The following is a 42,923-nucleotide window of genomic DNA, read 5'->3' as shown; positions in this document are numbered from 1 at the left end:
TTTTTTTAATTTTTTTAAAAAAAAAATAAAATATTTATTGTATTTTAAAAAAATCCTAAAAAAGGGTTAAAAAATATAAAACTTAATGAATATTCAAGAAGCTTGTTTTGGCCTATAAATATTTTAATATTTAAATTTCTTTTAAGGGGATAACTATTAAAAAAAATTATTTAACCTTATAAAAAAATAGAACTTTTTTATTCTTATATATTCAATTTATTCTTAAATTAATCGAATAAAAAACTGTGGGGATAAAGAAAAAGGGCAGTTCAGCCCTAGTTCTTATAAGTTTTATATTAGTTAACCCATCAGATTATGATAAGCACTAAATAGAATCCAAAGAATCACAAGTGCTACAATTGGCTCAAGGACTCGTGCCCATCCAGGCACAAGTGGAGTAGACTCTGCAGTCGATTGTAGTGCCTGTACAGGCTCCTGATGAGGGCTCTCTTGAATATTTTGCTGATTTACCATTTGATTAAACTCCTTCATGGTTTCTTCTAATGATAACTCTTCTTGCTCAATTGGTTTAGAACCTATCAAATCAGTTAGCTCAGTTGTTGCCCAAACCCAGTCGTCTGCCTGTCCGGATAAATGTTCAATTTGTCCTAGTAAGAGTTCTTTTAGTCCTGAAGGTCCGAAATTCCCCGTATCATCTAACTGTTTAATTTCAGAGAACTGTACTGATAATACCTGTGTAATCGCATCTTCCAGCTCAGATTTACTTAAATTGGACTGATTCTTAGGGCAGGTGGTTAAATGCCGGGCGATTTCCTGTATATACAGCTGATCTTGAGTACGAATTTCTTGATAAACCTTATTGGCATCATAACGCCATAAAGTAATCAGCTTTGCTAAAGCAAGCGTATTAATTTCACAAATATACTTTTTTCTTTGGTCAGCTGGGTATTTTTTAAGCAGCTGAGGCTTTTGAATTTGTATTTGCTCAGCGAAATATTGGACTAAATCAAAAGCCATGGTGAACTCCCTAATTTTTTTAATCTAAAAGTCTCAAACTCGGTTTTTTCTTAGGTGAATCAGTTGTTTCTTGTTCAGCAGATTTTAAAGTATCTTTTTCTGTTTGGGTATCTGGATATTCTGCTGGATCGAAAAATAAGCCCTGACCATTTTCACGTGCATATAAGCCTAGTACTGCCTCAATAGGAACATAGAGTTCGCGAGATGCGCCGGAAAAACGTGCAGAGAAAGTAATAGCCTCATTACTCATATGAAATTGATGTACTGCATGAGGTGCAATATTAAGCACAATCTGTCCGTCTTGAACAAACTGTTCTGGAACCATCGCTTGAGGATGGGTTGCATTGACCAGCAAGTGTGGTGTTAGCTGGTTATCACAAATCCATTCATATATTGCCCGGGCCAGATAAGGACGGGTAGGGGACAAGTTAAGTTCTTGTTCAGTCATAATCGAGCTCTATTGATTAACTAGAATTTCATTAAAACGGTTTTTTTCTTGCTGGGTCATCGATTTGACAAAAGCAGGACGGCTAAAAATACGCTGACAATAAAGCAGGATTGGCCGGCAATGCTGTCTTGGCAGTTCAATTCCCATAGATTTTAACCGTATAAAAATAGGTGCCAGCATACAATCTAATATTGTAAAGTTTTCAGACATAAAATAGGGAAAATGTTGAAAAAGCGGAGTTAATGAAACCAAGGTATCTTTAAGCTCCTGCCGTGCCTGTTTTTGTTCTAGCTGGCTCAATGTGTCGCTATGGCATAGCAGGATGTCTGCAAGTCTGAGCCAGTCCTGTTCAAGACGCCAGATATATTGACGCTGCTCTGCACGCTGCATAGGTGCATCCGCATAAAGCTTATTTTGTCTATAGCGATCATCAATATATTCAGAAATAATGACTGTATTGAAGAGCTTAAGATCTTGTTCAACCAGCATTGGCAAGCGGTTATAAGGATTCAGGCTGGCTAGGTCTTCATCTTCATGATCAACCAATACCAGATGGTATTTAATCTGTTTTTCAGCCAGTACCAAGCGAATCCAGTGTGAGCGGAAGTCATCTGCATGACTATATAACGTAATACCCTGTAGTGGTGTATTTTCCAAAGACATAAACCAGCAAGAAGCAAAGTGGATAAATTAGGATACTAAAATTCAACCTAAAAAGCACGAACCATAAAGGACTAATCCTATTAAGACGGGATAGATTATAAGAAAAATGACAGGAGTGGGATAAAATGATGATTAAATTAATGCTATTAATATTTTTTATTATGATCGGGGTAATTAATTACTATTTAAACAAGTCATTCTGGTGTCATGAAGGAATCTGGGGTAAGGATGTTCATGAGCAATAAAAACCTAATCGTCTGCTTTAGAATAGAGGGATGAATCAATAAAAAAGCCCTGATAAAAACCAGAGCTTCTTTGACCGATTCGGTAAACGAATTAACGTTTAGAGAACTGAGGACGTTTACGTGCTTTACGTAGACCAAGTTTCTTACGTTCAACTTCACGAGCATCACGAGTTACGAAACCAGCCTGACGAAGAGACGGTTTTAGTGTTTCGTCAGCAGCGATCAGTGCGCGGGTAATACCGTGACGGATTGCACCAGCTTGACCACCGATACCACCACCTTTAACAGTGATGTAAAGGTCATATTTTTCAGTAGCTTCAAGAAGCTCTAAAGGCTGACGTACAACCATACGAGCAGTTTCACGACCGAAATATTGCTCTAAAGAACGGTTGTTGATCACGAGTTTACCAGTACCAGCTGATAGGAAAACACGTGCAGTTGCGGTCTTACGGCGACCTGTGCCATAGTTAGTAGCCATGTGCTGTATCCCTTAGATATCCAAAACTTGTGGCTGTTGAGCAGCGTGTGGATGCTCGCTACCAGCGTACACTTTCATCTTCTTGATCATTGCATAACCAAGAGGACCTTTTGGCAACATACCTTTAACAGCTTTTTCTAGAACTGCTTCAGGTTTGTGAGCGATTAACTTTTCAAAGTTAGTCTCTTTTAAACCGCCTGGGAATTCAGTGTGGCGATAGTATTTCTTGTCAAGTGCCTTGTTACCAGTTACTTGAACTTGCTCAGCGTTAATCACAACGATGTAATCACCAGTGTCAACGTGAGGAGTATAAGAAGTCTTGTGTTTACCGCGTAAACGACGAGCGATTTCAGTCGCTAGACGACCAAGAGTTTTGCCAGAAGCATCAACAACGTACCAGTCGTGTTGTACTTCAGCTGGCTTCGCGCTGAGAGTTTTCATTCAACCACTACCTATTATAGTTGGTTTGGACAAAGAAGCTGTCCAAACAAAAAGGAGACCGAATTCTACCCGATAATCAGGAGAACCACAATAAAAAAATCGAGTATTAGGCTTCTAATGTTACGCTTTAAATTATAAAAAGAGAAGGTTGTTTACTGGATCCTTCTAAAGCAAATTTGTATAAAGATATCTTAGTTAAAGAAAGGTAGGCCTTTTTAAAAATACGGCACTAAATTTGTGTGAAGTGCTTGTACTTCATAAAGAATGAAGGGATTCAAAAAGGGCTAGTCAGTTTATAGTCTGTATTAGCACTATATGACGAGCCCTAATATTTTAAATATTAATTTTACTGCTGGTATTCTCTATATCTATAGAGTTTTAAATAAAATTGATGAAGCTATAGAATCTTTTATCTGGAAGCTTCTTTATTTTAATAAGCATAACGCTGCTACATACAATTTAAGACCCTATACAATGCTCTCAGCTGTACAATATAAATTAAAGATGATTAGGTCTGAAGTTAATCATCCTTAAAACTCAGGAGTCGTTAAGTATGCTGCCTTTATATGTGACCAGTGGTGAGCCGGCAGGAATTGGTCCAGATATTTGTCTCAGTTTGGCAGAACGTATGGATCGACGGCCGATTGTTATTCTGGCTGACCGCACATTGTTACTCGACCGTGCGGAACAGCTGGGCTATAGCCTTAAACTGATAGACTATACAGGACAGCAGCAAGCTTGTGTTCCCGGTGAATTATATGTCGAACATGTTCCTCTAAAAGTACCTTGTAAAAATGGTGAGTTAAATCCCCAAAATTCAGCATACGTACTTGAGCAGTTACAGCGCTCGGCGGCTTATGCCATGACAGGAAAAAGCGCGGGGGTAGCGACTGCACCTGTACAAAAATCTGTAATCAATGAAGCTGGAATAAACTTTAGTGGCCACACTGAGTACTATCAGGAGTTTGCCGGGGTAGAGCGTGTAGTGATGATGCTGGCAACCAAAACCTTAAGAGTGGCACTGGTCACTACTCATTTGCCCTTGCGTGCTGTTCCCGATGCCATTACAGAAGAACGCCTGCATCAGGTGATCAATATTTTGCTTCATGATTTAAAAACTAAATTTAAGATTGAGCAACCGAAGATTTTGGTTTGTGGTCTAAATCCGCATGCAGGTGAAAATGGTTATCTGGGCCGTGAAGAAATTGAAGTAATTAACCCGGTATTAGAACATTACCGTGCACAAGATATTAATATGAGTCTGAGCCTGCCCGCTGATACATTATTTACGCCAGAAAACCTAAAAGATGCTGATGCTGTTTTGGCCATGTATCACGACCAAGGACTACCTGTGCTAAAATCTCAAGGTTTTGGTGAAGCCATTAATATTACATTGGGTTTACCGTTTATTCGTACTTCAGTTGATCACGGCACTGCATTATCGCTTGCCGGAACTGGTCGGGCAAAAAGTTCAAGTCTGCAGGTTGCGGTTGACCTGGCGCTTGAGTTAGCTCACTAATTTTTGTTGGAAATCGTTCTATGTATCATATTAATGCCCTAAACCCTAAAGATGAAGGGCATAAGGCGCGAAAACGCTTTGGCCAAAACTTCCTGCATGATCAACGGGTAATTGAAAAAATTGTACGTTCAGTCAATCCTCAGCCGGGTGATAATATTGTAGAAATTGGCCCTGGACTGGCTGCGTTAACTGCACCTCTTATTGCCGAGTGTGAAGCACTGACCGTGGTGGAACTGGACCGTGATCTTGCAGCAGGTTTGCCTGGACGGGTACCTTATCCTGAGCGTTTGACCATTATAGAATCCGATGCATTAAAATATGATTTCAGTCAGCTTTTTAAAGAAGGTCAGCCATTACGTGCAGTAGGCAATCTGCCTTACAATATTTCTACGCCATTATTGTTCCATCTCCTGGAGTTCGGCGATAAAGTCAAAGATATGCATTTTATGCTGCAAAAAGAAGTTGTAGATAGAATTACCGCTGAGCCAAATACTAAAGAATATGGGCGTCTGTCAGTGATGATTCAGTATTATTGCAAGCCGACCTATTTGTTTGAAGTGCCACCCGGTTCATTTAATCCACCACCAAAAGTGACATCTGCAGTATTTCGTCTGGAACCCTACAAAGACAAACCGATCGTAGCCCAGAATGAAAAGGCTTTGGCACGTTTAGTTTCGCATGTTTTTACCCAGCGTCGTAAAACTCTGCGTAACAGCTTAAAAGGAATGCTGGCAGAAAATGGTTTTGAAAAAGCCGGGGTTAACCCGATGGCGCGTCCGGAAACATTGACACTTGCCGAATTTGTTGCTCTTTCTGACAATATGGTGAACTAAGATATGGCAAAACGCTATAACTATATTATCGGAGACATACAGGGCTGTTTTGAGGCTTTAAAAGCATTACTCAAGCATATTCAGTTTGATGCTAGCCAAGATTTTATCTGGTTTGCTGGTGACATTGTCGCACGTGGTGAAAACTCACTGGGTGCATTGCGCTTTGTCAAAAAACTGGTTGAGAATGGGGCAGCAGCTACAGTTCTGGGAAATCATGATCTGAATCTTTTGACCTGTGCCCGTGGTTTGAAAGAAACCAAACCTAAAGATAAAACTCAGGAAGTGATTGATGCTATAGATAGTGACGAGCTGATTGACTGGTTACGAAAACAACCCCTGTGTCTATTTCCTGACGAGAAAACAATACTAACCCATGCCGGCGTGCCTTGTATCTGGACCGCAGAACAGACTGCCTGCTTGGCCCATGAGGTGGAGGCTATACTGGCTCATGAAGATTTTACAGTATTGGATGACTTTTTAAGCGCGATGTACGGCACAGAACCAGACACATGGTCAGATAAATTGCAGGGTAATGCGCGTTTACGCTGTATTACCAATTATTTGACCCGGATGCGCCTTAGCAATGCGGAAGGCCGTCTTGAGTTCAGCTTCAAGGATTCTTTAGATGACCCAATGCCGGCAGGCTTTCAGCCCTGGTTTGAATTTGATTCTAAAGCCGCAGAAACACATCAGGTTGTATTTGGTCATTGGGCAGCCTTACAGGCTAAGACTGTCAGTACGAATATCCAGAATGTTGATGGAGGCTGTGTCTGGGGAAATCAGCTGGTTGCATTTCGTCTGGAAGATCAGCAATTATTTAAAGTCGATAATCCCTGCTTTGAATAAGAGGCTTATTCTGGTTTCTTGATGAGCAATATGCTAGAAGAAATTGTTAGAAATAATCTATAAAAAACCACTCGGTATGAGTGGTTTTTTAATGAAAAGATTTTATAGATTAAATTAGTCCTGACGAATCCAGGTCTGATTACGCCCCAAAGCAGAAACGCCAACATAACCACGTAACTGAAGACGTTTACCATTCGAACTCAGTTTGGCTTTCATACTGTAAATTTTTCCACTTAAAGGATCGATAATACGGCCGCCCGTATAGTTTTCACCTTCAGTATGTTTTAGACCAGTTAATACATCCATACCAAGAATTGGTTTATTGGTATAAGGCGCTGGACAATTTACACATGTTTCTTTAGGTGTATAACCTGGACGTGGTGTAACTTTGATAATACGCCCAGTAAATGAACCATTGGCTTCCTGCCTGATCTCAATCAATGCTTTAGATGAGCCAGTTTTATCGTCAATATTTTTCCAGGTCCCCGAAATATCCTGTGCAAAGGCTGCACTCGACAATGCGGAAAAAATGATGGCGCTGGCAAACTTAATTTTCTGCATCATTCAAATCCTTTTTGTATGAAAATGATCACAAATGTTATAGTAAGGTTAAACTTTAAACTCTTCAATCTTTATTTATGATTACCAGGTCACATTTATTGTAAATAAAGCAAGAATGTTGGAAGCCAGATTGCGGTAAATACACCATTGACAGCCATTCCAAATGCTGCATAACGACCGGCAACCTGTCCACGTTGCCAAGCTTGAGCTGTACCAATTGCATGTGCTGCTAGCCCCAGTGCAAGGCCAGATGCCCGTTCATCATTAATGTGTCTCAAGAGCAAAGGTGAAAAAGCAGCCCCAATCACACCAGATAGAATTACAATCAGGGTGACGAGAGTTAAAGGTGCATGTAACAAGGTAGCAATGTTCAGTGCAATTGGTGTTGTGACTGCCCGGGTTGCAAAAGCTAAAACAGTGGATTCAGACATGTGCAATAAATAAGCAAGAGTCATGGGTAATGCAACCGCACTAACACTGGCAAAGACCAGAATGCCGACCATTGATTTTAAGGGAAGATCGTCATAACGCATGGCCGCCAGCGGGACAGCTAAAGCAACAGTTACATAACCCAGCAGTCGATTAAAAATTGGATTGACATTCTGCATGTAATCTTCATAAGGCTGCTGAAGCAAGGCTAGCAGTCCGACCACAATAAACATACCAAAAACCAGTAGGGGAACCTGAGGAAATCGTTGATTCAAATATTTTGCACAGAAGTAGCTGACTGTAGTCAGCAAAAAGCCAAAAATAATCATGAGCATCGTTTTTATTCCTTATAACCAGCGTTTTGCCATTTTTGCATAAACCCATAACGGGAACAGGGTACTGATCACCAGCACTACCAGAAATAACGGAATATCTTTACCCATATGTATCAGCATCATAAGTGAGCCGGCACAGATGGGTAAAAAGGCAAAAGCGCTTTCTTTCATGATCTTATTATTGGTATCCACCAGACGGTGTGGCAATTTTTTAAATCTACGCCAGATCAACAGGATAATCAGCAGGCTGATCAGTCCAGTCAGATTACCCAGTTCAGGATGATTCCAGATTGACATGACCCAAACAGCAGCTTCACGGAAGATAACAATCAGGGCAAGCGTACCTGCCCAAGCGGCCCAGTCTATATTTTTAATTCGGTCCATGTCTTATTCAGCTTTTTTAAAACGTTATTTATCACGTTTTAACCTATCTGGTCCCTGATTTCAAACTCTTCCAGTGGCCGTTTGAACTGTTGAGAGTTCTGACCAAGTATTTCATCAATGGGTAAATGAGCTTGCTTGATCAGTTGCTCGAGTTTGTGGGGGGCCATATTCACAGTCAGATGAAGTTGACCTTCATCATCATAGGCTTCTGATTGGATCACATTCAGAGCATAAAGCTGTGTACGTAGCTTGCCATAAGCAGGCTTGAGGACCAGTTCAAATTGTTGGAGTTGGCCCATGAGACATTCCTGAACAGCCTGACGTAGCAGTTCAAGTCCCTGGCCTGAATGTGCCGATACATACACCCGTTCCGGCATGTGCGGTTTGGCATAGATAATTTTGGCTGCTTCACCACTTACATCGATCTTATTGTATACGCGCAGTACAGGTACATCAGCTCCAATTTCTTTAAGCACTGACTCTACGGCATCAATCTGTTCCATCATATCAGGGGTGCTGCTATCAATCACATGCAGCAACAAAGTCGCTTCCAGTGTTTCTTCGAGCGTAGCCTTAAATGACTCTACCAGAGAGTGGGGCAGGTTACGTACAAACCCTACCGTATCAGCCAGTACCAGACTGCCAATACCATCCCATTCCAGTCGCCGTAAGGTTGGATCTAATGTGGCAAAGAGCTGGTTAGCCGCATAGACTTCAGTATTTGCCAATATATTAAACAGGGTAGACTTACCGGCATTGGTATAACCCACTAGTGAAACAGTTGGAATAGCAGCTTTCTGACGTGCAGCACGACCTTGCATGCGGGTCTGGCGTACTTTTTCAAGTTTGTCTTTTAGCTGGCCCATACGGATCCGCAGTAAGCGACGGTCTGTTTCTAGCTGTGATTCCCCCGGACCACGCAAGCCGATCCCGCCTTTTTGTCGTTCTAGGTGAGTCCAGCCACGCACCAGACGGGTAGACAAATGTTCAAGTTGTGCCAGCTCAACCTGCAGTTTACCTTCATGAGTCCGAGCACGCTGTGCAAAAATATCCAGGATAAGGCCAGTCCGGTCAATGACACGGCACTGCATGACTCGTTCGAGGTTACGTTCCTGTGCAGGAGACAGGGAATGGTCAAAAATAACCAGATCAATCTCTTCAGTCTTGACCAGTTCAGCAATTTCTTCTGCTTTACCTGAACCAATAAAAAGTTTTGGGTCTGGCTTAATACGTTGTGCAGTTACATGGTGTAGGATTTCAGCGCCTGCTGATTGAGCTAAAAGGCGAAACTCTTCGGTATCGATATCTTCCAATAACTGGACCGAAACACTGACCAGGATTGCTCGTTCACCACCTTGATGTCGCTCAAAATATTCCACTAATCTGTAGACTCTCTAGCATTAAAACTTCATTTTAAATAAAAGCTGTATCCTACGCGAGCTTAATTAATTAAATTCGGTAACAAGCTTTAGATCATGCTGGAAAAGGCCTGAGCTGTTAAGATCATTCCACCGGCATACAGAATTGACCAGCCTAAAATAGTTTTTAAGGTAGAAAACATTTCAATATGTTCTACAGGGGGCTGCTGCTGGTTAGATACTTTCATCACCTTACCTCTATTTATTAATCCGATGAATATATAATATTTGATTGGATAAAATAATTAAAATTGAATTTTTTTATCCTTATGTTCGGTTTTTATCATCAATGCAAGGAGTGCTTTAAAAGTATAGAATGGAGCTGCAATTGAAATTGTTAAAATATGATCAGTTTTAGTGATAACTCTATGTCTCAGCTTTCCACTCAGCCTGTGCCGGTCTCCGGGCTTTCTAAAATCTGGCTTTACAGTAAAAAAATCGTCACGGGTATAGCACTTATCATAGAGGGCTTTTATCTGGTTTATCGTCACAGGTTATATAAGCATCCTAATAAAGTAGAAAATACCCGTTATGTACAGTATTTCTGTCGCCGTCTTGGCGAGGTATTTAATGTCGAGGTGCGGATTCATGGCACTATTCCTCGCCAGCCAGCACTTTGGGTCAGTAATCATATTTCATGGTTGGATATCGCAGTAATTGGTTCAGCAGCACGGGTATTTTTCTTGGCCAAGGCCGAAATTGAACAGTGGCCAGTGCTGGGTAAACTGGCTAAAGCAGGCGGTACGTTATTTATTAAACGGGGTTCTGGTGATTCAACCAGAATTCGTGAGCAGCTTACCGATTTTTTGAAACAGGATATTCCGGTTCTATTTTTTCCTGAGGCCACTACATCTGATGGCAGTTATATCAAGCGGGTATATGGACGTTTGCTGGGCGCTGCACTGGCTGCACACAAACCGGTACAGATTGCGCTGATCTGTTATGTTAACCAGCAGGGAAAGTTAGATACGATTGTTCCGTTTATCGATGATCTGACTTTTGCTGAACATGTGCGCCGTGTACTTGAAATGCCACCTGTTACAGCCCATCTGATGGCTTTACCCGCTATTTCAGTAGAAGGCCATACGCTTGAGAGCTTAACTGCTGAAGTCCAGCAGGCTATGGTCAACGGTCTGGCCGAACTACATCAGAATGTTTTAAAAACTACTGCTATATCTTAAATTGAATAGCTAATTTAAAAATAAAAAGCTCGGTCGTCTGAGCTTTTTATTTTCTGTTCTGAATACTTTACATAAAGCCTTCTAGAGGTAACCAAGACAGGGCCTTAATGCCGGCACGTTCCCACCATTTCATTCGTGGCTCTTTATGATAGATCTTTCCACCTGGCTCTTGTGACTGGAATTCCCAGGTCAGTTTATTGTTGGCATCTAAAACCAGTTTATATGCATATTTTTTAAGATTTTCATCCATAGTTTTATGCACAGCGTTCGCCAGTTGAGGACTGTTAAGAATGACTCCAATTTCAGAGTTTAAATAGGCTGAACGGGGATCAAAATTAAAAGAACCAATAAATACTTGTTTTTCATCTAGTGCCATCATTTTGGCATGCAGGCTGGAGCGGCTGAGTCCTTTCATGCTGACTTTGGCTTTTTTTGAAATCTCCTGATTCACTTCATTTAGTTCTTCATCCGTGACAGCAGGTAGAAACTCATAAAGCTGTACACCATTTTCGAGCAACTGTTGACGGTACTTGGCATAAAATGCGTGTACAACGGCGACGTCATTTGCTGCATAAGAGTTAGTAAGTACCCGAACTTTAATACCGTCTTCTGCTAGCTGGCTTAGCATTTTCGCACCTTGCTTTTCAGGAACGAAATAGGCCGAGATCAGATCAACACTCTGTTCTGGTTTATCCAGATATTTTAATAACTGAAAATTGAGTAAACCTTCCTTTTTTGCTTTTGCTTTAATTTTTTCAGGTGGATCTTTAACGACCTCCGCTTTTACCCAGTCAAAACCAATTTTATGATAAAGCCATTCATCAAATGCTTTAGAACGGTTCGTCAGATCCAGATAGTTTTGTACACTCACTTCCTGATTATGGATGTCGAGCTGACGTTTTAAGCTTTCATAGCGTAAATGATGCCGCTGTGCACTGACAATTTCCTTAACCGGATAGGCATAATCATCATTCCAGTAGTTATCAAAGGAATGCACAATATCATCAACTGCTGACCCCACCAGCATGACATCAACATCTGAGAACTGATAGGTTTCACTAACGTTATAGTACTGGTTGCTCATGTTACGTCCACCGATCAGGGCAATTTGGTGGTCAGCAATAAAACTTTTATTATGCATACGCCGGTTGATGCGTTTTAGGTCAAACACCATGTCCATGGCACGGTATTTCCGGAAGCGATACGGATTAAATAGTTTAATTTCAATGTTTTTATGTTGTGATAACGCTAAATAAATTCCTTCCATGTTCTTGGCATTGTTATCATCTATCAGGAGCCTGACTTTAACACCGCGGTCTGCAGCACGAATCAGGGCATGCAGAGCCAGTGCACCAATCCGGTCGTTGTCCCAGATGTAGTATTGCAAGTCTAAAGATTTTTCAGCTTTATCGATGAGACGTAGACGTGCTGCCAATGCTTCAAGTGGATCATATAGCACATGGTAACCAGTCAGGCCCGGATTCTGTTCACGTAGTGGTGTAACGATCTGCGAAAGGCTGGTTTGGCTTGCATCAATATCATGGGCGTACTGAGGAACCTGAGGCATTTGTCGAGGTAGCGTGGTACAAGCCGGAACAGTGAGCAGTAAACTGCAGCTCGCTAATAGCACAGCGCCAGACGAAGATTTCAAAGATCGTAAACGCATAAATAAGAGTGACCGATAGGACAGAAGAAACCGTAGCAATATGCTTACGAGTACAGAACTGAGCTAGAGTATAATTGGGTCGTAACAAAATATAAATATATAGCCCATTCGGGGCGATATGGATCAGAGATAGAGTATGCTGAAACTGACATCCCTAGTATTTTACTTTTATCTGAGCTTTGGACTCATTGCGCTTTGGGCAGTCTCTCAAGCCTGGATCAGCCAGTCGCGTACCGAAACGATTCATCCTTTTAAAGCTTTTGTGCATCTATTGGCTTTCTATCTTTCTTATCTGCTTTTTCCCTTATTCTTTTTTAGCCTGTATGCAGGCTGGAGTGGTTATTTCAATATCCATGAAGCTGTATTTGTCTTTCTTCTCAGCAGTGTGCTGATCTATGCACGTTTTATTGAGCCTCATTTAGTGCATGTACATCGGCACCAGTTCTCTTTAAATCCTGAAAAACCTTTCCAAAAACCGGTTAAGGTTGCTCTGGTTGCTGACTTGCATATAGGTTTATTTTCCGGACATGAACGCCAGCTTAAGATTATTGTAAATAAAATTAATCAGGAAAATCCTGATATTGTTGTGGTTGCCGGAGACTGGACATATGAACCTGAAAACCAGCTGGCAAAAGAACTTGAGATGTTGCGTGAGATTAAGGCACCCGTATATTCGGTGACCGGCAATCATGACGAACAGTATCCGGGACCGCCTATTCAGGAATTATTACGACACGCATTAGAGAGTAACAATGTCATCGACATTGAGGGGAAGATTGTTGAATTTGATGAATTCCGACTGATTGGAGTAGGTGACTTGTGGGCAGGTAAAACAGACATGCGCTTACTTCCAGAGTTACCTCAAGACAAGCCTTGGTTAATTTTGTCGCATAATCCGGATACAGTAGATATGGTACCTGCTTTACCGACACGTCCCCTCATGCTTTCAGGCCATACTCATGGTGGACAGGTCGAATTGCCTTGGGTAACCAACTATATTATGAAGAAAGTCTCGATACTGGGGCATAAACGCGGTTTGTACAAGCACGAACATGCAGATGTATTTGTAACGGTAGGGACTGGAATGGTTGGGGTACCTTTTCGTTTTCGTGTACCGCCAACTATTGATATTATTGAATTAATTTGATGCAGGCAGATTCATCACCTGATATAAAAAAGACGGGCTTCTCCCGTCTTTTTTATAACTGCTTCAGCTTAGATCTGGTTATTTACATCTTCATTTTTAGTTTCACGGATTAGCATAAACGCAATCAGTGAAAGAATAGAAGCGGCTGAGAGATAATAACCAACTGCTGCCAGACCATAATTTTCAGCCAGTTTAGTCGCAATCAGCGGTGCAAATGATGCACCGAAAATACCTGCGAGGTTAAATGTTAAAGCAGAACCGGTATACCGTACTGAAGTCGGGAACAGCTCAGATAAAACCGTACCAATTGGCCCATAAGTCATTCCCATAATTGCAAGGCCGGTACATAAGAACAGGAATACGACCAAGGTACTACCTGATTCCAGCATGGAAGAAAATACCAGACCAAATAAGGCAGCCGCTATACATACCCCAATAGAAGTAGCTTTACGGCCAAACTTTTCTGCAAATACTGCAGAGAGTGGAATAAAAGCAGCAAAACATAAAGTTGCAATCAGTTGCAGTTCAAGAAACTCACCCCGTGAATAACCTAACTGTGTTGTGGCCCAGTTCAATGCAAATACGGTGGTTAGATAAAAGACAACAAAGGTACAGATCGCAGCCACAGTACCTAAAACCAGCATTGAAAAGTGCTTGGTAAACACTTCTTTAAATGGAATATTAACTTCTTTCTGTTTATCAAGCACCTTCTGAAAAGCAGGGGTTTCATGTAATTTCAGTCGGATATACAGACCTACAATAACCAGTGCCGCACTTGCAATAAAAGGAATACGCCAACCCCATTGCAAAAATGCTTCTTCAGACATCAGAGCGCCTAGGAGCAGAAATGAGCCAGTCGCCAGAATAAAGCCAATTGGAGCACCAAGCTGAGGAAACATGCCATACCAGGCACGCTTGCCTTCTGGTGCATTTTCAGTAGCCAGCAATACTGCACCACTCCATTCACCCCCCAGCCCCAAACCTTGGCCCAGACGGCAAAGTGCCAATAATAACGGAGCTATAATACCAATCTGTGCATAGGTAGGTAATAAACCAATACAGACTGTGGAGATACCCATCGTCAGAAGGGCAGCTACCAGTGTTGCCTTACGGCCAATCCGGTCACCGAGATGGCCAAATAGTGCTGCACCAATTGGGCGGGCAATAAACGCAATAGCAAAAGTCGCTAAAGACTGGAGTACTGCCGCGCTACCGCTTCCTGCCGGAAAAAACAGGTGAGGGAAAACAATCACTGCGGCAGTCGCATAAATATAAAAATCAAAAAATTCAATCGTCGTGCCGACGAGGCTCGCGAATAAAACACGAGCCTTAGAGTTAGTCGCTACTTCGGTGGTAGCAGCTGTAGTAGTTGATGACGCCATGGGTAACCTTACACTTCGTAAAAATAAATATTAGTTTTAAAAGCGTAATCTTTTTAAAAAAGGCGTAATTTCTTAAAAAAACAACGAAAATTAATCCATTAATCTCGTTCAGGGTCACTGAAAAGTGAGTACAAATGAATTAGATTACGTAAAGATAGATCGCCAGGAAGTGTAATCCTGCGCCTAACAATACAAAAATATGCCAGATAGCATGAGTATATCTTACTCTTTTTAAGGCATAAAACAATGCACCAATCGTATAAGCCAAACCGCCTGCAATTAAAAGGGTTAAGGTCTGTTTTGACAGGTACTGCCGCATGTCATCCATAACTAGCAACGCCATCCAACCCATCAACAGATAGGCCAGCAGGGAAATCTTTTGAAAACGGTGAATAAAAATTAATTTAAATATTGTACCAATACCAGCAATGACCCATAAGGCAATAAGCAGGTTATGTGCTTTAGTGGTAGGCAATGCAATACTTAAAAAAGGCGTATAAGTACCTGCAATGAGATAATAAATGGCTGTGTGGTCCAGTTTCTTGTACCAGAATCTGCGCTGCTCGGTTCTGGAAAAGTGATATAACGTTGAACTGGTGAACAGTAATACCATGCTGCCTGCATATATCCATAATCCAATCCACTGACCAGTCGGGAGATCACTGCCTTTTATGACCATCAGGACACCGGCGATCACGGCAAGTACTGCACCGACTGCATGGCTATATGCATTAAACTGTTCTTCTCTTGGATGATAAGATTCCGCAAGTGGAGAAGTCATAAACCAACCAATATATTTAAAAGTACAAGTGTATATTAATACAGTTTTGCTTTTCAGGTAAGAACATTTAAAATTATTACTAATTTATCCAGGATTCTTTCCATGACATCTCCTGAAAGCTTTTCTGAACAGGAACAGCAATTTTTAAAAGAATTTCAGCAATCCCTTGATTTAAATCATTTTGAACGTCTGATATTAAGTCAATATCAAGGTAAGCTTGAGGGGCTGCAAAAGATTACTTTCCGTCTGGTTGAGCTACAAAATCAAGTAAAACTCTCTGGGCTGTATCATTATCAGACTCAAGATGTCACAAAAAACTATACTCTAGAAGAGGCGGTGCTGCACATTACATCTCTGCTTCATGACTGTAAACAGGCTAACCTGCTGATTGCATCTCATGAACTACAGCTGAAGAAAAACAAGAAAAAGGTCATGCTTACCCGTACAAAAAGAAAAGACATAATCAGCAAAGATACACCGCTTATTAGTCATGACCGGGAAAAGCAGCGTTATGTTGCACAAGATCACCTATTTTTAAAATATTTAGGAATTACCGATGAAAAGGCCCAGATTATTCCGAGCATGGCGCGTAAATGGAAACAGATTAATAAGTTTATTGAAATTTTCTCAGGTGCTTTTGAACAGATTACTACACAAGATAAAGTACGAATTGTTGATTTTGGTTCAGGCAAGGGCTATTTAACCTTTGCTCTATATGACTATCTGCAAGAGCAGAAACAGAAATTGCCTTTAATTACCGGAGTAGAACTGCGGCCTAATCTGGTCAGTTTCTGTCAGGAAATCGCACAGAAATCTGGATTTGAACATCTTGATTTTTTTGAAGGGGATGTGCGGACCTATCATCCTGAGCATCTTGATGTCATGATCGCCCTGCATGCCTGCGATGTGGCAACCGATTTTGCCATTCATACCGGTATCCGTTTAAATGCATCCATGATTATGTGTGCACCATGCTGTCATAAAGAATTACGCCCTCAGCTAGAAAGTCCTGAGGTTCTCCAGCCAATGCTACAATTTGGGATTCATGCCGGACAACAGGCCGAGATGCTGACAGATACTATCCGTGCCTTATTACTCAAAGCTTATGGCTATGATACCAAAGTCTTTGAATTTATATCTTTAGAACATACCAGTAAGAACAAAATGATACTCGCGACCAAGCGCAAGAACTTCAAGCAGCCTGACCAGTCTGTACTGGAACAGATCAGGGCTTTAAAGGAGATGTATGGTATCCGCAAGCATTCTCTGGAACTGTTGTTAAATGATCAATGGGATCAACAGGATATTGGCTGCAAATGTTAACCTGAAAAATCTGTTCAGTCTTTAACTAAGCACTAGTGCACTGTAAACCAGAATGAAATAGCGCAAAACTGAAAATATTATAAAAGCCTTGGACTATCTCAAGGCTTTCCACGCCTCAATAGCCTGCAGACCCACATCTAATCCCACTTCATAGGTATATTGCAGTTTTCGTTTATCCTTGCAGAGCCGGTTAGCAAGCCGTTTGTCATCTGGTGGGCAGATTTCCAGAATCTTTTGTGTCACCGGTGCAGTTTGAGCCTGTCGAATGAACTTTACCGACTGATTGTAGCGTTCACAGCGTTCTTGCAAACTTAAGGCAAATCCTTGATTCTTTTTAACTACATATTTTGCCAGAAACTGGTCACCCTTACTGCTGGCTTTAAAATAGTTTTTTGGCCGGGTACGAATCACCATTAGTTTCGTAACATCAGGCTGGGCTGCTGCCCACTGTATTGGCAGGGCATCTGCTACGCCACCATCGAAGTAAGGTTCACCATTTACCAGGACGGGTTGACGGGTCAGTACCGGAATGGAACTAGACGCACGTAATCCGTCGAAAATGTTCTCCTGACTGGCACGTACATATTCAGCATGGCCATGAATCGCATGAGTCAGAACCATATAAAAATCTGGATTTTGCCTGAACAGTGCATTCTGATCCAAAGGTGATTCCTGTTCAACAACATCCCACATCCACTGCATGTCTAGCAGATCACCCCCTTTAAGAAAACGACCATAATGGATGAACTCACGGCGCAGGGAATGATCCAGATAAATATCAATATTCCTTCCTATCTGGCCTGCAAGATAGTTGGCTACATTGGTTGAGCCAGAAGAAACCCCGATAAATAAACTGAAAGGATTAAAATCATGTTTTAAGAAAGCATCGAGCACACCACAGGTGAAAGAGCCGCGCATACCGCCGCCCTCTACTACAAGTGCATTACGTGTTAAATCTGTCATATGCTTTTAATTCATCAGTTTAATGAGAATGTTCCTGATCACCGTGGCTATGTTCAATATGTTCGCCCGGAGCGGTTGAGGTTTCAGTAGAGGGCTGATCCGGCTGCTGAGTTGCATTAGCCTTTTGCTGGTTAGCCTGTGCTGCCTGCATGGCTTCAGGTGACATGACCGGTGCATTTTTAAAGGCATGCTGCTGAGTATTTTTTTGCTGCTGACTTGGCATATAGTCTGGCTCATTGGTTACAGCCAGATAAAAAAAGCCCATAAAGAAACAGCCTAGAATCACGGCAACAATCAGTGCTTTCCAGCCCCATGGAGAATGCTCAGGAGAAGAATGATCTACCATAATAAATATCCAAAGTAAGAAAAAATACTGACTAAACTGGGTATAGTTATAGCATAAAACTGTCAAGAAATAGACTGGGGATTTCTAATATACTGAAAATGAAAAAAGAATTTTTTGTTTAAAATATAAAAGCTAAAAATGGTTAAATATGAAATGTCTACATGAGAAACAAAAAAGACGCGCAATCGCGTCTTTTTGTTCTGATCATTAAGCAGCAATTGGTAGTCCAGATTGTGCATGTTGTCTTAATCGCTGTGGTGGAGCAAAACGCTCGCCATATTCTGCAGCCAGCTGTTCAGCACGAGCCAAGGCGCGTTCCAATCCGTACTGGTTCAGGTACTGTATGGCACCACCGGTCCATGGTGCATAACCGATGCCAAAGATAGAGCCTACATTGGCATCGACTACAGATTCCAGCACACCTTCCTCTAAACAGCGTAATGTATCTAGAGCCTGAACAAAAAGAAAGCGTTCAATCAGCTCCTGCTCTGGTACTTCCTTATTTTTATTCCAGCGGCTCAAGCCTTTCCATAAATATTTTTTACCTTGTGCCGGATATTCATAAAAACCCTGACCTGCGGCTTTACCCTTACGGTCAAATTCATGAATCATAGTTTGAATCACTTCATCAGCCGGTGTCAGGGGTAAATCTTGACCTATGGCCTGTAATGCTTTACAGGTTTCTTTTGCGACATGCTCGCTTAAAGTCAGTGAAACTTCATCCTGAATTGCGAGCGGACCGACGGGCATACCTGCCTTAAGCGCTGCCATTTCTATACGTGCCGGATGGATTCCTTCAGCCAGCATGCGCAGACCTTCCTGTACAAACTTGCCAAACACCCGACTGGTAAAGAAACCACGACTGTCATTGACCACAATAGGAGTTTTACCAATCTGCTGCACAAAGTCATAGGCTTTAGCCAGTGTGGCTGCCGAGGTCTGCTGTCCCTTAATAATTTCGACCAGTTGCATTTTGTCGACCGGACTAAAAAAATGCAGACCAATAAACTGCGCAGCATTACGACTGGCCTGTGCCAGATCAGAAATGGGCAGGGTGGAGGTGTTTGATGCCATCACACCCGTTTCATTTAAATAAACTTCTGCTTGCTGAGTAACCTGTGCTTTAAGCTGTTGATTTTCAAATACAGCTTCTATCACCAGATCACAACCTTCCAGGGTGCTCATATCAGCTGTAGGATGGATCAGCTGTAAAATCTGGTCACGTTTTTCAGCACTCATACGGCCTTGACTGACTTTTTTATCAAGCAGTTTCTGGCTGTAGGCTTTACCCTTTTCAGCATTTTCTATAGATACATCTTTGAGTATTACTGAAATTCCTTTAATTGCAATTGCATAGGCGATTCCTGCTCCCATCATGCCAGCGCCTAAAACAGCTACCTTTTTAGCCTGCCACTTTTCATATCCTGCCGGACGGCTAGCCCCTGACTTGATGGCATTTAAACCATGCCAGAACGTTCCGATCATATTTTTAGACACCTGTCCGGTGGCCAGATATGTAAAAGCGCGTGATTCAATCGTAAGTGCAGTATCAAAGTCGACTTGTGCACCTTCAACAGCTGCTGCCAGAATCGCTTCAGGGGCAGGGTAGCAGCCTTTCGTTTTATCAGTCAGTATGGCTGGAGCAATCGCCAGCATTTGGGCAACCGCAGGGTGTTTTGGATCTCCGCCCGGAATCTTGAAGCCTTTAACATCGAAAGGCTGCTGTGACTGCGGATGAGCCTGAATCCAGTCAAAGGCCTTTTGTAATAGTTCTTCTTCATGATCTGCCGTATCATGAATTAGACCCAGTGATAAAGCTTTTTCTACACCAAACTGTTTTCCTTCAATTAAATAAGGCAGGGCAGTTTGAATGCCCAGCAGTCGGATCATCCGGACAATACCTCCACCTCCCGGTAACAAACTCAAGGTCACTTCAGGTAAGCCGAATTTGGTTTTAGAGTCTTTTAAAGCGATACGGTAATGGCAGCCAAGTGCCAGCTCCCAGCCACCACCTAAAGCTGTACCATTTAAACAGGCAACCACTGGAATACCCATAGTTTCGATATAGCGTAAATCTGCTTTGAGTTTTTGTACCATATGAAAAAATTCAGTTGCCTGTGCCGGTGTGGTAGTCACCAGCTCGTCAAGATCTCCACCGGCAAAGAATGTTTTTTTGGCTGAACGGAAAATAATACCTTTTACTTCAGTTTCAGCTCTGAGCTGCTGAACAACTTTATCTAGCGATTCACGGAACTCGGCATTCATGGTGTTAGCTGACTGGCCGCTGGAATCTAGGGTCAGCACTACAATCTGGTCTGTATTCTTTTCGTATTGAATTGCGCTCATGTTATTCTCCTTATACGCGCTCGATAATAGTAGCAATTCCCATGCCGCCGCCGACACATAAAGTCGCCAGGCCACGTTTTTTATCCTGACGCTCCAGTTCATCCAGTAAGGTCCCAAGAATCATGGCGCCAGTTGCACCTAGCGGATGTCCCATTGCAATTGCACCGCCATTGACATTTACTTTGGCTGGGTCAACCTTGAGTTCATGAATAAAGCGCATGACCACTGCTGCAAAAGCTTCATTGACTTCAAACAGGTCAATATCATCAATACTCAGTCCAGCCTTTTTTAGTGCTTTACGTGCAGCAGGTGCTGGCCCGGTTAGCATGATCGTCGGATCGGTGCCAACCAGAGCAGTCGACAAGATTTTAGCTCTAGGTTTCAGATTCTGTTCTTTCACTGCTTTATCAGAGGCAATCAGTACCAGTGCAGCGCCATCAACGATACCAGAAGAGTTTCCGGCATGATGTACATGATGAATCTTTTGTGCTTCCGGATATTTTTGTAGGGCTACTGCATCAAAGCCCATTTGGCCCATCATTTCAAAGCTCGGATTAAGTTTGGCTAGCCCTTCAGCCGTGGTATTCGGCTTGATAAATTCATCTTCTGCCAGAATGACAACACCTGCTTTGTCCTTAACCGGTATTACAGACTTTTTGAAATAACCACTGGCCTGTGCTTGTGTAGCTTTCTGCTGTGAATGTAGCGCAAAGTGGTCTACGTCTTCACGGGTATAACCGTCCAGTGTAGCAATCAGGTCAGCTCCGATACCCTGTGGCACAAAACCACTGTGTAAATTGGTTTCCGGGTCAAGTGCCCAAGGTCCACCATCTGAGCCCATCGGTACACGTGACATAGACTCGACACCACCTGCCACCACCAGATCCTCCCAGCCAGAGCGAACCTTCATTGCCGCCATATTGACCGCTTCAAGGCCTGAAGCACAGAAGCGGTTAATTTGTACACCGGCAACGTCATCATTCCAGCCCGCCGCGACAGCTGCGGTTTTGGCAATATCTGCCCCTTGGTCACCTACAGGCGTTACACAGCCCAAAACAATATCATCAACTTTAGAAGTATCAAGCTGATGACGATGCTGTAATTCGTTGAGTAATCCGGTGAGCAGACTGATCGGTTTAACTTCATAAAGTGAGCCGTCTTTTTTCCCTTTTCCTCGCGGGGTGCGAATGGCATCAATAATATAAGCCTCGCTCATAATTTTTCCTTTTTATATTGAATGACTGGTTTTTCTAATTTTTGAGTGTACTGCAAAGCAAACAGAGTGCAATGACGAGAACGAATCAGGCTAAATGTTGGTTTTTGCCAATACTGAATATAAATAATTATAAAAAAGCCCAAGTGTTTACACCTGGGCGGAGGAAAACTCGGAAATTGAGTTAAGACTTAATGATAACCATGTAATTGGCGGTACAGACCCGGGGTGACACCAGTCCATTTCTTGAAAGCGCGGTGGAAGGTGCTGGTTTCACTAAAACCGACCTGCTGTGCAACATCTTCCAAGGTTAATTCCGGATTAAGCAGCAGGTGAATGGCAGCATCGCGGCGTAAGGCATCTTTAACTCCCTGATAACTTTTACCTTCTGCAGCCAGACGGCGGCGCAGGGTCTGCGGTGACAGATAAAGCATGGAAGCAACATCGTTTAAGGTTGGCATCTCTTCGCCAATCTGGCTCTTTAACACATCACGAATACGCGATGTAAGAGAATTTACATTTTTGAATTTCACCAGCAGTTGTGCTGGCGCAGTTTTCAGGAACTCTTCCAGTGACTCATCATTCTGACGGATGGGCAGGTCCAGATAGTCGGCAGCGAAAGTTACTTCAGTACGTGGTGCATCAAACTGCATGACCGGCGCAAAAAATAGCGCATCATATTCATCTGCATGGGCAGGGCGGGCATAACCAAAATGTACCCGTTCTAGCGGTATGCGGCGTCCGATCAGCCAAGAAGCCAGACCATGCCAGATCATCAGCATACTTTCAGTAATAAAGTGGTCCGGGTCCATACTTTTAGGAATTAATGGCACCAACCGTGCTTCATGCTTGTCACGCTCTAGCGTAACTGACCATTCATCACCAAACAGCTTATAAAACTGTGAAGAAAGTTCTAGTGCATCACCGAGAGTTTTGGCATGTATAATCAGCTGGCACATAATGGCAAAGGTGCCGAGCCGACGTGGCTGTACGTCAAAACCGACGTGTTCATCCTGAGTGACCATCCATAGCATTTTAATGAAACGGGTGTACTGTTCAGGCGAGATACGAGCTTTCGGCTGGCGTAGCAGTTCGGCCTCGATACCGACATGTGAAAGTAAGGTTTCTACATCCATGCCGAGGCGTTTTACACCAGTCAGAGCCGCATTGACGAAATGGATACTGATCGTATCGCGGCTCATGTTAAATCCTTCAGTCTCTTTTATGTTCACGTGTGGTTGACCTAAATGACGCTAAAAATTATTTAATTGGCAATTTACAATAGGTAGACTACCATTTTTACATGATAAATTGCCGAAATGATCAAGGTAAATGGCTGAACATGACATTGTTTACCCGATTTTATCTTTTTAAGATGAAATGAAACCTTATCTGGATAAAACAATAATGACTACCCCCTTAAATGGACTGAAGGTACTGGATTTCTCGACTTTATTGCCTGGACCTTTTGCCAGTTTGTATCTGGCCGATCTTGGTGCTGAAGTTATTCATATCGAGTCTGCAACCCGACCCGACTTGATCAGGCTTTTACCGCCTTATGCTAATGGACAGGCAACTGCACACAGTTATTTAAACCGGAATAAACAATCAGTAACTCTGGATTTGAAAGATAAGACCAGTATCGAACTGATCAGGCAAAAAATAAGTGAATTCGATATTGTAGTGGAGCAGTTCCGGCCAGGCGTAATGAAACGTTTAGGCTTAGACTATGCTGTACTGGCCGAACTTAATCCGCGACTGATTTATTGTTCAATCACTGGCTATGGTCAAGATGGTCCTTATAGGGACCGGGCTGGACATGATATTAACTACCTTGCTCTTGCTGGTATCGCGGGCCATAGCGGACGGGAAAAAAATGGTCCACCTCCTCTGGGCATTCAGGTGGCAGATATTGCAGGAGGCTCACTCCATGCAGTCATCGGTATTCTCACCGCAGTGATCGAGCGTCAGCAAAGTGGTCTCGGACAATATATTGATATTTCCATGACAGACTGTATAGCGACTTTAAACAGTATGGCTGCTTCCGCTGCTCTGGCCGGGCAAACTCCGCAGATGCCAGAACAGGAACACTTAAATGGCGGGACATATTATGACTATTACCAGACTAAAGATGGCCGTTATCTATCTGTCGGCAGTCTGGAACCGCAGTTTATGCAAGGTCTGGCCCAAGTCTTGGATCTTCCTGTTCTGCTAGAAAAAGGTGCTTCTTTTGATAGTGATGACCGAAAACAAGTCAAACAGGCTATTCAAGCTAAAATCTTAACGAGAACCTGGGCAGAGTGGAGTAATACTTTTGCAGCACTGGATATTTGTGTCGAACCGGTGCTGAGGCTGGATGAAGCCCTAAATTCTCCTTTAGCACAAGCCCGTAAATGGATTGTTCAAGTGCCTGTAGCAGCAGACCTGAAAAAAACCGAACCGCAGCTGGCTTGTCCTATCAAGTTCTCCCGATCACAAGCACGCTATACATTTAGCGGTCAGAGCCTAGGAGAGGGAAACTGGCCTGAATCGTCTCAGTAAATTGCACAGGAACAGGTAGAATAACAGCTGATCATCGTGTTTTGGCTCTTTATCAATAAAACCGCTATTAAATATGTAAAAAACGCATTTTGTTGATGAACCAAAGCTCGTTATGCTATCAGCCGTTATAATGAATCTAGCCGTACGCCATGTATTTATATACTGATTTCGATCAACAGCTGGTCAATGAACGCGTTGCACAGTTCCGTGATCAAACAGAACGTTATTTAGCCGGTAAACTTACCGAGGATGAATACCGTCCACTGCGCCTCCAGAATGGTCTATATGTACAACGTTACGCACCCATGCTGCGTATGGCGGTACCTTATGGCCTGATGAATTCCAAGCAGTTAAGAAAAATTGCTGAAATTTCAAAAAAATATGACCGTGGTTATGCACATGTTTCTACCCGTCAGAATATCCAGCTGAACTGGCCGGCACTTGAAGATGTGCCTGATATTCTGGCTGAACTGGCAACAGTACAGATGCATGCAATCCAGACTTCGGGTAACTGTATCCGTAATACGACGACTGACCAGTATGCCGGTGTGGTTGCAGGCGAGATTGCTGATCCGCGACCAACTTGCGAGCTGATCCGCCAGTGGAGTACATTTCACCCGGAATTTGCTTTCCTGCCACGTAAATTCAAGATTGCTGTTTCAGCACTTGCAGAAGTTGACCGCGCTGCGACTGCGTTTCACGATATTGGTGTTTATATTGTACGTAATGCACAGGGCGAGCTGGGTTATAAAATTATGGTAGGTGGCGGTCTGGGCCGTACTCCTATCATTGGCAGTGTAATCCGTGAATTCCTGCCACGTGAAGATTTGATTGCGTATCTGGAAGCAGTATTACGTGTCTATAACCTGCATGGACGCCGTGACAATAAATATAAAGCACGGATCAAGATTCTGGTTAAAGCCCTGACACCACAAGTATTTGCAGAGAAAGTCGAAGCCGAATTTGCACATACTCGTGAAAGTCTGAAAATTCAGCCAGAAGTTCTTAAAAAGCTGGATGAAGAATTCACACCATTTGATTACCAGAATCTGGCTGATGAAGACTTTACTGAACTGTTTGAAGCTCATCCTAAATTCAAGCACTGGTTTAATATCAATACCCATGCTCATAAAGTGCAGGGTTACCGTATTGTAACCATTTCGCTCAAGCGTGCTGGTGTGGCGCCTGGTGATATGACTACGGAAGAGATGAATCTGATTGCTGACCTGGCAGACCGTTATACATTTGGTGAACTGCGTACTACGCACGAGCAGAATATTGCGCTGGTCGATGTGCCGCAAAGAGACCTGTTTGAATTATGGCAGACTCTTGATGCACAGAACCTGGCACGTGCACATATCGGATTCCTGACAGATATTATCTGCTGTCCGGGCGGAGATTTCTGTTCACTGGCAAATGCCAAGTCTATTCCGATTGCTGAGGCGATTACCCGCCGTTTTGAAGACCTGGATACGCTATATAATCTGGGTCAGCTTGATCTGAATATTTCAGGCTGTATGAATGCCTGTGGTCATCACCATGTCGGTAACATCGGTATTTTAGGGGTAGACAAAAAAGGCGCTGAGTTTTACCAGATTACACTCGGTGGTAATGCTGACCATGACGCTTCTATTGGCGATATTCTCGGGCCTTCATTTGCAGCTGAAGTGGTACCAGATATTATTGAAGAAATCTTAAATACATATCTGGATTTGCGTACAGACAATGAAAAATTCATTGATACTTACCGCCGCGTAGGAATTCAGACCTTTAAGGAGCGTGCATATGCTTAATACAGCATTACCTGTACTTTATAAAGATGGCACGATTGCGGATAATACCTATCAGCTGATTGGTGAAGATGGTCAGTTACCTACGGGAGATGTCCTACTGACTACAGCACAGCTGGAGCAGCTGGCACAAGTACAAGGTAAAAAGGCACTTTATTTGACAGTCAATGACTCACCAGAAGATCACCAGTTTCCGTTAGATGCACTGGATGCCATCTTTATTGAGTTTGCCGGTTTTAATGATGGCCGTGGTTATTCCTTTGCAGCTTTACTGCGTCGTCAGGGCTTTCAGGGTGAACTACGTGCAGTAGGTGATATTTTTAAGGACGTTTTGAACTATATGAAACGTTCCGGCTTTGACAGTTTCGTAGTTAAGGAAGGTAAAGATGTTGAGGAAGCTGCGGCTGGTCTGCAAGACTTTACTCATCCTTATCAGGCCTCGACGGGTGTAGGACAGGCCAATTATCAGACGGGTCTTTTCCGTTAATTTCAAAAAATGTAAATAAAAACCGGGCTATATACCCGGTTTTTAACATCTAGTCTAAAGTTTAATAAACATCACGGCGATAGCGGCCATTTTGGCGAAGATCATCCACACAGCATTCACCCAAAATATCGATCAGGGCCTGATCTACATCGCTTGCCATTCCGTTAATACTGCCGCAGACATAAATTACTGCGCCACGTTCAATCCAGCTTTTTAGCTCTTCGCTATGTTCACGTAAAATATGGTGTACATAAATACGCTGCTCCTGATCACGTGAAAAGGCCAGATCCAGACGTTGCAACATACCTGTAGTTTGCCACGCTTCTAGGGTAGACTGATAGAAGTAGTCACAGTTGCGTTGGCGCTCACCAAAAATCAGCCAGTTTTGCGTATAGTCTTGGCGTACACGGCTGTGCAGCAGGCTCATCAGTCCTGCGATACCTGTTCCATTACCAATACAGATAATTGGACGATTATCATCGATCAGATGGAAAGATTCATTGGTACGAATGCGTAGTGCCACCGGTGAGTGTAAGGGTACATGCTTGGTCAGCCAGCCTGACCCCAAACCAAGACCATCTGCTCCTTCACACTGACGTACCACCAGACGCAAAACCTGCTGTGAAGGTATACTGGCAATCGAATACTCGCGTGAAGGCAGGGCAGGTAACTGTTCCAGTAACTGATCAACGCTATTAAAGACTTCAACCGTTCCGGTCAGGTCACGATCCCATAAAGCCTCTGCAAGGCTCATATTTATTGAATTTACTTGCGTATTGCCATCCAGCTGATGCTGGTTCAGAAAGTCTTGAATACGTGCTTGGCTATTGCCCGGTTGTATCTCGGCAATATCGCCCGCCTGCCAGATTACATCATGCTTGGCTTTCAGCTCGACATTATAGGCCGGACGACCCAAGCTGCCCGGATTAAGCAGCTCGCGCTTATCCAGTATCCACTGGTCAAATACTTTTTCAATATTCATGTTGCTTAAATCAAGCCGGGTAGCCCGAGCCAGGGCCTGATTCCAACGCTGAATATCTTCATTACTGCCATTATTAATTTCAATGACATCAAATAGGGGATGAGCACCAGAGCGTTTTAACCAGTGATTCACCTCATGCCCAAAGCTGCAATAACTGTCAGGATATTCCTGTGAGCCCAAGGCCAGAACAGCATAGTTCAAGTGGCTTAAATCCAGATCACTCTTCATTAGCTTTTTAACAAAACCAGTGGCCAGATCTGGAGCTTCACCAGTACCGTAGGTACTCACTACAAATAATACATGCTCTGCCTGTTTAAGGTCAGCCTCATGCAGCTGCTGTATCGGTTTGACAGTAACCGGTTGTCGGGCTTCTTGTAAGCTGGTTGCAGTACGCCACGCCAGCTGTTCAGACATACCGGTTTGAGTAGCATAGGTAATGAGCCAGGATTTTGCATTCGGATCAATAGAATGAGCAGTACTGCTGTTACGTGCAGCCTGTGTCAGTTTTTTCTGCTTGCGGCGTTTTAAATACAGCATCCAGCCTGTAACAAAGAAGAGTGGCATGGCCAGTGCTGCCAGCATAACCAAAAACTGATAAACCGATCCAAAGAAACTGCCCCGGTGCACGGGTAACATGCTGCTCATGATTTTTTCATTCAGCTTTTTATCTTCATAAAGCTCAAGATTTTCAAGTTGAGACGTCCGATAATCGAAGACTGCTTTATTGCGGGCGCGCTCATGTTGAGGCACAGCATCTGTAAAGGACAGCTCAATTTTACCATCCGGTTTTTTAGGTAATGTCAGGGTCAGACTTGAATATTCACGTCCAATTTGTGCATTAAAGCCTGTCCAGGCTTGAGTCAGTGCCAATTGAACCTGTTCGGGAGGAAGGCCCTGACCACGCTTACGATCAGCTTCACGGTCACCTGTCTGCTGTCCACCGCTTCTACCGGTAGACGCTTGCAATTCTTTTTCTTGCCCTCGTGGCTGGTTACCTCCCTGTAAAGCAGGCTGTTCACGTTCTACACCCAGTACCTTAAACATACCATTACGCCACCACTCATATGACCAGAATAAGCCGGTACAGGCCAAAATCAGATAGAAGATCACTACCCAAGTCCCAACTACGGCATGCAAATCCCAGATAAAGTTGCGTCCCTTTAAGCGGGGTTTAATGAAAAACCACTGACGCCATGAATGTTTTTTGGGCCAGCGCAAATAGAGTCCGCTTAGCACAAAGAAAATCAGCATTAATGTACAGGCACCGGTAATCTGTTTGCCGACCGGGCCTACTGTTAGATTACGGTGCAGCTGCTGAATAAACTGGAAAAACTTGCGTCCTTGAATTTCAGGTAGAACTTCTGCGGTATAGGGGTTTACCATCATGTTATAACCGCGGCGCTCTCCTTTTTTCTCGATATTGACTGTAGAAGAAGCAGCTGGATCAGTGTCGACTGTAATACTGTTAATTTTAAGTTCAGGCGACTGCTGATGGAAATGTTGATACAGCTCGGCAGGTGTCAGCTTGTCACGTTGTTCGGCCTGAACTACATAACTGTCCTGATTAATCCATTTTAAGATTTGCTGTTCATAGGAGTAAATTGCTCCCGTTACTCCCATAATCGAGAGAATCAGCCCCGCAGTAATCCCCAGAAACCAGTGAACTTGGAAAAATGTTTTTTTAAACATGTGCGTAGTGGAATTATCATGTGCCAAGAATGGCACCGATTATAAACAAAAATTAAGTAGATAAAATGGATTTTGCGATTAATAGACATTCTCATTATCATTTATTTTAAGTAATTTATAAAAAACCTCCATAAGCAGGAGGTTTTTTAACTCTGAATTTTAAAATACTCAGATGGTTTTAGGTTCACCCACCGCTTCTTTGAGATGCTTGCGAATAACGGCAAAAGAGAAATTCTTGCTGTCCATACGCTTTGGCAGGATATATGCACCTGGCTGATCTTTTACTTTAAAATTCATCAGAATAAAGTCCGGCGCATCATACCATTCATAAACATCTTTCCAGCCGATGGTTCCTACACCTTCCTGCATACCCATTTTCTGGCGCATAACAATGCCATGTGGCTGAACGCCCAAACGAATTCCCTTGATTTCCTGAACCGGAAATTCAGTCATTTTGCGCTTAACATACCACTCCAGACCATATTTGCGTACCAGCAGGTAAAGCGCTACACCAACCAGAGCTACCCAGCAGAAAATGGTTGAGTAGTTTTTAAGAAAGATAATCCCCAAAATAGCCAGAACGGCAATTACGCCCATAATGGCCCAGGCTTTCATACCGATCTTGTTGGTACTACGCCAGATCAGCAACTGAACCTGACGCTGTTCGGCTTCTGAAACTTCGTAATTGACCGGCTGTAAAGTATAGCTATAAGTATTTTTCGCGTTCATAGTGCAAATAATGAATGGTAAACTCTTCAAAGTTTAGCATTAATTCTGCCCGTTCAGGGAGTATATTGTGCCAATTTAAGACTGAATTACAAGGAAGCCAATTCGGTCGCAGCATTATCCTGCTCATTGCTAAGGCTTTGCTTGAGCGTACTGAGCTGTTGCAAAATACTGAGCATTAGTGAAAGTTGTTGCAGAATAATCAGAGACTTTTGATCTTCTTCATGATTTTGTCTGAGACGTTCGCGAGTTGCAATAAGTATATTCTGGGCACTCAGGTCTGGTGTCTCATCACGTAACAGAGCGCCGCGTATGTCATCTAAAGCCTGATCTAGCAGTTTAAGAATCTCTTGGTCTTTTACCTGTTCCCGATGAGCACCTAATGCTGCGATGTAACTTAAAAAGGTATGGCTCAGACATAAAAATTCGAATGCCCGACTTTTCTGTAACGGATCAAAATCGGGTTCAGTTGCCAAGGTAGAAATGAGAGATGCCATTTCAGCATCGGTATTGTGCGCGCTACGGCGAACAATCCGATAGGTTAAACCATTGTTACGGCCCTCATGATATTGCTGAACGACTTCATTTAAATAGTCGCACTGTGCACTGAGTGCTCGCTGAATACTGCGTGGCAATCGGCGAAATTTCCAGTCAGGCCAGATAAAGCTGACACCGAACCATGCCAGCGCGCAGCCGATTAGGGTATCTATCATACGCGGTAAGGCGGCGGTAAATCCCATTCCGTCCAAGTTGAAGTTGATAAGGGCTAAGATGGTAATGAATGCAGTAGCTTGGGCATATTGTTTACTGCGCAGCTCAAAAAACAGAACGCCGCTTAATACCAGTAAACAAAGCTGGCCTTCTATTGAAGGTACAAAATATAAAATGGCATATCCAATAATAATACCGACCAGTGTACCTACAATACGCAAACGTAAGCGGCGCTTGGTAGCATTAAAGTTGGGCTGGCTTACAAACAGGGCGGTGAGCAAAATCCAGTAACCATATTGAATATTGGTGAGCTGTACGAACACATACCCTATAAACAGTACAATTGATAAACGCACAGCATGGCGAAACAGGACAGATTCTGGTGTCAGATGCTGTTTGATACGAATTACAATATCATCCCAGCCTTTTAAATCATCATCTTTAAGCTGGTTTTCAAGGTATCTGCTTCTTTCAACTACATAACGTTCAGTTTCAACATTGCGCAGCTGGGCATCAATCGATTTCAGGTTGCGATACAAGGCAAACAGTGCATTTACCCATACCTGATCATAATGCTGTTCATCCCGCAGCTTCTCTAATGAAATACGCAGATTTTCAAATGCATGCTTAAAGCGGCGGTTATGCTGGTACGTCGTCCGCTTTAAAATACTTTCACCCAAGTCTTTACAGGCCTTGCCCTGAATAGTGAGAATGCGCTGAAAACGAAACAAGATGTCACTATGTTCAAAGATTTTTGCCAGTTTCTGATAGTCAATATGAGCTGAGTCAACCCGCTCATGAATATCTTGAGCCGCAAAATAATAGTGCAGACTGCGCCGGGTATCACGTTGACCCCGGTCACCTTTTAACCGGGTGAGCAGGGCAGTTTTCATTTCATTGAATATACCCACAAGCTTGCCGTTTTCAAGTGAAAGGTCAATCATACTTTGCTGATAGCTGTCGGGTGTCATATCAACATCAAACAGGGCAGATTTGGCAAACAGGAAATCACCCAGTGCCGAATAGCATTGGGAAAGTTTATCCTGTACCTGACGTACTGGAAATAGCAGGAAACTGATGGTTGAAATCACTCCATACCAGACTGCGCCTGCGACCAAGAGCAAAGGCTGGCTATACCAGTGATCAAACAGGTGTACTCCCAGCATTGAGTAAACTGAAATAACCAGACACCCATATGAAATAGTGGCATAACGCCGGCCCAGAGAACCGAGCAATATCCAGCCAATACAGGAAATGATCAGCCCGATTGCAAACAGGACTGGATAGGGAAACAGAAACTGGATAGAAGCAGCCGTGATAAAGAACCCAATATAGGTATAGACCAGATTCATAATCCTGACTGAAAAACGGTCATCAATATCACTTAGTGCAGCCGCGACTACACCCAAAGTTAAAGGAATGGTCGCCAGTTGCTGACCCAGCAGATAAGGCACAAATGCGGTTGCAGTAAAGGCAATAATCATGCGCACGTTATACATGAAGGACGTATTGTACGTGGCCTGCTGAACACGGGTAAGCCAAGCTTTCAATCGACACCTTTTTAAGAACAGGTTGTATAAAAATTATTCAAAGACACTGCATAATGTGAAACTTCACGAATCACTATGACAAATCATACTATGGAGCGTGTAAGCTTGTCTTTAATCTTATAAATTCATCAATCATCTATGGACCTATCCAAGGATAATAGTCGTTCGCACTACAGCTTACCGTGGCTGATGCTGCTGGCCTCGCTGACTGCTTTAGGCCCGCTTTCGATCGATATGTATCTGCCGGCTTTACCCGGCATGGCAGAGGAATTTGGCGTCAGTACACAAATGGTGGCCAATACCTTGCCAGCCTATTTCTTGGGACTTGCTGTCGGGCAGCTGATTTATGGTCCGGTCAGTGACCGTATTGGACGGAAAAAACCTCTCTATTTTGGTTTGCTTCTGTACGTCGTGGCCAGTCTGCTATGTGCATTTGCTACCAGTGAATGGAGCCTGATTTTCAGCCGAATATTACAGGCCCTAGGCGGATGTGTGGGTGTTGTGATTGCCCGTGCTGCAATCCGTGACCGGCTGGATGTTCAAGCTTCTGCACAGGCTTTTGCCAGTATGATGATTGTGATGGGAATCGCGCCTGTTATGGCACCGGCCTTAGGCGCCTGGCTCCTCATCTATTTTGAATGGCATGCTATTTTCGTTGCCTTAGCTCTGATTGGGATAATTTGCTGTATTTGTGTCGCTTTATTTTTTAAGGAAACCCTGCAACCTGAACGTCGTTTAAAGTTAAGTGCGAGACAGGTGCTCAGTTTATATAAAACAATTTTTCAGGATAAAAGTTTCCGTGGTCCGATGGTGATTGGCTGTTTTACTGGCGCAGTACTGTTTTGCTATATCAGTTCAGCTGCATCCGTCCTGATTGATCAATATCATCTAAGTCAGCAGCACTTTGCCTATGCTTTCGGATTTAATGCTGTAGGGATTACCCTATTTTCATCCATTAATAAACGCTTGGCCCGAAATATGTCGATCATACAGCGTTTAAAGCTTGGTGGAATTCTCCAGTTAATGGGTGTTTTTATTCTGCTTGGTGCAGGACTGTATGACGATACTGCACTTGCTATTGTGATGTCAGGACTGTTTCTGGCTGTATCGGGTATTGGTTTTACCGGACCAAATGCAATGGCCTTGGCGATGGCCGAGCAAGGCAGTCGTGCCGGTACAGCCAGCGCAATCATGGGGAGTATGCAATTTGCCTGTGGCCTGGTTGGCGGATTAATCCTGAATTTTCTGTTCTGGAGCCCCCTGCTAAATATGGCACTGGTAATGCTGTTCTTTATCGTAATTGGTGTGGCCAGTATATTTAAAACTAGAAACTCTCTAGCTCTTTAAGGATTAAAGTTAAAGGAATCTATAAAAGATCTCTTGTGGTTTAATCCAGAAAAACTGCAAAATTTTCTACCGGTTCGCGTGGAGTAATAAACGTATTAACCAGTGCTTCTGGGTCTGCGTAACCTAGCGCAACTGCGCAAACCAGTTCTTCATCTTCCGCAGCGCCCAGAATTTCTAAAACCAGGGGGTGAAAATGATTCCAGGCAGCTTGCGGGCAAGTATCTAAACCGCGAGCTTTAGCGGCAACCATCACATTCTGAATCATCATGGAAATATCCATCTTCGACCCGATTCCCATAATTTTATTAACGGTAAAAAACAGGCCAACTGGTGCATCGAACAGTTTGAAATTACGTAACTGCTGCTCAGCCATTTTTTCTTTTTCTCCTTTTTGAATGCCTAGCAAACCATATAGTCCCCAGCCATTCTCACGACGCCGGTCAATAAAAGGGGAAATCCAGGTAGAGGGATAATAGGCAAAAGTTTCTTTATATTGTGCTGCCAGTTCTGGATGTTGACTGCTTTCAATCTGGGCCTGACATACGGCTTCAACTAGAGCATCACGCTTTTGGCCATAAACAACATATACTTTCCAAGGCTGAGTGTTGGTACCGGAAGGCGCATAGCTGGCTACTGAAAGAATATCCCGAATCAGTTTTGGGTCTACTGGAGTGGATAAAAATGCGCGGACTGAATGACGGGAAGTGATGGCTTCATCGACATGGCGAACTTGCTCAGGGTTCATAAAAATACCGGGTTCAGGCTGATTTATAGTTACTTCTACTATATACAATAGTCTTATAAATAAAATAATAGCTTTATATACCGGTTTATAACCTTAAGAATAATAAGGTATTTGTGTTTTATATCACAAAAAACGATCGTAAATTTAAAAATAGACGTTAAAACTGATTTTAATAACAAAGAGAACTTGTTACATTAGCCCTAAGTAATACACATTATGTTACTAACAACGGAATTTTAGCATTTTTATTTTAATTTTTGTAAGCATTTAAGTGCAGTACTTTTAAAAGAGTTTGGCAGTACTTAAGGAATAGCATAATTGAACTTGCAGGCTGACCTGGCCAACCTTGCACGGATGCGGACATAATAATATTTCTGGAGATTAGGATGAGCAAAGTATCTAGCCGAAAAGCTTTTCTGCCACAGGGACTCGCGGTTGCAGTTGCTGCACTGATGATGAACTCGGCACATGCCATGACAGAACAACAAGAGCTTCAACAGCTTCGTGCTGAGGTTAAAGAACTCAAGGCATTGATTCACCAGCATTTACCTCAAGCTTCCAATCAGGGGCAAAATACTGTAGCAAGTTCTTCAGCACTGCAAGCTACACCTCAAGTTGTACCTTTATCTCAGCAGTCTGGTAATAATGCCAGCCCGCCGGCACCTGCTACGCCTGCAACCGGTTTAACAGCCCGTACAGCAAATGGTGCGGAAGTTAAGCTTTACGGTTTTGTCCGTGGTGATGCAGCTTATCAGTTTGAAGGTGGAAGAGGGATCTTTAACCGCATTAATACAGTAACTCTGGACAATGCGTCAGATAAGGAAGCCACTGAAGATCGGTTTGATGCAACTGCGACTACTACACGTATCGGAGTGGATTTTAAAACTCCAATCCAGGGTGCAGATATTGGGGGTAAAGTTGAAGTCGATTTCCGTGGTGGAAGCAGCAATGACACAGTACGTATTCGTCATGCCTACCTGACTTATAATGACTGGTTGTTTGGTCAGACTACTTCATCATTCCTTTCTTCTGAAACTACACCAGAAATGCTCGACTTTAATGCACCGCTGGGTATCGGAACCTACCGTACTCCAATGGTACGTTATAGCCATACTCTAGATGCCAATACCCGCTACTTCCTGGGTCTGGAAAAAGGTAATGATGATAACCGTCTGCCAGCAGCTACTGCTAAAATTAACCATAAATTTGCTGATGGTGCAGGCGTAGTAACTGGTCGTGCGCTGTTACAGGAAGTGCGCGCGAGAGCTTTAAATAGCACAACAAATCAACCAGCGCCTTATTTCGATGAAACAGAATTAGGCTGGGGTCTGGCAGTGGGTGCCAACTTTAAACCAACTGACCAGTTAACCTTAAATGCTGATTATTCTCATGTTAAGGGTGATGACAAGTTCCTGCTTTACACAGAAAACCGTTATACCGCTAAGGGCGATAGTATTGAGCTGAATGAATTCAATGCTGTGTCTTTAGGCGCGACCTACAAGTTCACACCGCAGTGGCGTAGTACCTTGGGCTACGGCGCAATATTCTATGATGATGCAACTGGCTCACAAAATGATCAGCTACAACAAGGCTGGTTAAACGTAATGTTTAATCCGGTTAAACCAATCACTTTTGGTGCTGAATATGTGTATGGTGAGCGTGAAACCGCTGCCGGTGACAAAGGTAAAGATAATCGCATTGGCATGATGGCTAAATATGATTTCTAAATCATTGTAAATAAAATAAAAACTGAGGCATATGCCTCAGTTTTTTTATATTCAAATAAGAATTTTTCTTATATTTTCGACTAATTCTAATAAAAATGAAGTAAAAAGGTCAGACTAAGGTCGTAGATAAATTTGCAATCCCCCCAAGACATCCCTTAAAAAAAACTGCATAATCAGCAAATTTTTTAATCTGTACACCCAAGATAATTTAACTTCCATCGAGTCAACTTCTAGGTAGTATTCTATAGAAGAACTCATTCAACAGTTTGGAGCTTATAATGAGTTTATCTCTCAGTATTAAGCCTGTTCAGCAGTTTCAACATGTATTTACCCATACATTAAAGTTGCTGTGTTTTGCATCCCGGATGGGGGTCCAAATGCAAAGGCCATGTTTCTTCAATATAAGACAAGATGTAATACAGTCGAGTTTTGATACTTTCCGTTCTTAGATAGAACAGTTCATGTATCCTTAACTTAAAGACGCGATACATTCTTGTGATTACAGCATGCTTTAATTTATTTGAAGTAAAGTTGCCTATAGATTATAAAATCGGCATTTTATATAAAATAAAGTATGAAGAAAGACATTAGCCATATTTGATGGATCTTCTTATGGAATTTACCTTTAATGCGTTTTACACGCTTATTGCAGCAGTAATTGTTTTACTTCTTGGCCGCTTCCTTGTAAACAAAATTGGTTTTCTGAGTCGTTATAACATTCCCGAACCTGTGGCCGGTGGTCTGGTTGCTGCGGTAGTCTCGTTACTTGTGCATTCCCTCTGGGGTTATAGTATTACTTTTAGTAGTGAATTACAGACCAGCTTCATGCTGATTTTCTTTGCTTCCATTGGCCTAAGTGCCAACTTTATGAAGCTAAAAGAAGGTGGTATCGGTTTGGTGGTATTCCTGATCTGTGTTGCTTCATTTATTGTAGTACAAAACGCAGTCGGTATGAGTCTGGCCAGTTTGCTGGGAGTTGATCCGCTGATCGGTCTGATAGCAGGTTCAATTACTCTGACCGGTGGGCATGGTACAGCGGGTGCCTGGGGCGAAATCCTGGAAGTTGAACATGGTATTCAAGGCGCACTTGCTCTGGGGATGGCCAGTGCAACATTCGGTCTGATTATTGGCGGTATTATTGGCGGCCCATTGGCTAAACTTTTAATTAACCGATACAACCTGTCTCAGCCACGCACCGTGCGTCAGATTAATGATCGGGATACACATCCTGCACCCGATTTTCCCGAGCTTGCACCTTTTGAAAATCCGCATCAGGTACGCCTGATTACTGCTGACAATGCGATTACGACCTTGGGCATGTTCGCTGCCTGTCTGGCCTTTGCCGAGTTTATGACAGGTTACAGTAAAGGTACCTGGTTTGAACTGCCAACCTTTGTATGGGCCCTGGGCGGTGGGGTAGTTCTGCGTAACGTTCTAGAAAGTATATTCAAGGTTGATATCTTTGATCGTGCAATTGATGTCTTTGGTAATTCTTCACTGTCACTTTATCTGGCTATGGCACTGCTGTCTTTAAAACTGTGGCAACTGGCTGATCTGGCAGGCCCACTGGTAGTGATTTTAGGCGCACAGACTTTAACTATGGCATTGTATGCAGCTTTCATTACTTTCCGGGTAATGGGCAAGAATTATGATGCCGCAGTACTGGCTGCTGGCCACTGTGGTTTTGGTATGGGCGCAACCCCAACAGCGGTTGCAAACATGCAGGCGATTACCAATATGTATGGTCCATCACATAAAGCCTTTTTGATCGTACCATTATGTGGCGCTTTCTTTGTTGACCTGATCAACGCAACCGTGATTCAGCTGATTCTAAAATTCTTTGCTTAACAGGCATTCATAAAAAAGTCCCCCTCATACGGGGCTTTTTTATTGAGGTTGAAGTCGGCGATATTTTACAAATTTGAGTAGCAAGAGATTGTATGGATGAACAACTAAATACCCGTTTAATGGCTTGGGTAAGTTTCTTTAATGATCCTTTATGGGATTTTCTGGTGGTCTTTCTGGTGGTGGTTGGAGTGTTTTATACGCTTCTGACCGGCGCAGTTCAGATTCGCCTGTTCTTACACAGTATCCGTGTAATGAAGGGCAGCCGTAAAGAAGGTGACGATCAGCATGGTATTACCCCGTTTCAGGCTTTTGTTACAGGTCTGGCGAGTCGGGTTGGGGTCGGGAACGTTGCAGGTGTCGCAATTGCAATTGCAATTGGCGGTCCGGGCGCCGTATTCTGGATGTGGTTTACTGCATTTCTGGGGATGAGTTCAGCATTTGTTGAGTCCTCACTGGCACAGCTATTTAAAGTACGTGATCATCAGAACCAGCAATTCCGTGGAGGGCCAGCTTATTACATTACCCAAGGTTTGAAGCAGAAGTGGTTAGGCGTTGTATTCGCACTCTCTCTTATTTTAGCTTATGGCTTTGTATTTAATGCAGTACAGGCTAACTCGATTGTAGATGCAACTGCTCATGCCTGGGGCTGGGACCGTGCAAATGTTATGCTTGATCTGGGTGGACTGGGTTTTGAAGTTTCTTGGGTTGGCGTAGTACTGGTCATTATGACCGCAGCAATTATTTTTGGTGGAATCAAGCGTATTGCGGTCGTGGCAGAGCGTATGGTGCCATTAATGGCTGTGCTCTATCTGGCAGTTGCACTTTATATTGCCATAATAAATTTCAGTATTCTTCCAGATATATTCAAACTGATCTTTACTGAAGCCTTTAAGTTTGATGCTGCTGCGGGTGGTTTTTTTGGTGCAATGGTATCGATGGCTATGATGCAGGGTATCAAACGTGGCCTGTTTTCAAATGAAGCCGGCATGGGGTCTGCACCGAATGCTGCAGCTGCTTCAGATGTAAAACATCCGGTAGACCAGGGGCTAGTACAGATGCTTGGGGTATTTGTAGATACCTTTGTAGTGTGTTCATGTACTGCGATTATCATTCTGGCTTCCGGTCTGTATCATGAAGCAGGTTTTGAGGGCGTTACGCTCACCCAGATGGCATTGGTCAGTCAGATCGGTAGCTGGGGTGATGATTTTCTGGCCCTGATTTTATTCTTGTTTGCTTACTCTTCTATTATCGGGAATTACGCCTATGCTGAGAGTAACGTTCAATTTATCAATAATCAGCCAAAAGTCATGTTTGTATTTCGTCTTCTGGTACTGGCAATGGTATATTTTGGCGCGATTACCAGCGTACCACTGGTCTGGTCAATGGCGGATCTATCCATGGGCTTAATGGCAACAATTAACCTGTTTGCTATTTTACTCCTGACGCCTTTCTTGCGAATGTTATTGAAAGATTATAGCTCTCAGCTTAAAAAAGGCATTAAGGAGCCAGAATTTAAAATAGATAAGTATCCGGAACTCAAGAAAAAAGTCGATTCAGATATTTGGTAGAACCTGTTTAAAGCTCCTTGCGAGGAGCTTTTTTATGACCAGAAATAAAGTGAAAATAAAAAATAGCCTAAACATGAGAGTGGTAAACTCAATAGAACCGGAATTTTACTGTTTAGTAAAGCAATAACAAGACCAACAAAAATTATATCACTCCAGTGCTGGATACCTTTTTGTCCGAGTTGTACTACCATCGCCAGCAGTAAACCGACTACTGCGGCATTGATTCCATAAACCGCAGCCTGAATTTTTGTCTGCCTTAATAAGATAGACCAGTAAGGCAGCGTTCCAAAAATCAGTAAAAATGAAGGAAGGAAGATGGCGACTGTAGTAATCGCTGCATTAATTAATAGAGAAGAAGTAACCGGTAAAAATGCACCCAAGTAAGAAGCAAAGGTAAATAAAGGTCCAGGTACAAGCTGTGCAAAGGCATAACCTAGTTCAAAATTTGATTCTTCAATTAGTCTGGACGTTACCAGTTCCTGGTATAAGAGAGGAAGCACAACATGTCCTCCGCCAAATACTAGTGAGCCTGAACGGTAAAAACTTTCAAATATTTGTACAGCAAAAGAAGGTGCCCACCATTGCATGATAAAAAGTAATATAAACAGGCCAACAAATATCAACAGCCAATAATAGGCACGAAAGGGTGTAGAGACATTTTTTTGTATTTCTGACTGATCTTTTACGACTATTGGTACAGCAAGTTTCGCTGTATGAACGCAATATAATCCTGCCACGCCCCCCAAGATAATCACCAGCAGCTGGCTCATGGCTAGCGGTATAAAATAAATAATAAGTGCTGAAGTCAGCATCAGAATAAATTGCCAGACCGTACTACAGAAGTTTTTTAACATTTGCCAGAAAGCAAAAATTACGACGGCCAGTACGATAAGTTGTACTATATGAAAAACTGATGAAGAAAGCCAGGAAGACAGGGAAACACTCAGTAGTGCACAGCCCAGCATTAAAATTATAGAGGGTAGGGTGAAACCAAGCCAAGCCAGAAGTGCACCCCCATAACCTCTTTGTAAGTAACCGATACCGAGTCCAACCTGACTGCTGGTAGGGCCGGGAAGAAGCTGGGCTAATGCGACCAGTTGCGTATATTCATCGCTACTCAGCCAGCGATATTTTTCCACAAAGGTGCGGTGAAAAAAGACCAGATGTGCAGCTGGTCCTCCAAATGAGGTACAACCCAGTTTTAAAAAAATAAGAAAAATAGTGAGATACTGAACAGATAAATTCATGATCGATATTCTTCTCACAAATGGCTTGAGTTTAGAGTCCAATCATGACAATTTAAATAAATTTTATACAGCAATTTCTGAAATGTACTTCTACAATTCCTTTTTCAGAAAAATAACTCAGATCTCTCAAGTGCCCATGAAACAGCTCACATTCTGCTTACTCTGGATGAGTCTGGTCGGCCTGACCGGCTGCCAACATTTTAAAACATCTGAGCCACAGGCTGCACAGATGGTCACTGATGCACGGGCACAGTTTGAAAAGGTTCCTTTTGCTCAGATTAAAACAGTAGAGCAGCGGCCAGTTGTGGCTTTGGTCTTGGGTAGCGGCGGTGCCCGGGGCTATGCGCACATAGGGGTAATTGAGGTTCTGGAGCAGCAGGGAATCCGTCCAGATTTTATTGTGGGAACCAGTGCAGGCAGTATTGTAGGTTCTATATATGCCAGTGGAAAATCTGCAAAAGAGCTGCGGAGTATTGCTCTTAATATGAAAGCCACCGATGTACGCGATATTACCCTGGATATGAAAGGCTTTTTTGATGGCAAGAAAGTTGAAGACTATATTAACCAGCAGGTTGATAACATGCCGCTGGAAAAAATGAAAATACCTTTTTATGCAGTAGCCACTGAACTCAAAGAGGGTGCCCGTACTGTATTTAACTATGGAAATACCGGACAGGCAGTACGCGCATCGGCATCTATTCCGAGCATGTTTATTCCTACCCGTATTGGTGATAAAGAATATGTTGATGGGGGACTGACCAGTCCGGTGCCGGTTGAGGTGGCACGTGATCTGGGCGCTGATATTATTATTGCAGTTGATATTCTGGCACAGCCCACTCATACCGAAACTTCAAATGTCTGGGGTCTGTTTAATCAGAATATTAATATCATGCAGAACCGGCTAGCTAATGAAGAGTTGAAGTATGCTGATATAGTAATCCAGCCTGACTTACGTGAAAAAGCCCATATTTTTGATGTGCGTGGACGTGAAGCCAGCATGCAAGCTGGTCGGGAGGCTACCTTGGAAAAACTGGAAATGATTGAACTGGCTATTGAGACTAAACATAACAACCAGCAGAGAGACGACCAGAAAAATCTTACTGCGCTTAATGATACGGCTGCTGTCAAAACTAATAGGTAAAAAAAGAGCCCCTGGTTGGGAGCGAGAGTGAAGGGGCCCTAAATGGGAACTAAGAAAGCCATTATCTGACTTTCTTATCCCAGCTGAGGAGAACAATGACCTTGAGATCTCTGGAGTGAAATAAAAGGGTCATTGATAAGCTCATGATCAGTTTGCAATATGCTTGGCAAACTGTATATTGAAAAATGCAACTAATTCGAGAACTTATGTAAATATTGTCAGTATAAATACAGGCTAAATAAAAATTTTTATAAGTATTTAATTTATTTATAAAATTAGCTGACTGGAGATAATTTTTATATTTTGTAGAAATTATAGGCAATTTTATAGATTGATTTAAAAGAGAATAATTCTTATTATTTGGATTCCTTTCTTATATGTAATATAAAAAAAATATATTATAGATACACTCTTAATTTTTTTTTACAAAGTTTAACACGTCCTTAATAGTTAATTATTCACTTTAAATTTATATCCTAATTGAATTAAATTTTTTAGTTCCCAAAGCTTATTAAAGTGGCTGTTTACAACCACTTTAATATCTGTATTCAAATATTTTAATCTGCCAGTTCTGTAGAAATTGTATTGATGAGCCTGACTCCGGTTACAGCCTGAATATCTTCAAAACTTACCTGTTCAGCCAGTTCAATCAGCTCGATTCCCTGTTCGGTGACATCCATTACCCCTAAATCTGTAATAATCCGGTGGACTACACCTTTACCTGTAAGTGGCAGGCTACAGTGTTTTACAATTTTTGGTGTTCCGTCTTTCGCACAGTGCTCCATCAGTACTACGACTTTTTGTACACCTGCAACCAGATCCATGGCTCCGCCCATGCCCTTAACTTTCTTGCCCGGAATCATCCAGTTGGCCAGGTCTCCCTGTTCGGAAACTTCCA

General features: G+C 42.8%; 38 protein-coding genes. 14 read left to right on the top strand and 24 right to left on the bottom strand.

From position 1 onward, the window contains the following. Window positions 1–300: 300 nt before the first annotated feature. The 5 genes from B3R63_RS10365 to rplM all read right to left on the bottom strand — a co-directional run bounded on the left by B3R63_RS10365 (window position 301) and on the right by rplM (window position 3,253). On the bottom strand, window positions 301–978 hold the full coding sequence (locus tag B3R63_RS10365) for a hypothetical protein (RefSeq protein ID WP_151838894.1): 678 nt from the start codon (window positions 976–978) through the stop codon (window positions 301–303). Window positions 979–997: 19 nt separating this feature from the next. Continuing rightward, the gene (locus B3R63_RS10360) at window positions 998–1,426 is read right to left on the bottom strand and encodes a ClpXP protease specificity-enhancing factor (protein ID WP_005016118.1); all 429 of its coding nucleotides are present in this window, start codon (window positions 1,424–1,426) and stop codon (window positions 998–1,000) included. 9 nt (window positions 1,427–1,435) lie between these two features. Then, window positions 1,436–2,089 (bottom strand): glutathione S-transferase N-terminal domain-containing protein, encoded by a 654-nt coding sequence (locus B3R63_RS10355; RefSeq protein WP_151838895.1) that lies wholly within the window; start codon window positions 2,087–2,089, stop codon window positions 1,436–1,438. Window positions 2,090–2,425: 336 nt separating this feature from the next. After that, entirely contained in the window at window positions 2,426–2,812 is a 387-nt protein-coding gene (gene rpsI / locus B3R63_RS10350; protein WP_005016111.1) for a 30S ribosomal protein S9, read from the bottom strand. Between the two features lie 12 nt (window positions 2,813–2,824). Continuing rightward, window positions 2,825–3,253, bottom strand: a complete 429-nt coding sequence (gene rplM / locus B3R63_RS10345; RefSeq protein WP_005016108.1) for a 50S ribosomal protein L13 — start codon at window positions 3,251–3,253, stop codon at window positions 2,825–2,827. Between the two features lie 553 nt (window positions 3,254–3,806). Here rplM and pdxA point away from each other — a divergent pair. From pdxA to B3R63_RS10330, 3 genes are read left to right on the top strand one after another with little or no spacing between them, the layout of a single operon-like run. Further along, window positions 3,807–4,772 carry a 4-hydroxythreonine-4-phosphate dehydrogenase PdxA gene (pdxA, locus tag B3R63_RS10340; RefSeq protein ID WP_151838897.1) on the top strand — a complete coding sequence of 322 codons (966 nt, stop codon included), beginning with the start codon at window positions 3,807–3,809 and terminating at the stop codon, window positions 4,770–4,772. Between the two features lie 20 nt (window positions 4,773–4,792). Continuing rightward, window positions 4,793–5,605 carry a 16S rRNA (adenine(1518)-N(6)/adenine(1519)-N(6))-dimethyltransferase RsmA gene (gene rsmA / locus B3R63_RS10335; RefSeq protein WP_005016100.1) on the top strand — a complete coding sequence of 271 codons (813 nt, stop codon included), beginning with the start codon at window positions 4,793–4,795 and terminating at the stop codon, window positions 5,603–5,605. Between the two features lie 3 nt (window positions 5,606–5,608). Beyond that, window positions 5,609–6,451 (top strand): symmetrical bis(5'-nucleosyl)-tetraphosphatase, encoded by an 843-nt coding sequence (locus tag B3R63_RS10330; RefSeq protein ID WP_286730931.1) that lies wholly within the window; start codon window positions 5,609–5,611, stop codon window positions 6,449–6,451. A 114-nt stretch (window positions 6,452–6,565) separates the two neighbouring features. On the opposite strand, the gene B3R63_RS10325 is transcribed toward B3R63_RS10330, so the two are convergent. The 5 genes from B3R63_RS10325 to B3R63_RS10305 form a co-directional block, all read right to left on the bottom strand. Beyond that, a complete protein-coding gene (locus B3R63_RS10325) occupies window positions 6,566–7,012 on the bottom strand; it encodes a DUF2147 domain-containing protein (RefSeq protein ID WP_005404335.1) in 447 nt (148 codons plus the stop codon). A gap of 95 nt (window positions 7,013–7,107) precedes the next feature. After that, window positions 7,108–7,776, bottom strand: a complete 669-nt coding sequence (locus B3R63_RS10320) for an LrgB family protein (RefSeq protein ID WP_005024806.1) — start codon at window positions 7,774–7,776, stop codon at window positions 7,108–7,110. 12 nt (window positions 7,777–7,788) lie between these two features. Continuing rightward, window positions 7,789–8,160 carry a hypothetical protein gene (locus B3R63_RS10315; RefSeq protein ID WP_005016094.1) on the bottom strand — a complete coding sequence of 124 codons (372 nt, stop codon included), beginning with the start codon at window positions 8,158–8,160 and terminating at the stop codon, window positions 7,789–7,791. Window positions 8,161–8,198: 38 nt separating this feature from the next. After that, a complete protein-coding gene (hflX, locus tag B3R63_RS10310; protein ID WP_005024810.1) occupies window positions 8,199–9,539 on the bottom strand; it encodes a ribosome rescue GTPase HflX in 1,341 nt (446 codons plus the stop codon). Between the two features lie 89 nt (window positions 9,540–9,628). Then, entirely contained in the window at window positions 9,629–9,769 is a 141-nt protein-coding gene (locus B3R63_RS10305; RefSeq protein WP_158695751.1) for a hypothetical protein, read from the bottom strand. A 177-nt stretch (window positions 9,770–9,946) separates the two neighbouring features. Between B3R63_RS10305 and B3R63_RS10300 the strand changes: the two genes are divergently transcribed. Next, complete coding sequence (locus tag B3R63_RS10300; RefSeq protein ID WP_005404334.1) at window positions 9,947–10,759, top strand: lysophospholipid acyltransferase family protein; 813 nt, start codon at window positions 9,947–9,949, stop codon at window positions 10,757–10,759. A 67-nt stretch (window positions 10,760–10,826) separates the two neighbouring features. On the opposite strand, the gene B3R63_RS10295 is transcribed toward B3R63_RS10300, so the two are convergent. Continuing rightward, complete coding sequence (locus B3R63_RS10295; protein WP_171496770.1) at window positions 10,827–12,425, bottom strand: phospholipase D family protein; 1,599 nt, start codon at window positions 12,423–12,425, stop codon at window positions 10,827–10,829. Between the two features lie 136 nt (window positions 12,426–12,561). Here B3R63_RS10295 and B3R63_RS10290 point away from each other — a divergent pair, with 136 nt between their 5' ends. Beyond that, window positions 12,562–13,572 (top strand): metallophosphoesterase, encoded by a 1,011-nt coding sequence (locus tag B3R63_RS10290; RefSeq protein ID WP_026444223.1) that lies wholly within the window; start codon window positions 12,562–12,564, stop codon window positions 13,570–13,572. A gap of 68 nt (window positions 13,573–13,640) precedes the next feature. On the opposite strand, the gene B3R63_RS10285 is transcribed toward B3R63_RS10290, so the two are convergent. Continuing rightward, complete coding sequence (locus B3R63_RS10285; protein ID WP_034683950.1) at window positions 13,641–14,954, bottom strand: MFS transporter; 1,314 nt, start codon at window positions 14,952–14,954, stop codon at window positions 13,641–13,643. A 139-nt stretch (window positions 14,955–15,093) separates the two neighbouring features. Next, on the bottom strand, window positions 15,094–15,735 hold the full coding sequence (gene trhA, locus B3R63_RS10280; RefSeq protein ID WP_075040888.1) for a PAQR family membrane homeostasis protein TrhA: 642 nt from the start codon (window positions 15,733–15,735) through the stop codon (window positions 15,094–15,096). Window positions 15,736–15,837: 102 nt separating this feature from the next. Here trhA and B3R63_RS10275 point away from each other — a divergent pair, with 102 nt between their 5' ends. Further along, window positions 15,838–17,058 carry a class I SAM-dependent methyltransferase gene (locus tag B3R63_RS10275; protein ID WP_151838900.1) on the top strand — a complete coding sequence of 407 codons (1,221 nt, stop codon included), beginning with the start codon at window positions 15,838–15,840 and terminating at the stop codon, window positions 17,056–17,058. Between the two features lie 93 nt (window positions 17,059–17,151). Here B3R63_RS10275 and B3R63_RS10270 read toward each other — a convergent pair whose 3' ends face one another. From B3R63_RS10270 to B3R63_RS10250, 5 genes are all read right to left on the bottom strand, one after another. Beyond that, entirely contained in the window at window positions 17,152–18,021 is an 870-nt protein-coding gene (locus tag B3R63_RS10270; RefSeq protein ID WP_151838901.1) for a patatin-like phospholipase family protein, read from the bottom strand. A 19-nt stretch (window positions 18,022–18,040) separates the two neighbouring features. Next, complete coding sequence (locus B3R63_RS10265; RefSeq protein ID WP_151838902.1) at window positions 18,041–18,367, bottom strand: hypothetical protein; 327 nt, start codon at window positions 18,365–18,367, stop codon at window positions 18,041–18,043. A 207-nt stretch (window positions 18,368–18,574) separates the two neighbouring features. After that, entirely contained in the window at window positions 18,575–20,713 is a 2,139-nt protein-coding gene (locus B3R63_RS10260; protein ID WP_151838903.1) for a 3-hydroxyacyl-CoA dehydrogenase NAD-binding domain-containing protein, read from the bottom strand. A 10-nt stretch (window positions 20,714–20,723) separates the two neighbouring features. Next, window positions 20,724–21,929 (bottom strand): acetyl-CoA C-acetyltransferase, encoded by a 1,206-nt coding sequence (locus B3R63_RS10255; RefSeq protein WP_151838904.1) that lies wholly within the window; start codon window positions 21,927–21,929, stop codon window positions 20,724–20,726. A 188-nt stretch (window positions 21,930–22,117) separates the two neighbouring features. Next, window positions 22,118–23,128 (bottom strand): AraC family transcriptional regulator, encoded by a 1,011-nt coding sequence (locus tag B3R63_RS10250; protein WP_005016061.1) that lies wholly within the window; start codon window positions 23,126–23,128, stop codon window positions 22,118–22,120. 205 nt (window positions 23,129–23,333) lie between these two features. On the opposite strand from B3R63_RS10250, the gene B3R63_RS10245 reads away from it, so the two are divergent. The 3 genes from B3R63_RS10245 (at window position 23,334) to B3R63_RS10235 (ending at window position 26,744) form a co-directional block, all read left to right on the top strand. After that, on the top strand, window positions 23,334–24,467 hold the full coding sequence (locus B3R63_RS10245; protein ID WP_151838905.1) for a CaiB/BaiF CoA transferase family protein: 1,134 nt from the start codon (window positions 23,334–23,336) through the stop codon (window positions 24,465–24,467). Between the two features lie 149 nt (window positions 24,468–24,616). Beyond that, window positions 24,617–26,260: a nitrite/sulfite reductase gene (locus tag B3R63_RS10240; protein WP_005024837.1), complete on the top strand. Its 1,644-nt coding sequence runs from the start codon at window positions 24,617–24,619 to the stop codon at window positions 26,258–26,260. Further along, on the top strand, window positions 26,253–26,744 hold the full coding sequence (locus B3R63_RS10235; protein WP_005024839.1) for a DUF934 domain-containing protein: 492 nt from the start codon (window positions 26,253–26,255) through the stop codon (window positions 26,742–26,744). The genes B3R63_RS10240 and B3R63_RS10235 overlap by 8 nt, the downstream gene beginning before the upstream one ends. Window positions 26,745–26,805: 61 nt before the next feature. On the opposite strand, the gene B3R63_RS10230 is transcribed toward B3R63_RS10235, so the two are convergent. The 3 genes from B3R63_RS10230 to yccS form a co-directional block, all read right to left on the bottom strand. Beyond that, window positions 26,806–29,415, bottom strand: a complete 2,610-nt coding sequence (locus B3R63_RS10230) for a sulfite reductase flavoprotein subunit alpha (RefSeq protein WP_286730937.1) — start codon at window positions 29,413–29,415, stop codon at window positions 26,806–26,808. Between the two features lie 168 nt (window positions 29,416–29,583). Beyond that, a complete protein-coding gene (locus B3R63_RS10225; protein ID WP_005016053.1) occupies window positions 29,584–30,144 on the bottom strand; it encodes a hypothetical protein in 561 nt (186 codons plus the stop codon). Window positions 30,145–30,230: 86 nt separating this feature from the next. Continuing rightward, the gene (yccS, locus tag B3R63_RS10220) at window positions 30,231–32,402 is read right to left on the bottom strand and encodes a YccS family putative transporter (protein ID WP_034429048.1); all 2,172 of its coding nucleotides are present in this window, start codon (window positions 32,400–32,402) and stop codon (window positions 30,231–30,233) included. A 138-nt stretch (window positions 32,403–32,540) separates the two neighbouring features. Between yccS and B3R63_RS10215 the strand changes: the two genes are divergently transcribed. Further along, window positions 32,541–33,749 carry a multidrug effflux MFS transporter gene (locus B3R63_RS10215; RefSeq protein WP_005016040.1) on the top strand — a complete coding sequence of 403 codons (1,209 nt, stop codon included), beginning with the start codon at window positions 32,541–32,543 and terminating at the stop codon, window positions 33,747–33,749. Between the two features lie 40 nt (window positions 33,750–33,789). On the opposite strand, the gene B3R63_RS10210 is transcribed toward B3R63_RS10215, so the two are convergent. Next, a complete protein-coding gene (locus B3R63_RS10210) occupies window positions 33,790–34,494 on the bottom strand; it encodes a nitroreductase (RefSeq protein ID WP_034671157.1) in 705 nt (234 codons plus the stop codon). Between the two features lie 386 nt (window positions 34,495–34,880). Here B3R63_RS10210 and B3R63_RS10205 point away from each other — a divergent pair, with 386 nt between their 5' ends. From B3R63_RS10205 to B3R63_RS10195, 3 genes are all read left to right on the top strand, one after another. Further along, window positions 34,881–36,221 carry a DcaP family trimeric outer membrane transporter gene (locus tag B3R63_RS10205; RefSeq protein WP_286730917.1) on the top strand — a complete coding sequence of 447 codons (1,341 nt, stop codon included), beginning with the start codon at window positions 34,881–34,883 and terminating at the stop codon, window positions 36,219–36,221. A 612-nt stretch (window positions 36,222–36,833) separates the two neighbouring features. Then, window positions 36,834–38,069 (top strand): sodium/glutamate symporter, encoded by a 1,236-nt coding sequence (gene gltS, locus B3R63_RS10200; RefSeq protein WP_005016037.1) that lies wholly within the window; start codon window positions 36,834–36,836, stop codon window positions 38,067–38,069. Between the two features lie 92 nt (window positions 38,070–38,161). Further along, window positions 38,162–39,637, top strand: a complete 1,476-nt coding sequence (locus B3R63_RS10195; protein ID WP_005024851.1) for an alanine/glycine:cation symporter family protein — start codon at window positions 38,162–38,164, stop codon at window positions 39,635–39,637. A gap of 32 nt (window positions 39,638–39,669) precedes the next feature. Here B3R63_RS10195 and chrA read toward each other — a convergent pair whose 3' ends face one another. After that, on the bottom strand, window positions 39,670–40,884 hold the full coding sequence (gene chrA / locus B3R63_RS10190) for a chromate efflux transporter (protein ID WP_151838908.1): 1,215 nt from the start codon (window positions 40,882–40,884) through the stop codon (window positions 39,670–39,672). Window positions 40,885–41,020: 136 nt separating this feature from the next. On the opposite strand from chrA, the gene B3R63_RS10185 reads away from it, so the two are divergent. Continuing rightward, entirely contained in the window at window positions 41,021–42,025 is a 1,005-nt protein-coding gene (locus tag B3R63_RS10185; RefSeq protein WP_005016034.1) for a patatin-like phospholipase family protein, read from the top strand. A gap of 557 nt (window positions 42,026–42,582) precedes the next feature. Here the strand turns inward: B3R63_RS10185 and B3R63_RS10180 are convergent. Next, on the bottom strand, window positions 42,583–42,923 hold a 341-nt coding region (locus B3R63_RS10180), incomplete at its 5' end, for a CoA-transferase (protein ID WP_286730914.1).

The organism is Acinetobacter sp. UBA1297, assembly GCF_002307755.1.
Taxonomy (GTDB): Bacteria; Pseudomonadota; Gammaproteobacteria; order Pseudomonadales; family Moraxellaceae; genus Acinetobacter; species Acinetobacter radioresistens.
This window is presented reverse-complemented; position numbering and strand designations above follow the sequence as displayed.

Excerpts from the sequence above, each read along its gene's own strand:
- B3R63_RS10360 (WP_005016118.1), bottom strand. The coding sequence starts at position 1,426 with ATGACTGAACAAGAACTTAACTTGTCCCCTACCCGTCCTTATCTGGCC.
- B3R63_RS10225 (WP_005016053.1), bottom strand. The coding sequence starts at position 30,144 with ATGAACGCGAAAAATACTTATAGCTATACTTTACAGCCGGTCAATTAC.
- B3R63_RS10290 (WP_026444223.1), top strand. The coding sequence starts at position 12,562 with ATGCTGAAACTGACATCCCTAGTATTTTACTTTTATCTGAGCTTTGGA.
- B3R63_RS10250 (WP_005016061.1), bottom strand. The coding sequence starts at position 23,128 with ATGAGCCGCGATACGATCAGTATCCATTTCGTCAATGCGGCTCTGACT.
- B3R63_RS10235 (WP_005024839.1), top strand. The coding sequence starts at position 26,253 with ATGCTTAATACAGCATTACCTGTACTTTATAAAGATGGCACGATTGCG.
- B3R63_RS10205 (WP_286730917.1), top strand. The coding sequence starts at position 34,881 with ATGAGCAAAGTATCTAGCCGAAAAGCTTTTCTGCCACAGGGACTCGCG.
- B3R63_RS10320 (WP_005024806.1), bottom strand. The coding sequence starts at position 7,776 with ATGCTCATGATTATTTTTGGCTTTTTGCTGACTACAGTCAGCTACTTC.
- B3R63_RS10300 (WP_005404334.1), top strand. The coding sequence starts at position 9,947 with ATGTCTCAGCTTTCCACTCAGCCTGTGCCGGTCTCCGGGCTTTCTAAA.
- B3R63_RS10210 (WP_034671157.1), bottom strand. The coding sequence starts at position 34,494 with ATGAACCCTGAGCAAGTTCGCCATGTCGATGAAGCCATCACTTCCCGT.
- B3R63_RS10215 (WP_005016040.1), top strand. The coding sequence starts at position 32,541 with ATGGACCTATCCAAGGATAATAGTCGTTCGCACTACAGCTTACCGTGG.
- B3R63_RS10270 (WP_151838901.1), bottom strand. The coding sequence starts at position 18,021 with ATGACAGATTTAACACGTAATGCACTTGTAGTAGAGGGCGGCGGTATG.
- rpsI (WP_005016111.1), bottom strand. The coding sequence starts at position 2,812 with ATGGCTACTAACTATGGCACAGGTCGCCGTAAGACCGCAACTGCACGT.
- B3R63_RS10185 (WP_005016034.1), top strand. The coding sequence starts at position 41,021 with ATGAAACAGCTCACATTCTGCTTACTCTGGATGAGTCTGGTCGGCCTG.
- B3R63_RS10295 (WP_171496770.1), bottom strand. The coding sequence starts at position 12,425 with ATGCGTTTACGATCTTTGAAATCTTCGTCTGGCGCTGTGCTATTAGCG.
- chrA (WP_151838908.1), bottom strand. The coding sequence starts at position 40,884 with ATGAATTTATCTGTTCAGTATCTCACTATTTTTCTTATTTTTTTAAAA.
- B3R63_RS10260 (WP_151838903.1), bottom strand. The coding sequence starts at position 20,713 with ATGAGCGCAATTCAATACGAAAAGAATACAGACCAGATTGTAGTGCTG.
- B3R63_RS10330 (WP_286730931.1), top strand. The coding sequence starts at position 5,609 with ATGGCAAAACGCTATAACTATATTATCGGAGACATACAGGGCTGTTTT.
- B3R63_RS10230 (WP_286730937.1), bottom strand. The coding sequence starts at position 29,415 with ATGTTTAAAAAAACATTTTTCCAAGTTCACTGGTTTCTGGGGATTACT.
- B3R63_RS10365 (WP_151838894.1), bottom strand. The coding sequence starts at position 978 with ATGGCTTTTGATTTAGTCCAATATTTCGCTGAGCAAATACAAATTCAA.
- B3R63_RS10285 (WP_034683950.1), bottom strand. The coding sequence starts at position 14,954 with ATGGCGTCATCAACTACTACAGCTGCTACCACCGAAGTAGCGACTAAC.
- B3R63_RS10255 (WP_151838904.1), bottom strand. The coding sequence starts at position 21,929 with ATGAGCGAGGCTTATATTATTGATGCCATTCGCACCCCGCGAGGAAAA.
- B3R63_RS10275 (WP_151838900.1), top strand. The coding sequence starts at position 15,838 with ATGACATCTCCTGAAAGCTTTTCTGAACAGGAACAGCAATTTTTAAAA.
- pdxA (WP_151838897.1), top strand. The coding sequence starts at position 3,807 with ATGCTGCCTTTATATGTGACCAGTGGTGAGCCGGCAGGAATTGGTCCA.
- B3R63_RS10325 (WP_005404335.1), bottom strand. The coding sequence starts at position 7,012 with ATGCAGAAAATTAAGTTTGCCAGCGCCATCATTTTTTCCGCATTGTCG.
- trhA (WP_075040888.1), bottom strand. The coding sequence starts at position 15,735 with ATGACTTCTCCACTTGCGGAATCTTATCATCCAAGAGAAGAACAGTTT.
- B3R63_RS10265 (WP_151838902.1), bottom strand. The coding sequence starts at position 18,367 with ATGGTAGATCATTCTTCTCCTGAGCATTCTCCATGGGGCTGGAAAGCA.
- B3R63_RS10355 (WP_151838895.1), bottom strand. The coding sequence starts at position 2,089 with ATGTCTTTGGAAAATACACCACTACAGGGTATTACGTTATATAGTCAT.
- B3R63_RS10315 (WP_005016094.1), bottom strand. The coding sequence starts at position 8,160 with ATGGACCGAATTAAAAATATAGACTGGGCCGCTTGGGCAGGTACGCTT.
- rplM (WP_005016108.1), bottom strand. The coding sequence starts at position 3,253 with ATGAAAACTCTCAGCGCGAAGCCAGCTGAAGTACAACACGACTGGTAC.
- B3R63_RS10240 (WP_005024837.1), top strand. The coding sequence starts at position 24,617 with ATGTATTTATATACTGATTTCGATCAACAGCTGGTCAATGAACGCGTT.
- rsmA (WP_005016100.1), top strand. The coding sequence starts at position 4,793 with ATGTATCATATTAATGCCCTAAACCCTAAAGATGAAGGGCATAAGGCG.
- B3R63_RS10245 (WP_151838905.1), top strand. The coding sequence starts at position 23,334 with ATGACTACCCCCTTAAATGGACTGAAGGTACTGGATTTCTCGACTTTA.
- gltS (WP_005016037.1), top strand. The coding sequence starts at position 36,834 with ATGGAATTTACCTTTAATGCGTTTTACACGCTTATTGCAGCAGTAATT.
- B3R63_RS10195 (WP_005024851.1), top strand. The coding sequence starts at position 38,162 with ATGGATGAACAACTAAATACCCGTTTAATGGCTTGGGTAAGTTTCTTT.